We start from the raw sequence: 57671 nt of genomic DNA on the forward strand, positions 1-57671 counted from the left end.
GATCAAACACATGCTAAAAAACAAAAAGGCTGGAAAAGATTTTTTTAAAGGATCTTTAACTTTTAAATGCATAACTATCGAACCTAACAGTAAGGCAGCCAAACCTAAGGCCGCTATTTTTTGTATTTCCGGATACCAAATTGAAGCTAAAAGGCCTATGGCTAGTGCTACCTTTAAGGCACCAACAACATAGCACATCCAAATCGGAAGTCCATAAACTTTGAACTCTTCTATTATAGTTTTGGCGTTTCCTCCACGCCAGGGTGTAGGTTTATTATATTGCAGAAGCCAAACATTAAGAATGCTAAAGGCAACGATGCACTGTAATACTATGGTGATGTACTGCATAATCAGGTATTTTTAGGTTGTTATATGGTATTAGTTTTAACTATATTTTACAAAAAAGCCATTACAAGAAAATTGTAATGGCTTTTTGATTACTTTAAAAAAGTCTATTCTGGCATTACTACAGTATCAATAGCGTGAATTACGCCATTTGAAGCCGCTACGTCAGCCATTATTACTTTAGCCATTCCGCCTTTTGCATCAGTCAACATTACACTACCATCCTTTAAAGATAATGAAATATCATTACCTTGAACAGTAGTCACTGTGAATTTTCCATTGTTACTATTGATAGCCTCAATAACTGCTGAAGCGCTAAAGTTACCTGAAACTACGTGATATGTTAATATCCCTGTTAAAGTAGCTTTATTTTCTGGCTTTAACAAAGTTTCAACCGTACCTGCTGGTAATTTTCCAAAGGCATCGTTGGTTGGAGCAAATACTGTAAAAGGACCTGCACTACTTAATGTTTCTACTAATTCGGCAGCTTTAACTGCAGCAACTAAAGTTGCAAAATTTTCATTTCCTGCAGCTACCCCAACAATATTAGGTGTTTGTTCTTCAACTACAGCCATTTCTACTTCCGCAATTTCTTCAGACACTTCTTCTTTTACTTCTTTTTTTGTTTCTCCACAAGACATGAATAATGTTCCTGCTAAGGCCAAAATACTTAATGTTTTAATTGTTTTCATAATTCGTTTTTAGATTTTAGTTTTTTAATACAGGGCTAAGATACTATTATTATTTTATTGTCTAACCTATTTAACAAAACATTAAACAAATTAAGCTGTTAACGCTAATTCTAACCGCAATAGCGTCAAAAATGATGTCATGATCAGGGGATAAGAGCTAAAATAGTATTGGATTACTTGCTATTTAATAACTTCCAAACTATCGCATTACTATTTATTTAACTCATCAACATGAAGCATATAGGTTGCAATGGCACCTAGTTCTTCATCTGAAATATTTTTTAAAAACCCTTTGATGTTTACCTGCATCATGGCTATTTGCGCAGCCGAGGCTTCGACGATAGGTTCTGCCTCTCCTTTCAAAAAGGCCACAATATTTCCATTTTCCTTTTTATATACTTTCATGATTTCTTTTACAGAAGGCCCGATAGTACTTTTCTGTGCATCATGACATGTAATGCAGGTTTTTTCAGAAAAAAGTCTATTCCCTAAAAAAATTTGAGAATCCATGCTTAACTCACCACGTACAAGCGTCGTTTCTGAGTCTTTAGTTTCAGATTTTTGATTGGTATTACAACTTTGTAACCAAAGGCAGAGCAGAAAAAGAGCTAAGATGCGCATACGACTATCATTTTAAGGGTATATCTCTTAAAGATACTTAAATTTAAGAGGCTAATTAATATGTCTGGATTAATTTTATAAATCCTTTTTTAGCGCTGGACGACACATTTTTTTACTCCAAATAAATCTTTTCTATTTCTAATACAAAATTCTCTTTGGTCTTATTCCCTATTAAAATAGCGATTTCTTCTAGTAGTTTGCCATTAAAATTTGGTCTGTTTAACCTGTTTCCTCTAAAACTGGGATAAAAGTTTTTCAAAGCAATTTTTATAGTTTGCCAATCACCTGAAGTTTCAAAAGTTGTAATGTAAGAGTAGCGATGCGATGTATCATCCTTGATTCTAAACTGATAATTTTTACCATCACCCTTAATTTTTAACACCATAAACCTGTAGGCAGAGGCATCAATGGTATCAAAAGTATAGCGTACGGATGAAAAACCACCATTATTTTCTGTCCGCACGGTTCCGTAATACTCAAGGTGACCAGCATCATTTAATTTTGTGTTACCCCTTGATAATCCTCCCATGACACCATCATCAACTACGAACCAATTGTTATTCTTGTCTTGATGTTTGGCATCATATATGAGGCTTGTGTTGTTTTGGGACATAAATAGGAGTATTAAAATTAATGTTGCGCTTTTCATACCTTAAAATTATAAAAAAGAAGGATACAAGGCCTACTGTTTAACAAAACTTCGGCTTATATAAGACTTAACTTTAGGCTAAATCTTCTGCAATTAACTGTTCCCTTGAAAGCCCTAGCGCATATAAATCAGATTGTAAGGCTTTCATCATTGGAGGTGGTCCGCATAAATACACCTTTTTAGCGGTAGCTAGATGATGCTTTTGAAGAAAATCCTTATCAATTCTTCCGTGCGCATGCTTATCGGTTTTTTCCTCGGATAGTATGTTATGAAAATCACTTCCTAGCCATGCCTCAATATGTTGCTGGTAAATAATATCTTTCTCCGTTTTATTCGCAAAAATTAATTGGTGACCCCTTAATTTATTTTTTCGGTTCAAATCTTTTAGAATTGCGATAAATGGCGTTATTCCAGCGCCTCCAGCAATAAAGGTGCCTTCTCCTTGATACTTAATAGCACCCCAAGCATCACCCATTAAAAAGGTATCTCCCACATTTAAATTAGCTAACTCATCTGTAACTCCCTCATGGGATGGATACATTTTTATGGTAAATTCTAACTCATTATCTTCTGGTAGGCTCGTAAATGTAAATGGCCTCTTTTCATCTCTCAGTCCGTCTTTATCAATGGCCAATTCCGTGGCTTGACCAGGAGTGAAGGTATAGCCTTCGGGCTTATCGGTAATTAGATGCAAAACATCATGAGTTACGTTTTCTATTTTTTTTACTTGTATTTTATAATTCATTTGTTGTTTTCTTAGCGTATTATTTTTTTTTAATGATTTCTTATACTATCCAGTGCTTTTCCGATAAGCATATCGCCGGAGAGGATTTCGAAACTTGTGTTCAATGCTGCATCATCGTGTAACATTCTGGTTAAAACCTGAGCAACGTCATCTCTACTTATAGAACCGCTTTTATTTAAAGAGGTTCCGATTTCAATTTTTTGATTGCCTGGATCGTTTGTTAAGGCCCCTGGTCTTACAATGGCATAAGGCACCTTGCTTTGTTTTAAATATTCATCAGCATGGTGCTTGGCTTTCAAATAGTCTTGAAGATCAGAAGCCTTTTCAGGTTGCTCTGCACCCATAGAACTCAGCATTATAAATTTTTTAACTGTATTTTGTTTTGATGCATCAATCATTTTTTTTGCCCCTTCTTGGTCTATTTCTATCACTTTTTTTCCTCCAGAACCAGCGGCAAAAATCACTTTATCAATATGGTTTGTTGTTAAGGATACATCACCCTCTAGATCGGCAAGTACTGTTTTTACCTGTTGCTCAGAAAAGTCTTTAACCTGACTTTCTTTTCGAACCATGGCTATAGGCTCAAAATAGGTCGAAGATTTTAAAAGTTGTACAATTTTTTTTCCAGTGGTGCCAGTTGCTCCCACAACGAGTATCTTTTCCATAAACTTGTTTTTTTGTAAGGTATGGACAAGCGTGTGGAAATATTAATTCAATATAATTTAAAAATGACTCATACAAAATGAGTCACTTTTAAATTAATCATCCATGGTTTAAATAACACTTTAATTTAAACTCCCAAATTTACCCGTATTATAATCCTCAAAAGCCTCAATTAGCTCTTGTTGTGTATTCATAACGAAAGGGCCGTGTGCGGCGATGGGTTCATTTAGCGGCTCACCGCTTAAAACTAAAATGATACAATCTGTTGTAGCTTCAATTGTAACTGTATCGCCATCAGATTTGAATAAGGCAAAATGGTCTTCAAATACTTCGGCGTTTTCATTGATCATAGAATTACCCTCAATCATTACTAAAGAGGTGGTGTAATGTGACGGAAAACTTAAGCTTGTTTTTGCGCCTTTTTTTAACTTTAAATTGAACATAGAAATCGGAGAGAATGTATGTGCTGGACCCTTTTCTCCTTGAAATTCGCCAGCAATTACTTCTACTATTCCTGCGTTATCTGGCAATAAAACTTTCTTTATGTCAGCATTAGCAATGGCTTGATATTTTGGCATGGACATTTTGTCTTTAGCAGGTAAATTTACCCACAGCTGAACCATTTGAAATTCGCCGCCTTTTTTGCTCCACGCTGTTTCGTGAAATTCTTTATGTAAAACTCCCGAAGCGGCAGTCATCCATTGCACATCACCTTCACCAATAACGCCTCCCCCTCCAGCGCTATCATTATGCTCAATACGACCTTTATAGGCAATCGTCACTGTTTCAAAACCCCTGTGCGGGTGCACACCTACTCCCTTGGGTGTGTTTGTTGGTGGAAAATTATATTTTGAATTGTAATCCATCATAATAAACGGATCCATTCTTTTCATCGTGGAAGAACCTGGAATAAAATTATGCACCCGAAAGCCATCGCCCACAAAATGCGGTGTTCCTGGTTTTATAATTTTTTCAATGCTTTTTAATTTCATATCAATAGTTATTTAAGATTATAAAAATACTTGAAATTTGGTACTCAGTGTCTTATGTATAGTAGTTTTTATTGGTCGAAACCAACGGCAAACAATTACAAATTTCAAGGGGTAATAATATTATTTTTTTGAAAGTAAATAAATTATGGTATATTTGTTAACCATTTGGTTAAACTAAATAGTTAATTTTGAAAAAAGAAAAAAATTTAAATACTGAAAATCAAATTTTAGAAGCAGCAAAAAATGTGTTTCAACAAAAGGGTTTAGATGGTGCTAGAATGCAAGAAATAGCAGATAAGGCTGGGATCAATAAAGCGATGCTTCATTATTATTACAGAAGTAAACAATTACTTTTTGAGGCCGTTTTTGATAATGCCTTTATATTATTAGCACCGCAATTAAATAAAATATTAAACGATGATTCCAGTATAGAAACTAAAATTAAAAACTTTACGGCTAATTATATTTCGTTTGTTAGCCTGCATCCGTACCTACCAAATTTTGTAATTCAAGAATTGCATAAAAATCCAGATTTTGTTGAAAAAATAAAGTCTAAAAGTGATTTTCCAAATCTGGCTAAATTCAAAAAACAAGTGAATGATGAAGTCGAACAAAACATTTTAAAACCTATTGATGCAGAACAACTATTCATTAATATTTTGTCTTTAAGCATTTTCCCTTTTATTGGAACACATTTAATAAAAGCTTTTATTGATATTGATGACAAAGGTTTTCAAAAGATAATCGAAGAACGGAAAACGGCCGTGGCTGCTTTTATCATCGCATCCATAAAAAAATAACAGCTAAAAGAACCTAATTGTCTTTTAATTAAATAATGACAAGTGAACTGATCGTAATATAATATCAGAGGTACAGTCGAATTTTATACCAATGAAAAAATTTATTTTAATACTCCAATTTCTTTTGTCATTTTCTGTCTTATCTCAACAGAAAATTACCTTACAAGAATGCTATGATTTGGTGCAACAGAATTACCCTTTAGCACAGCAAACTAAGCTACTTGAAAAACAAACCAATTTTACACTTGAAGCGATAAAGACCAAGAAACTGCCGCAATTGGATGTAGCGTCACAAGCTACCTATCAATCAGATGTCATTGAAGTTCCTATACCGAATAGCAACATTACGCCGTTAAATAAAGACCAATATAGGGCGACGCTTAATGTAAATCAATTGATTTATGATGGCGGACAAATAAATGCTGCTTTAAAAGAAAAAAAAGCCGATTTATTAACCAAGCAAAAACAGATTGAGGTTAATTTGTACAACTTAAAATCACAAGTAAATCTATTGTATTTTTCTATTTTATTAGTTCAAGAAAAAGAGTTTATCTTGAAGGCAAAAAAAGAACAATTACAAGAAAAATTAAGAGAAATAGAATCTGGAATTAAAAACGGAATTATCATTCCTTCTTCAGATAAGGTTTTACAAGCAGAGTTATTAAAACTCGAGCAAGCATTCACTGCCTTAAAATTTCAAAAAGAAAATTTATACAGTACACTTTCATCAATTATAGGAATAGCAATAAAGCCTACCACAACACTAGAAAAACCAATAATTTCAATAGTTTCGGAAGTTGACATTCAACGTCCTGAAATCGCTTTGTTTGATTTTAAAAAGTCTCAAATTGAAGCGTCGCAAGAATTACTTACTAAGCAAACGGCACCTAAACTTATGGGTTTTGCTACTGGTGGTTATGGAAATCCGGGCTTAAATATGCTTGACAATTCATTCCAGAGCTTCTACATAACAGGCGTAAAACTTAATTGGAAACTTTTTGATTGGAAAGCCACAAAAAAGAAACGTGATGCTTTAGAGGTCTCTAAAGAAATAGTTAGCAATGAGGCCGAAATATTCGATTTACAAACCCATATTGCTTTACAAAATCAGCAAAAGGAAATTGAAAAATTAGAAGCTTTTATTAGTACCGATTCCGCCATTATTGCCTTGAGAAATGAAGTTCTTGAAACTACAGCTTCTCAATTAAAAAATGGTGTTATAACTTCTTCAGTTTACATTACAGAACTTACCAATTTGTATGAAGATGAAAATGCATTAAGCACCCATAAAATTGAATTATTATTGGCAAAAGCAAATTATAATACGATTAAAGGAAATTCAATATTAAAAAAATAAAGATGAAGAATAGTATGAACAATATAGTTTTTAGCATCGCTGCCACTGCCCTACTATCCTGTGGAAACGGTAATGATAAGGCAGATGGATATGGTAATTTTGAAGCCACTGAAATTACAGTATCCGCTGAGAATACTGGAAAACTAATGCAGTTTTCTGTAGAAGAAGGGCAAATACTTGAAAAAAACGCGTTTGTTGGTTTTATTGACACGATTCCACTACACTTAAAACGTGAACAATTAGTTGTTTCGAAAGCGCTTGTTAGTTCAAAATCAAAGGGAGTATTGTCGCAAATTAATGTGTTAAATGCACAATTAAAAACAGCAAATATTACTAAAGAAAGGACAAAAAATTTAATACAGGATCATGCAGGAACACAAAAGCAATTAGATGATATTACAGGTGAAATTGAGATTATCAAACAAAGAATAAATAGTGTAGAAATTCAAAATGGACCTGTAGTGAACGAATTAAAAAATATTGATGTTCAGATGGCTCAAATAAACGATCAGATTAAGAAAAGTATACTAATGAATCCTGTTGCTGGAACGGTACTTGCAAAATATACAGAACCCAATGAAATTACCACTTTTGGAAAACCACTTTATAAAATAGCCGATTTAAGTACGATGCAGTTGAGGGTTTACATCAGTGAAACGCAATTAGCAAATTTAAAAATAGGCCAAGAAGTGAAGGTAAAAATTGATGCTGCTGATAGCATGAAATCATATACAGGAAATGTTAGCTGGATTGCCTCAGAAGCAGAATTTACGCCTAAAATAATACAGACAAAAGAAGAGCGCGTAGCACTCGTTTACGCCGCCAAAATCGATGTTAAAAATGATGGGAGTTTAAAAATAGGCATGCCAGCAGAAATGTGGATCAATGAAAAATTATGAGTATTGTCGTATCAAACATATCAAAATCATATAAAAGCGTAAAAGCCTTAGAAGACATTTCTTTTGAAGTACATGAAGGAGAAATATTTGGACTTATTGGTCCTGATGGTGCTGGAAAAACTACTTTATTTCGAATTTTAACTACGCTTTTAATTGCCGATCAAGGCAATGCAAAAGTGACAGATTTTGATGTCGTTGACGACTATAAAAAAATTCGAAATAGTGTGGGTTATATGCCTGGTAAATTCTCGTTATATCAAGATTTAACGATCACCGAAAACTTGACTTTTTTCGCTACTATTTTCGGTACTACTTTCGAAGAAAACTATGAATTAATTAAAGAAATATACGTTCAAATAGAACCTTTTAAAGATAGAAGAGCAGGAAAACTTTCAGGCGGAATGAAACAGAAACTAGCCTTGTGCTGTGCATTAATCCACAAACCTAAAGTTTTGTTTTTAGATGAACCCACTACTGGTGTTGATCCTGTTTCTAGAAAAGAGTTTTGGGAAATGCTGAAACGCTTACAAAAAAAAGGAATGACTATTTTGGTTTCTACACCTTATATGGATGAAGCCGAACTTTGTGATAGAATTGCTCTAATTCAAAATGGTAAAATTTTAGAAATAGATACCCCACAAGCTATTGTAAAGCATTACCCCATGCCTATTTTTAATGTTAGCGCTAACAATATGTATCATTTAATAAAAGCTTTAAATGATTACGAACATAAGCATAGTGTATATCCTTTTGGTGAATTTGTTCATTATACAGATACTCGTAATACGTTTAATCCGGAGGATTTAAAGGAGTATTTAGTAACTAAAAATTTATCGAACATAACACTGGAAAAAACAGTGGCTACCATAGAAGACACTTTTATGGAACTCGCAAAATAATACCCTACAAGGCATATAATAACCTGTAGATATAAGTTAAAAAAATGAACCAGGTCATACAAGTAGCGGAGTTAACAAAAACATTCGGAGATTTTACTGCGGTGAATGCCATTACTTTTGAAGTAGCGAAAGGGGAGATTTTTGGTTTTTTAGGAGCCAATGGGGCGGGAAAAACTACAGCAATGAAAATGCTAATCGGAATTTCTACACCTAGTGCTGGAAAAGCTATTGTGGCTGGTTTTGATGTTTTTAAGGACGCAGAAAGTATTAAAAAGAATATTGGCTATATGAGTCAAAAGTTTGCCTTGTATGATGATTTAACGGTAAGGGAAAACATTCGTTTTTTTGGTGGAATTTATGGCTTAACTAAAGCTAGAATTAAAGAAAAATCGAACGTACTAATTAATGAATTGGGACTTTCTAAAGTCGCAAATTCGCTTGTGGGTTCTTTGCCTTTAGGATGGAAACAAAAATTAGCGTTTTCGGTATCGCTTTTACACGACCCTAAAATTGTTTTTTTAGATGAACCCACCGGAGGCGTTGACCCTATTACGAGAAGACAGTTTTGGGAAATGATTTATAAAGCTGCTGACACGGGTACTACCGTTTTTGTGACTACGCATTATATGGATGAAGCTGAGTATTGTGATCGCGTGTCTATTATGGTCAATGGAAAAATAGAAGCTTTAGATACCCCCAAAAAACTTAAAGAATTATACAGGGTGACGAATATGAATGATGTTTTCTTAAAGCTAGCAAGAGGATGAAACGATTTATAGGATTTGTAACCAAAGAGTTTTATCATATATTTCGTGATAAGCGATCGCTTTTTATTCTCTTTGGAATGCCCATTGCTCAAATATTACTTTTCGGATTTGCGATAACCAATGAAATTAACAATGTAGATATTGCTATTCTCGACCACTCTAAAGATGCAACAACAAAGGAGATAATTCAAAAAATTAAGGCTTCAAAATATTTTAGCATTGAACAATTTATTGAGAAAGAATCAGATATAGAAGCTGTTTTTAAAAAAGGAAAAGTAAAAGCAGTCTTAAATTTTGAACAAGATTTTGAAGCTAAACTAGGGAGTACACACAAAGCAACAGTTCAAATTTTAACCGATGCGACAGATCCAAATACGGCAAATACGATTGCCAACTATGTGAACGCTATGTTGGCAAAATACCAACAGGAACGCAACGCGGGTATTGCAATTCCTTTTCAGATTGTTGCACAAACTAGAATGGTGTATAATCCTGAGATAAAAAGCGTATTTATGTTCGTTCCAGGTGTTATGACTATTATTTTAATGTTGGTTTCTGCCATGATGACTTCTATTTCTATTACTAGAGAAAAAGAATTAGGGACTATGGAAATACTTTTAGTATCGCCCTTAAAACCTTTTCAGGTAATTGTAGGTAAAGTTGTACCCTATATTTTCTTATCTGTTATTAATGCTATTGTCATTATTGTCTTGAGCATTTTTGTATTTAAAATGCCCGTAGAAGGAAGCTTCTTCTTGCTAGGTTTAGAAAGTGTTTTGTTTATTATTGTGGCTTTAGGCTTAGGTATTTTAATCTCTACCATTTCTGCCACACAACAAACCGCAATGATGATTTCGTTGATGGGTTTAATGTTGCCCGTCATACTTTTGTCCGGTTTTATTTTCCCTATTTCAAGTATGCCTTTACCCTTGCAAGTCATCAGTAATATTATCCCTGCAAAGTGGTTTATTATCATCGTAAAAGCCATTATGCTAAAAGGTGTTGGCCTACAATTTATTTGGAAAGAAACCTTGATTTTAATAGCTATGGCGCTCTTTTTTATCGGATTGAGTGTGAAGAAATATAAAATTAGATTGGAATAGCTCCCTAACCCTCAAAGCGGGAATTTAAAAAAGAATAGATGAAAAGTAGTTGGTTGATTGTAGAATTAAATAGAAAATAGAAAAAGCCTATTACCTATTGCTAATAGCCTAAAGCCTAAAAATTCAATGAAAACAATACGATACATTATTCAAAAAGAGTTTAAGCAAATCTTTAGAAATAAAGGCATGTTGCCTATAATTTTTGTTTTACCCTTACTACAACTCATTATTTTATCCAATGCTGCTACTTTTGAGGTAAAAAATGTAAAATTTGGATACATTGATAACAATCGTTCCTCTACGTCAAGGGCTTTACTAGAAAAATTTAACGCTTCAACATATTTTGATGTTTTGACGGTCTTTGAATCACAAAAGAAAGCTGATGAAGCGATGTTAAGGGGTACTATTGATGTGGTACTAGAAATTCCAAATCACTTTGAAAAAGACTTAGAGACTAGAAAGACAAGTGCAGTGGGGCTTACCATAAACGCCATTGATGGCGCCGCTGCCGGAGTAGAAAGTGTGTATGTTCATCAAATTATTCAAAGTTTTAATAAAAATATTTCTTTGAGTACTTTGCAATCATTGGACGGACAAACTAAGCCTTTGAGCATGACTAGCATTCCATCATTTTGGTACAATCAAACGTTGAATTATAAAACGTTTATGGTTCCTGGTATTTTGGTACTTTTAGTCACCATGATTACTTTATTCTTATCCGGAATGAATATTGTTCGTGAAAAGGAAATGGGTACTTTAGAACAGATTAATGTAACACCCATAAAAAAAAGTCAGTTTATCATCGGAAAATTATTTCCTTTTTGGCTTATTGGTTTGGGTTTGTTAACGGTTGGATTAATCATATCAAAACTTATTTTTGATATCCCCATAGTAGGTAGTTTAGGCCTAATGTACGCCTATACATCAATTTACATTTTAGTCGTTTTAGGCATCGGTTTATTTATCTCTAATTTTACCGATACCCAACAACAAGCTATGTTTATCGCTTGGTTTTTTATGGTTATTTTTATTTTAATGAGTGGTTTATTTACCCCTATTGAAAGTATGCCGGCATGGGCACAAACCCTTACTGAATTTAATCCTATCAAGTATTTTGTACAAGTAATGCGTATGGTCATGCTTAAAGGAGCCAGTTTTACCGATATTCTACCTCAGTTTTTAAAAACCTTACTCTACGCTTTAATTATGAATGGTTTGGCAGTTTGGAGTTATAAAAAAACCAATTAATTAGCAGCAATGAAATACATTAAGCCAAGTGTCATCAAGATTTCAGATGTTAAACCACTTAGCTAAAATAATCGAGAAACAAGACTTTTGAATCATGTCTCTATTCGCTAGTATCTAGTGGGCCTAATAGAAACTATGGTAAAGGAATATCCCCGATGTCTTAAAATTACGTTTACTTGGTACGGATATTTATTACTAATAGTAAAAATTACTTCACTTTAAGGTCTTGATACGCTAATCTATAAGGTACTGTATCGCAATAAGATAGCATTTGGAAACTATTGTTTAACAAGGACAAGCTTAATAATTCGTTAAAACATAAATAAAAAAGAATGAACATTCATTTTTATTTATACCTTTACATCCAGAATTTTTAATATGGCTAAGCTTCAAAAAAGTATCGACAAAAAAAATGCCTTGGTAAAAGCCACGATAGAATTAGTGAACAACAATGGTTTTCATGGAACTCCCATGTCTAAAATTGCTAAAATGGCTAATGTTTCTCCAGCTACAATTTATCTCTATTTTGACAGCAAACAAGATTTGGTAAATAAAACCTATCTAGAGGTTAAAACAGCCTATACCCATTTTGCTTTTGCTACTTATGATGAATCCATGCCCGTAAAAGAAGGATTTGAAATTATTTGGAAACGGATAGCCGATTTTAAATTGAAAGAGCTTGATAAATCCCTTTTTTTATCACAATGTGATAACACACCGATGATTGATGAAACGAGCCGACAAGAGGGCATAAAACACCTACAACCCCTACTCGACCTATGGAAAAGAGGAAAAAAGGAGAAAATTCTTAAACCAATTTCGGACTATCTTCTATACGCCTATACCATAAGTCCTTTATCCTTTCTCATGTTAATGCAACAGCGCGAGGCTTTTAAAATTACCCACGATACTATTGAAGAGGGGTATCAAGTTGCTTGGGATGCCATTAAAATTTAAAACTAAATATAAATTAAAATTGAAACATCATTAAATGGAATTATTAGATAAATTAAATTGGAGGTACGCAGCAAAAGCTATGAATGGCGAGAAAGTTGCTCAAGATAAGGTAGATAACATATTAGAGGCTGCTCGCTTGGCACCGACATCAAGTGGTTTACAACCTTTTGAAATATTTGTGATTACCAATCAAGAAATCAAAGAAAAAATTAAGCCCGTGGCTTGGAACCAATCGGTCATTACAGATTGTTCTCATTTACTAGTTTTCGCCGCTTGGGATACCTACACAGCAGATCGTATCAATAAGATGTTCGATTTAACCAACGAAGTTCGTGGTTTTAAAAACGAAGGTTGGGAAAATTACCGTCAAATGTTATTAGATAATTATCCTCAGAAAGATGCAGAAGAAAACTTTAATCATGCTGCGAAACAAGCCTATATTGCTTTTTCACAAGCCATTGCTGCCGCAGCCTTTGAAGGTGTAGATGCCACACCTATTGAAGGTTTTGACCCTACTAAAGTTGATGAAATTCTAGGTCTTCGTGAAAAAGGCTTACGAAGTGCTGTTTTATTACCATTAGGATATCGAGAAGTAGAAAAGGATTGGTTAGTAAACTTAGTAAAAGTTCGAAAAAGCACTGAAGATTTAGTGACTGTTATCGATTAAAAGGATTGCATAAAAAACAGCCCTATTTTTGAATTTAAACTCACCAATTTTCATTGGTGAGTTTTTTTATGGATCTTAAGGAAAAGTTTTAGCTTTATACTTTTAAAGTCAAATGAAAAAACACCTACATTTTAAACTTCATAAACCTTTTGGTGTTTTGAGTCAGTTTACATCAAATGATGCAAAAGAAGCAAGACAAAAGCAATTTTTAGGTGATTTATATGATTTTCCAGAAGGCATTATGCCTATTGGTCGATTAGATGAAAAATCAGAGGGTTTAATACTATTGACTACCGATGGCAAATTAAGTGATCAGGTGAATCAATCTGGAATAGAAAAAGAATATTACGCCCAGTTAGATGGCGAAATTACATTAGAAGCTATAGAAACCCTTCAAAAAGGCGTTCAAATAGGTTTTGCAGGTAAAAAATATAACACCAAATCTTGTCGAGCTTTCAAACTAGAAAAAACGCCTAACTTTGCCGAAGCTGATAAAAAATTAAGAATTGGCACCCACCGTCCTAATTCATGGATAAGCATCACTATAACGGAAGGTAAGTTTCGACAAATTCGTAAAATGACGGCTGCCGTTGGTTTTCCAACACTTCGTTTGGTACGCGTCAGAATTGGTACTATACTTCTGAAAGATATGACAGCGCGTGAAGTGGTTCCAATTACGATCAAAGAGGTATTAGACGAAGTGAATACTAAGAACAGACCTTAACTTAAGCAACCATCCTCATTATTTTAAGCCTTACTTCTTTTACTTCTCAATTTATCTCTAAAGCGATCATAAATCACGAGCTTCTTTTTCGTATTGATAAAATAAACGCCTGTTAAAAGAATTGCAGCGGCTATGATAGATTGAGTGGTTAATTGTTCGTCTAATATATACCAACCTAAAAATAAGGCAATCACAGGATTCACATAACTTGAAGTGGCTACTTTTTCTGGAGAAACGGTTTTTAATAAATAATTAAAAGCAGAAAAAGCCACGATACTACCAAAAAGAATAAGCATTATCATAGCGAATTGTACTCCACCACTCCAACTTAATGGGGATGTCCAAGTTTCACCTAATAGCAAACTAGCAAGAGCTAGGGTAATCCCAGCCGTAACCATTTGGTATGCTGTATTGACCAAGTAACTTTCTGGTAAATCTACTCTAGAGACAAATAAACTACCTGTAGACCACGCCAAAACACAGAAAAATATAATAGTCATGCCTAGAACAGCATCTTCACTCTGAATTACCTGTTTTTGACTCACTAATAAATAAATACCTAAAATGCCAAAAATTACGCCTACGAACGACATGGCTTGTATTTTCTTACCATCAACAATGCGCATCATGATTAATACAATTAGTGGCATAGCTGCTACCTCTAGGGCAGCAAAACCACTATCCACATATTTAAGTCCCCATACAAAAACACCATTCCCAAAAGTAAGAAATAAGAAACCGGCAATGGCGCTATTGATAAATTGTCGCGCAGTGATTTTTGTAGGGATCTTGGTAATTTTACAAATGCCAAAAATTAATAAACCAGCAGTTGTAAAGCGCAATCCTGCTAACATATACGCTGGTAATTCGGTAACGGCAATCTTATTTAAAAGATACGTCGAACCCCAAATAAAATAAATAGCAAAGAAAGCAAGGACAATTAAAACGGTATTAGTTGGTTTTGCCATGATCTTTAGCTTACTATAAAATCAGTAAAAAAATATTTAATTATGCTTCTTGAAGTGTTTTTTTAGACTTTCTGTATAAATAACTATTAAAAATACTACGCTTTGCGAATCGGTATGCTTTTGGAGAATTAATCAACTTTACATAAATATTTTTAGGAACTCCAAAGTATTCATAGGTGGTACCGTCTAAGAAGGTAACTTCTAATAGTAAACCTTTGTGTTGAAAATCTAATATTCCAGATTCGGTAGTCAGTTTTGTATATTCTTCTAAGTTGGCTGCTTTAGTTTCTGGAGCTATACTCACTAAAAAATGATACCCGTCAATAATTTGTCTGCTTTTAAGTTCAGCAACTTCTTTTTGCTCGTCACCATCTTGAAATTTATCAGGATGCCATTGCTTTACCAACCCACGGTAGGTATTTTTTAATTCTTTTAAGTCGATTTCTTTTTCAACAGAAAAAAGTTTTTTGTATTCAGCTACTCGTTTCATTTTGCTTTTTTTTATTCTGGCCGCGAAATTACATCTTAAATTTCATTTAAACAGCATTTTAGCGAAAATCATATCAGAAATGTAAAGCTGAAATACTTTAGGATATAACTTTTAGACAGCTTAGTCACTAGACTAATTTTTCTTTGAAAAAATCCATGGTTCTTTGCCAAGCTAAATCCGCAGCAGGCTTATCAAATCTGGGGGTACTGGTATTATGAAAACCGTGATTTACATCAGGATAAAAATAGGCCTTATACTCCACATTATTTTCTTTCAATATTTTTTCATACGCTGGCCAACCCTCATTAACCCTAGTATCTAAACCTGCATATTGCAGCATCAAAGGAGTTTTTATAAGCGCTGCCTCTTCGGCCGTTGGTTGCCCTCCATAAAATGGAACAGCAGCTTTTAAATTTTGAACTTTTACAGCCATCATATTAGAAATCCAACCTCCAAAACAAAATCCTACGACGCCAATGGATCCATTACAATTTTCATGATTGCTTAAATAATCGAATGCCGCGATAAAATCTTCTAACATTTCATCTCTATTGCGTTGTCTTTGCAATGCTCGACCATCATCATCATTTCCAGGATAACCTCCCAACGGAGATAATGCATCTGGGGCTATGGTGATAAAACCATCCAGAGCTGCAATACGACCAACATCTTCAATATATGGATTTAATCCTCGGTTTTCATGAACAACAATGATACCAGGCAACTTGCCTGTTGTATTTTCAGGTTTCGATAATAAGGCTTTTATAGGACCGCCACCTTTTGGTGAATCATAGGTAACGTAGTCAGAATTTAACCTCGTATCGTCCGGTTGTACTTGAAGGCTTTCCAAATATTTGGGACTCATAAAACTCAATAATGAAGCTACGGTTATGCCGCCAACAGCATAAAGTGATAACTTTTCTATAAATTGACGTCGTTCTAATTTATTATGCGCATAATCATCATAAAGGTCATACACTTCTTGTTGTATATCTTCTTTCTTTAAATTTTTCATAAGATTTTTTTAAATAAATTTCAAGGTTAATCCTTGCCTTTTGTTTTGTAATAGCCTAAAGTTATTCATTTAAATCAAAATATAATGTTTTATTTACGTTTATCTAGCTTCTAAACCTTTCAAAATGACGGTTTAATTTTAGATAGATACTTCAAAATGATTAAAGCAATCTGTATTTTAAAGGGATTATTAAGCGTTCTACCTAATAAAGTTTTATAAGGGATAGCAAATTAGGAACTTAGAAGAAGTTAAACTGAAGCCATTATGAAAAAATCTTTACTTTTATTTATTGTTCTAATTATCACGATTACGCTAGTTTCCTCATCTGGTATTTTATAATATTATTTTAAAAAATCAAATCATAAGTGTTTTGTTAAAGCCAATTGAACAAGTACTACTTTTTATCTTTTTTATTGTACTAGCCAGTTGCGCCGGAGAAGATAGCTTTTTGTCTGAAATTGAAGATAAATCAGATCTACCCTCCGAGGTGTGGGAAATAATTCCACTACCCAAGAGTAGCCAGCGATCTGGAGATGCCCAAAAAGGAAAAGAATATTTATTTTCTGGTGATTACATGAGTTCTGGAATACCCTTAGAAGCTTTTTTAACAGTTTATGGGGCAAATAACGAAAATATACTAAATAGATCTGGTGATAACGCCACCATACCTCATGACTATACGGCACTTTTAGCAGAAAACAATGTAAAAGTAGTAGCGCCAAATTGCCTTAGTTGTCATAGTGCCAAAATCAATAATGAATATATCGTTGGTTTAGGAAACCATAGTATGGATTTAACGTTTAATAGAGCAGCACTGGAACCTATTTTAACAAGAGGAATAATACAAATTTACGGGGAAAAAAGCCCTGAATTCGAAGCGTATCAACAGTTTAGAAAAAGTATTATTGCCATTGGACCAAAAACAATAACGGAAACATTAGGCGCCAATTCTGCTAATAAAATTGCAGAAGTTTTAGTGGCTCACCGAGATAAAAACACCTTAGTTTGGGAAGATACCCCTTTTATTGAAATTGAAGAGGATGTGATCCCGTCAGATGTTCCCGCTTGGTGGTTATTAAAAAAGAAAAATGCTATATTTTATACAGCACTCTCTAGAGGAGATTTTGCTAAGTCTTTTATTGAAGCAGGTATGCTTGCCTTGAAAGATGTTGAAAAAGCCAAAGAAATTGATCAAAACATGCCTGATGTTTTGGCTTATTTTGAAAGTTTAGAGGCACCAAAATATCCTTTTACAGTAGATAACACCTTGGTAAATAAAGGTAAAGCAATTTTTACGAATAGCTGCTCAAGTTGTCACGGAAATTATGGTGATCAGCCAAGTTATCCAAATTCTCTAGTAGGTTTAAAGACCATAAAAACTGATCCAGAATTATCGAATCGGAATACTAAAGTTTCTTCATACAACCGCTATTTTTATGACTGGTTTAATACTGGATATTTTGGAACGGAACCTTATAATTTGGTTTTAAAAGCTGACGGTGGCTATATAGCTCCACCCTTAGACGGAATTTGGGCAACAGCTCCTTACTTACATAACGGCTCGGTGCCAACTCTTTTAGATCTTTTACATAGTGCAAATAGACCTGAATTATGGAGTAGAACTTTTGATAATGCCGATTATGATACTCAAAAGGTAGGTTGGAACTATACCTTAGAAACTAGTAAAGATAATAACAAAACATATAATACGAATCTGAAAGGATATGGAAATGATGGTCATACCTTTGGAGACAATTTATCGGATGAAGAGCGATTAGCCGTTCTAGAGTATCTTAAAACACTGTAATAGAAATAATTATTCGTTTAAACTATTAGAAAATAAAACCACCAATTTCAGATTATTGAACTTTGCAGGGTGCCCTGCACTTACTACAAACCACATTTCACTTTTTATTTTATTGAGAAGCTAACTAGTACTTTTTTAAAACTACACCAATCTAAACCAAAAAAAGCCGACACGAATGCCGGCTTTTTTTTATGATCTATATTTTTTCCGCAAGAACTTCATAACTTAAATATATACGATTTAAAGTGAAATATAGATGAGGAAAAAATAATAATTTTTAACAAAATACTATTCAATTCCTACCACCTCTAATTCAAAAGTCAATTCTTGTCCTGCAAGTGGATGATTGGCGTCGATAATAATTGCATCTTCTCGTACATCCGCAATCCTAAGTTGACGTTCCGTTCCATCAGGATTTTTAGCCATAAGCCCCATACCTACTTCTGGTTTTATTTCTTCAGGTAGTTCGCTTAAAGGTACTTTTTGAAATAATTCTTTTTGAATTTCGCCGTAAGCTTCTTCCACAGGAATTACCACAGTTTTCTTTTCATTTAACGCCATGTTTATTAATCCGTTTTCAAAACCTGGAATTAAACTTTGCTGACCTAAAGTAACTTGTAGCGGTTCTCTTTCCAAAGAACTGTCAAATACTTGTCCGTTCGTTAATTTTCCTGTGTAATGTACTTTAACTGTGTCGTTTTCTTTTACTTTACTCATAATTTTGCTATTTGTAATATTCTACATCTAAACTTTTGCAAACTTATGGCTTGTAAAATGGTTCAAAGAAAAATTAGCTATATTTTGGATAATCTTAACGTTTTAATTCCCTAATAACGTAAAAGAGCATAAAAATTAGATTTTTATGCTCTTTTTTAATTTTAGGTATCTAATTATTTTTAATGTGGAACCTAAGTCATTAACTATCATATAGGCTATACCCTATAAAAAATACATCAAATAAAACAAGATGTACGGGCAGCATAGCACAACAACTTTTGGTACAGGTTTACTTATTCCTGTAGTAGTTCTAAGCCTTGGTTTATTCCTTTTTCGGCGGCTGGAACCCCTCTATCCATCCAAACAGGCATTGCTGTACCTTTTAAATAATAATCAAAAAACTGCGCCATTCGGATATTAAAATCTTTTCTATTTTGCAATTTTAAGGGCCAATGTGGCTCTCCGTTGTAGTTTAAAAACCAAGATGGTTTTCCTAATCGACGTAAATTCACAAAAAATTCAATACCCTGATACCAAGGTACATGACCGTCTGCATCATTATGCATGATTAACAATGGCGTATTTATTTTATCCATAGTAAAAATAGGAGAATTCTCTACATATCGTTGTGGATATTCCCATGGGGTACCTCCTATTCTACTTTGGGTATGTTCGTATTGAAACTGCCTACTTAAACCTGTCCACCATCGAATTCCGCCATAAGCACTAATCATATTAGGTACGGGAGCACCTGCTTCAGCTGCTTTAAAAATATCGGTCTTAGTGACTAAGTATGCAATTTGGTAACCACCCCAACTATGACCTTGAACACCAATATTGTCTTTATCGATAAAGCCTTTTTCTATTAAAGAAGTTACTCCCGGAATAACACAATTAAACGCACTTTCTCCTGGATAACCTTCTCTATATTGAATGTCGGGTACAAAAATAACATAGCCTCTACTCGTGTAAAAACTATAATTAATTGATGATCTTCCCGCTATAGGTGTTCTGTGGGAGTTTAAGCCATCTGAACTACGCTCATAAAAATTAACAAGCATTGGATATTTTTTATTTGGATCAAAATTTTCTGGTTTTACCAGTAAACCCGTAAGTTCAATGCCATCTAAGGAAGTCCAATGTACCAACTCGATCGTTCCCCAATTGTACTCAGATTGTTGCGGATTGGCAGTACTAATTAGGCTGGTATTTTTAAAATTAGTATTGGTTACCCGTAAATCTGGAAATTCTTTAAAGGATTCTTGTGTATACAATAATTCACTAGATAAATGTGCTTTCGTTGGATTGGAGTACCGAAAAGCGCCTGAAATTAATGGCGTTATTTTTTTAGATTTAGGATTGAAAGACACAAAACCTGCATCTTTGCTTATCTCGTCAAAAGTGCTGAACAGCCAGTCTACACTTTCATCTAAAAAACGTTCTTCTCGGTCTGTTTTCACATAGCGATATCTTGTTTTAGTAGCTCTTCCGTTGGTTAATTTAATACTTTCTGCTGTTTCTGGATTAAATTTAAAAATATCATAGCGATCATAAAGGATCAACCATTGATCATCTTTGGTAAATCCTGCGCTACCGTAAGAAGAAGGATAATCAGGTGAATCATTTAGTTCGTCAGAAAACGGTAATCCTTTCGTTAACTCCTTATACTTTTGGTTGCTCACCGAATAGCTAAACCAAAGCGTATCCATTGGATTGTAACCATATATATATTTGGCATTGGGGCTCATTGCCGCTGCCGTAAATTTGTTTAGTATTTGAGTTGTTGCACCTGTTTTGGTATCTACAATAGCAAAATCTTTAGCGCTGTTACCTGTCCATTGGCTTTCTAAATCATAGGGCTCCGAAGAAGACACCAAAGCGAATGCTGCATTGCCCTCATTTCCTAATTCGGTATTTGGAAATTTTGTTGTTCCTAACTGAACAAGCTTATTTTTATTTTTTAAATCTATTAGCGCCTTATATGACTTTATGGTGTCATTTTTGACCTCTAGCTCTTGAACGGTATAAAGTCTGGGCTCGTCATAGGTCCAAACTTCTACATTAACGATTTGATCATCGGTTAAAAGTGTGTCCTTTATAATAGGTGGTTGTGCTAAACCAAAAAATAATTTGGACTCATCTTTAGAAAATTCAATAGCACCATAGGAAGAAACAAGATAGTTTTTTGGAGCATTAGTTGCATTGATGATTTTTTCGGCCTTTGTATTCCCTTCTTTATAATAGAATAATTCATTAGGTCTAAGCTGTACTTTAGTGGTATCGGTATCTACAATAAAACCTAAATTTTCACCAGACTCACTTAAAGAAAGTTGGTGATATTTTGCTTTTTTTGCTTCATAAACTGTTTTGGTCTGGTTTTTATCAAGGTTCATAACGACAACCCGCGAAGGATCATCTGTATCTTCTCCTGTCGTTGTATACGCGAAATACTTTCCTTTTTTAGCAAAACTATGGCTCGTTACAAATTTAAGCGTATCCTCAACTTGAGTCATTACATTAAGTAATATGAGATGATATCCATTTTCTTTGTTTACTTTTTTCACTTTCTTAGGATCTATAGTTTTTGCAACTTTAATCGTATCTGTTGCATTTTTGTCCTTATCTGTTTTTATATCTTCTAAATAATAGGCTAAATACCCTGACCATTTTTCGGGCATGGTATACGATTTTACGTTTGCTATTTTTGTTAGACGTTTTGAATTTAAATCGTAAATACCTAAAGTATCTTTAGGCATTTTATCTTTTTTAGTTTTGCGCTGCTTTAAGGCTGTTATACTATCAGTCCAAGCTTTTATGGTAAAGGCTACAAATTTAGAATCGTAGCTAAAGTTTCCTTTTTCTCCCCTGGCATATTCAAAGACTGAATTTCCTTTAGAGGTTTTTAATTGTAAGGTTTGGTCCTTTTCTCCTTTTTGTAAGCCATAAACAACATATGATCCATCCGGTGAAATAGCTTCGTTTTCAATGGTATTCCAAATTTCAAGGTCAGCATGATCCAGTACTTTCTTTTGGGAATACAGACATAAACTACTCAACAGTAAGGTACTTATTAAAAGTGTTTTCATAATATTATTGGTTTAATTTTCTAAAGATACTACCTAAAGTCCACTTTTCAAATTGCTTTTTAAAATAAAAACCAGATGAGATTATTTTACTTAAAAATCTCATAATCAATTAATTAAAACTTAAAGAGTCCAATAATTTATTTTAATAACTATAAAATAGTACCTTTTATTACATAGTACTGTAACAAAATACAAACTACGTCGTCTTATATATGTAAATCAATCTAAAACAAACATCATGAAATCATTAAACAAACATCAAGTACAACAAACATTAGAAACATCAACAAGCAGAATCTGGAACCTGAAAAGAAGGTATCGATAAAACTAAGAATCTATTAAGAGTTACATCAATCTAAAACAAACATCATGAAATTAGGAAACAAACATCAAGTACATCAAACATTAGAAACATCAACAAGTAGAATCTGGAATGCCAAAAGAAGGTATAGATAAACTATAAAAAATGAAGACTTACATCAATCTAAAACAAACATCATGAAATTAGTAAACAAACATCAAATACAACAGACTTTAGAAACATCATCAAGCAGAATCTGGAACCTGAAAAGAAGGTATCGTTAAACAAAAAATCAAAAAACAACAATCATGAAAATTTTAATCCATCCACAAAAAATAATATCCAAGCGAAACCGCAGATGCATAGAAATCATTAACTCCAGAAGAATTCACTTTTTAAAGTTTACATATGACCATCAGTATCCAATCTATTAAGTACATCAAAAAAGCAGTAGCTTTATCAACTACTGCTTTTTTTTTCTTAAATTCTAAAACTTATTCCTCTGGTGGGTATCCATGAATTTCTTCAAAAACTTCGTCAAAATTTTGACGCAGATATGCGTTTAGTTTTAACTTATAATCATCCTTTAACCATTTTAAAAAATTAAAGGTACTTCTGCTGATACACTTTGCGTAGCTTGCGATACGGTTATCGATATCAACATCTAAAATTTTAGCTAAAGCTAGTGCGTCATAGACATCTTCACTATTTTCAATACAGATTTTAGCGTGCTGTTCTATAGAACGCTCTAAGACCACCTTGGAAGATTCTCCTTTAAACGTTGCCTCAGTATATACTTCTTTAATATCAAAATAAACCTCTTCTGATTTTGCAAATTGAACTCGTATTTCTTCTGGCATTTCATGCCTAAATTCACTTTCTATATCTTCATCATTTTGAAGTCTGTCGATATAAAAGTTAGGTGATTTAAAAATCATCTGCCAATCTAAATCTGCACCCCAAGGCCCAAATCGATGGTAGTTGTTTCCTAAATCAATCACTTGAAAGCTAGATTTATTATTGAGAATACGCGAGCCCCTACCGATCATTTGATAATATAAGGTCAATGATTTTGTTGCTCTGTTTAATATGATGGTATCTATGGTTGGTTCATCAAAACCTGTCGTTAAAATACTCACCGAAGTTAAAATAGCGTCCGGTGTTTCTTTAAACCACTTTAAAATTTGTTTTCGTTGTTTTTTAGTGGCTGTATTGTCTAAATGCATTACAGGAAGGCCTGCTGCTTTAAACGTATAAAATATTTGGATTGAGGTGTTGATCCCGTTATTAAAAATCAATGCTTTTTTACCCTTAGAATGTTTTAAATACGCTTGCAGCGTTTTATCTAACATTGCTGGGCTTGTATATAAATCTTCGGATGATTTTACCGTATAATCTCCGTTAGAACCTACCTCTAAAGAGGTTAAACCCATATCATACTGAAAAACTTCAGCACGGGCTAAAAATTCATTTTCAATTAATGCGCCGATCGACTCCCCAGAAATTAATTCATCATAATTATCTTTCATAGGGAGTTCCTTACTAGAACTCAAAGGCGTAGCGGTTACACCAAGAATAAAAGAATTTTCAAAAAATTTGAACAATTTTGTAAAGGAATTATAATGCGCTTCATCAATAATCACTAAACCGATATCTGAGATATCTAATTTATCATCATTTAAACGATTATTAAGCGTTTCGACCATGGCTACAAAGCAAATATACTGGTCTTGATCGTCTAAATTTGCTTTACTATTCACTACTTTATTGGGCACACCAAAACTAGTTAACATACCAGAAGTCTGATTACACAGCTCCACACGGTGTGTCATCACCAATACCTTTTTATTATGATTTTTAAGGTATTGACGAACCATCTCAGAGAAAATTACGGTTTTTCCTCCTCCTGTGGGTAATTGGTATAGTAAATGGTAATTATCCGCTTCAGTATCGAACTTCTCAAAAATCTTTTGAATAGCTCCTTGCTGGTAACTATAAAGTTCTTTATCTGTTTTTCTGTCTTGCAATCCTATTGCTGTCTCCGTCATACTGTCTTTTTCAAGGGGTACGCAAAATTAAGGCGTTTAAAAGGGGAATGCAAAAAAAGTTTATAAGTATATTTCGAAACTCAAAAACTCTAAATTTTGCACAAAATGTAATGGCTTTACTCCTTTCTTATTTTAACTACACATCTAACGAAAGATTGCGAACTAGAACAAATAACGAAACCTAGTTTTTAGCTAATTTTCTCAAGGCCACCCATTGTTTTAACATATCTCTAGAATCACAGGCAGGGTATCCTAATACTGTTTTGCCAGCAGCAACGTCGCTAACAACTCCAGAACCAGCGCCCACGGTAACTCCAGAATGCAGTGTGGTATGATCATTTATAGATGCACTACCGCCTATAATAACTCCATCGCCTAACGTAACAGACCCTGCCAACCCACTATGACCTGCCATAATACAAGAGCGTCCCATAACAGAATTATGGCCAATCTGTACTAAGTTATCTATTTTGCAGCCGTCACCGATAATGGTTGAACTGAACTTTCCGCGATCCACGCAAGAGTTCGATCCAATTTCAACTCCATTGCCAATGACGACATTGCCAATCTGTGGAATCTTAATTAAACCCTGGCCATCTGGACTAGGACGAAAACCAAAACCGTCTGCACCGATACTTACATTCGTGTGAAAAATACATTGATGACCAATCACTGTTCGCTCTCTAATCACAGTCCCTGACCAAATAATACAAGAATTGCCAATGGTCGTGTCATCCATAATAGTAACATTGGGGTATACCACCGTGCCATCCCCTAAACTTACGTTTTTCCCCACATAACAATTTGCGCCTATTTTAACGCCTTTACCTATCTTAGCTGTTTCATGAACAACAGCAGTTCTGTGCATTTCTTGTTCAAAAGTTGGGAGTCCTGGGTCAAACAACTCTAAGATTTGAGCCATAGCCAAATCGGCATTTTTAACTTTTATCAAAACTCTACCATCACCTGGTTCTAATTCTATTTTTTCATCAATGACAGCCGCAGTAGCCTTCGATGTTTCCCAAAGTTTTGCATATTTTCGATTGCCAATAAAAGTAATATTATGAACACCTGCTTTTTCTAATTGCTCGGGAGCACTTATCTTATGACTTGTGTTCCCTAAAATTTCGCCATTTAAAACAGAATTAATTTCTAATATGGTATACGATTTCATGCGTGGATTGAATTTTATTAAATAAATATGGTTAAAGATACACTTTAGAAATTATTCTGTTAGTGCCTTTTCGATCAATTTATATTCATTTTTAAATATCTTAATTTCGCTGCAAAAAGTAAAAAAACAACACAGTAATGTCCCTTTTTAGTTATTTCTGCGCCTTGCTTTTATCACTTCTTATTGCGTTTATTATAATTTTTATCCCCTCTGGTTTTGGGCTTTGAATACTTTTTAGCTATGATTCTTTGGTAAGAACCTCCCTGATTGGTTTTTTTATTTTTTTCAGATTTTTCGTGAAAACTTCCTTGTGATTCTAAGGTTGTTTGATCAGGATTATCAGCTTCAAGAACTCTTGGGCGTTCTTCTGGTCTCAATTCTTCTGAAATTTCTACATTCGCTGGTATCTTCAGTATAGGAATTTCATAATCCATCAATGCTTCTATAGCCTCTTTATCAGAGGTTTCTTTTTCCGTAAACATTAAAATTGAATTTCCTTCATGGGCCGCACGACCCGTTCTACCGATTCGGTGCATGTAATTTTCAGGATAATTAGGCGTATCAAAATTGATAACATGGGTTATTTTATCTAAATCTAATCCACGCGCCATGACATCTGTCGTTACTAAAATTCTATTTTTACCCTCATCGAATTGGCGAATAGAGCGCATTCTATAGTTTTGGGTTTTATTAGAATGAATAACACAAACTTCGTTGGAGAACATGGTTTCGATGGACTCAAAAACGACATCTGCACTTTTTTTGTTCGAAACAAATACGAGTACTTTCTGAAATGTATCTTTATCTTTTAGTAAACGAATCAACAGATTTACTTTCGTATAAAAATTAGGCACGGCATAAGCCGATTGTGCTATATTTTCTAAGGGAGTACCACTAACCGCAATAGATACTTTTTCAGGCACTGTAAAAAAATCATCAATCAAGGCATCCACATCCGTTGTCATCGTTGCTGAAAACATGATGTTTTGTCGCTTTACCGGTAAAAGTTCAAAGATATTGGTGAGCTGAAATCGAAATCCTAAATCTAGCATTACATCGACTTCATCAATCACCAATTTTTTAATTTCTTTTAGCTTAACCGCCTTACACAGCGCTAAATCGTACAAACGACCGGGCGTAGCGACCAATATATCTGTGCCTTGAGCGCAAAATTGTTTTTGGGTATTCATGTTAGTACCACCATAAACACCCAAAACTCTAACATTTATATATTTGGCATAACTTTTAATATTTTCCACTACTTGAATGACCAGTTCTCTCGTAGGTACTAAAACTAAGACCCTAGGATGTATTTGCTTAGAAAAAGCCAATTCATGCAACAATGGCAACATATACGCCATAGTTTTACCAGTTCCTGTTTGTGCGATACCCACGATATCTTTTCCAGATAAAACCACAGGAAAAGCTGCCTTTTGAATAGGGGTAGGTTCCTTAAAACCTAAATCTTCAATGGCGTAATTTAATTGCTTTTTTAAATTAAAATCTTCGAAAGAATTCATGAATAATCTCATTATTTTGTCGCAAAGGTAGCGTATTCTAACATTTCAAATAGAAAACAGTGCTTTGAGTGTTTGTAAATTGTTTAGGAAAGCACTATTCTCATAGTTTCTAGAGGTTTATTTTCTTGTAACTTTGCATTTTAAGTTCTATTCTACATGCCCAAAACAAGCTATCATACACAGTTGCTACCTACCTTAAAAAAATATTTTGGTTACGATACGTTCCGACCACAGCAGGAAGAGATCATAAGCGCTGTTTTAGAGAAAAAAGACGGATTAGTAATTATGCCCACTGGTGGTGGAAAGTCTGTTTGTTTTCAAGTGCCTTCGCTTATTTTTCCGAAAACAACCTTAGTTGTTTCTCCATTAATTGCTTTAATGAAAGATCAGGTTGATGGCTGCAATGCGAATGGAATTGCTGCCGCATACTTTAATAGCAGTCAATCTTCTGAGGAGCAACAAGAGATTATTTCTCGCGTGGTACAACAGGACTTAAAACTACTCTATGTAGCTCCAGAAAGTATGGCATCACTCTCCAACATTATTAATGAAACGTATATTAGTTGTATTGCTATTGATGAAGCGCACTGCATTTCGTCATGGGGTCATGATTTTAGACCATCCTATCAACAACTTGGTTTTTTAAAACAACAATTACCTGATACGCCTATCATTGCTTTGACCGCAACAGCTGATAAGGCTACCCGTTCAGATATTGTAGCACAATTAGGAATTCCGAATGCAAAACAATTCATTACCTCTTTTGACCGAAAAAATATAAGCTTAAGTGTTCGCCCGGCGGATGGCCGGGTAGAACAAATTTTAAATTTTATAGCAAAAAGGCCCAATAGCTCGGGGATTATTTATTGTTTAAGTAGAAAAACTACGGAACAATTAGTCGCTAAATTAAAAACTAAAAAAATTAATGCAGAGGCCTATCATGCCGGCCTAACTTTTAACGAACGCACTAAAGTTCAGGAAGATTTTATTTTTGATAAGACTAAAATTGTGTGCGCAACGATTGCTTTTGGTATGGGAATCGACAAGTCAAATGTACGTTGGGTTATTCATTACAACATGCCTAAAAATATTGAAGGCTATTACCAAGAAATAGGACGAGCTGGTCGAGACGGAGTCGCCTCTAACGCCCTACTCTTTCATAGTTATGCTGATGTTATTCAACTGCGCAGATTTGCCGAAGGAGCTTCAAACGAAGAAGTTCAAATAGCCAAATTAGAACGTATGAAACAGTTTTCGGAAGCAACTACGTGCCGACGAAAAATTTTATTAAGTTATTTTGGCGAGCTTTTAGCAGAAAACTGCGGTAATTGTGATGTCTGTAAAAGTCCACCTCAAGTTTTTGACGGTACCATTATCGCCCAAAAAATACTATCCACAGTAGCCCGTGTAAAAGAGAATGAAGCTATTGGTGTTCTTATTGATGTGCTGCGAGGGGCTAAAAACGCAAGCGTATTAGATAAAGGGTTAGACCAAATAAAAACCTACGGCATTGGACAGGATATTTCATGGAAAGATTGGCAACATTATATTATTCAATTGATAAATCTGGGCTATGCAGAAATTGCTTTTCAGCATCATAATGCCATCCATTTAACTGAATTTTCTAAAAATGTGTTATTTCATAAGGCAAAAGTGTCGCTTACAAAACCAATTGAACTCGTCGAACAAATAGGCAATCCAAAAGAAAAGACGAAAAAAGTTAAGAAAGAGAAAAGAAGTAGTGAATTATTTGAACGCTTACGACTATTAAGACATAAACTTGCCTTAGAAGAAAACATCCCTGCGTATTTGATTTTTAGTGACGCCACACTTCAAGAAATTGTTGATGAAAGACCTATTACTGATCATGACTTTATTCACATAAGTGGTGTAGGAAATAGAAAGTTAGAAGTTTACGGTGCTGATTTTATGAATGAAATTAAAGATTTTAATCAGGAAAAAAATTCTAAAAAAGCCAATACACACAAAGTAACCTACGAACTATACCAGCAAGGATTAAGCATTGATGAAATTTCGGAAAAGCGAAACTTAAAGTCTACTACAATTTTTTCACATATTGCTAAATTATATTCAGAGGGTAAGCCCATCAATATTTACGACTTTGTAAGTCCCTCTGAAGTTGAGGAGATAAAAAAAGCAAAAGTACAACTGGATAGTCCACCGGCTTTAAAACCCTATTTTGATCACTTTGAAGCGCAAATTGATTATTTTAAAATTCGCTTGGCATTGGCTGTTGTTGAAAAAGAAGAACAGACCTAGTTTATACTTCGAAACTTTAAAGATAAAAGCAGCAATTTATGCAGCTATATTGGCGTGTCTTATTTTTTAATTGTACCGAACAGAAATAGTCATGATTCATTTCTAGACGTGCAGGAAGCGCATAAAAAAACCGCACAGAAGTGCGGTTTTAAAAATTATTAGTGCGAAGAAGTTTAAATCTTTTTAACGCGAACAGCATTCATCCCTTTCTGTCCTCGTTCTAGTTCAAACTGTACCATATTATTTTCTTTAATTTCTTCTAAGCATCCATTGATATGTACGAAAAACTTTTCTTGTGTTTCGGTATCCTTAATAAATCCATACCCTTTTGAATCGTTAAAAAACTCAACTCTTCCTTTTCGTGTAGGATCTATTTCCTCATCACTTTCTTCCTTTTTCGGTATACCAAGAACGATGCTTTCCGCATCTACTTTTACTTTTTTAGTTGGATCCGGAGGCGTATCTACTAAATGTCCGTTTTCATCTACGTAGACAAACATACTATCTTGTTCACCGCTTGCTTTACGCTGCTCTTTCTTTTTTGCCTTTTCTTCACGTTTTTTTAAACGCTTTTTTTCTCGTTCTTTTTTACCAAAGGTTTCTTGTGCTCTCGCCATTCAAAATTTAAGTTATAATTAATATAAGACCGCTTGTGAAAAGCTGTCGTGAGGTTATTGAAATTCCGAATGAACACTTGGTACACTAAAGTTGCCGAATATTTTTATAAAGAAGTTGCAATAACGCGCATTGTCGCTCGCTTTTAGAGCTTTACAATACTTATGCAAATATAGGAAGCTTTTTTTGATTTAAAAAATAGAAAATAACAGGTAATAAATTAAAAATCAAGAAGTTTTAAATTTGTATTCAAAAATAATCCCATAATCGAATCCTTAACGCCTTACGCAAACATTGTCGCTGATGATAACAAAGCAATTATAAACGAAAAACAGGGTTTTTCTTCGTGTTTTCCTAAAGAATAGTGTTCGTCACAATTTTAAAATTTATGGCGTATACCATTGTAAGAAAAATTATTTAATCTTTTCCTTAAAACCACTTTTAGAGACTCCGTAAAATTTCATCAAATTATTGTAATTTAGTTAAAACTAAGACCCTTTAAAATAATAGCACTTAAACTCTAGCATAATGGGGAAAAAAAATGCGGTTATACCGCTGATGTACCAAAAGTTACTTTCCGAACCCACCCGAGAGAAAATTGAAAAAATTATTCTTAATATCGCTATTATTAGTTTTTTTATTCACTTGACCATTATTTATTTTTTAAAATTTGGCTTCATAGACTTTCCTGCGGATCATGAATTATTAAAAAGTCCTATTTCCGCCGCTTATACGCCGTTTTCTTTTATCCTAGTCTATGAGGTTTATTTGTTAATTTACTATTTGCCAAAATCATTTACCACCTATATTACCAAGCAGTATGAAATTATTACTTTAATCATCATCCGTAAGTTATTTAAAGACTTGTCAGCTTTAGAACTTTCTTCTAATTGGTTTGAAATAAAAGGAGATCTTCAATTTACGTATGACCTAATAGGCTCTCTTCTGCTATTTTATTTAATTTACCAGTTTCAAAAGCAAGGAAGGCGAAGATTTGCTCCCAAGGAAAATATGAGATCTACCATTGAAAAATTCGTGGATAAAAAGAAAATAATAGCGCTAGTATTAATGCCCTTATTTTTTATCATGGCACTTTACACGCTTATAAATTGGAGTTTGGAAGTCTACCAGGCTACTTCTCTAGTACCCTCTTTTGAAAGCATTAATGATCTTTTCTTCGACCAATTTTTTACTGTGCTAATTTTAGTAGATGTGGTTTTATTATTGGTCTCTTTTTTCTATACGAATCAATTTCATAAAATTATCAGAAACTCGGGATTTGTCATTTCAACAATACTAATTAGAATGTCATTCGGTGTCAGTGGATTAACTAGCACAGTTTTGATCGTGGTAGCCGTACTTTTTGGATTAGCTATAATTTCAATTCACAATAAATTTGAAAACAATGATTTGCTTGATGATGAACCTATATAAATCTCTGATTTTATATAGGTACAAAAACATAGGGTGCTCATTGTTTAGCAACTCTTTATTATGGAATACCTTTAGAAACGAGTGTTCATCAATTTCAAAGGACTAAAATTTTGATGGTATAAATTAGCGGTATATTCTGGAGAGTTTATGTTATCCACTCCTGAAAATTGTCCTAGGTCAGTCACTAGGCATCACTACAACCTAAACTCCTAATTCTTATTACGATCTATTTTATTAAATTCGTTGATCATAAAAAAAGCCCATAGCACAACACAAATAGTTATAAATATAGAAAACCAAAATACGATGTCGTTACCTTCCATTTGTGACTAGTTTTATGAAGATGGCAACACCTAAAAGTGTTGGGGCCCAAAGCCCTATAAAAATTGCATGTTGCTCACGCCCACTTAAGAATAAATATTCAGACACTATAATGATAAGTGCGCAAATAGCAAGAAGCAATATATTAGGAACTCCTATTTTTTTAAAAAAAGCCATTGATTTGTAAGTTATTAAGGCTTCTAAAATAAGGAATTTTTTCTTTTCATTTAGATTTATTTCAAAAAAGTAACTAGAAGCTCACTACTACAGATATGGCCACAGAGCCGCTTCACAAAATCTCTCGACTTTGATGCTCTAACGTTTAATGGTTTAGCTAATTCCTCTAGGCTTTCTGACCTTGAGCAACAAAAAAAACAACTTATCAAAGTTCAGCTTAAACAATTGATTTTATTTTATTTTAGTTTTATTTGGTAAATTTGAATTAGTACCCAATGAAAATCATTTCCAAAAATACTGTATTAAATAAAATGACATATGATTACATTATTGTAGGAAGTGGCTTTGGCGGATCCGTTAGTGCTTTACGCCTAGCTAAAAAAGGATACAAAGTTTTAGTCATTGAAAAAGGAAAATGGTTTGGAGTTAATGATTTTCCGAAAACCAACTGGAATTTTAGAAAATGGCTTTGGATTCCAAATTTGCGCTTCTTTGGTATCATGAAACTTTCTGTTTTTAAGCATATTGCCGTACTATCCGGTACAGGAGTTGGTGGTGGCTCTTTGGTTTATGCCAATACCTTACCTACACCCAAAACTGCATTTTTCAAAACTGGTAGTTGGTCCGGGTTAAACGATTGGGAAAACGAATTAAAGCCCTATTATGAAAAGGCTTTACACATGCTTGGTGCGGCAATAAACCCAGAACTATTTGATGGTGATTTAGGTTTAAAAAAAGTGGCAGAAGATTTACATATCACTAAAAAATTTGCGCCAACTCGGGTTGCTGTTTTTTTTGGAAAACCAAATCAAACACAAAAAGATCCCTATTTTGATGGCGAAGGACCAGAACGCGCTGGTTGCAATTTCTGCGGGGCATGTATGACTGGTTGTAGGCATAATGCAAAAAATACACTCGATAAAAATTACCTCTTCCTCGCTCAAAAATATGGCGCAGAAATACGTTCCGAAAATGAAGTAATTGATGTACAGCCGATCGATAATGCGGACAGCTCTAAAGGCTATAAGGTTTCATTGAAAAGCAGTACAAAATTTTTTAGAAAGCAAGAAAAAATTGAAACCAAGGGAGTCATTTTTTCTGGTGGAGTTTTGGGTACGGTAAAATTACTCTTGAAACTCAAAGAGAAATCACTTCCTAATTTATCCGATAAGCTAGGTGAATATATTCGCAGTAATAATGAAACTTTGGTTAGTGTCACAGGGCTAGATAAAAACAAAAACTATTCGAAAGGCGTTGCTATAGGAAGCATCTTAGACACAGATGAAAATAGTCATCTCGAAATTTGTAGGTATGGTCAAGGTTCGGATGCATGGAAGCTGGTACACCTACCCTATGTAACTGGAGCTACAATAGTTTCGCGCGCTTTTAAAATACTGCTAAAATTTCTTAAACATCCCGTTGCTTATTTTAAAGTTTATTTTGTTAACGGGTGGGCAAAAAATACGGTAGTATTACTTTTTATGCAAACCCTTGACAGTACCTTAAAATTTAGACGAAACGCTTTCGGACTTATGACATCAACCGTAAGCACGGGTAAAGCCCCCACGCCCTTTATCCCTGAATCTATACAACTGGTAAAGGCCTACCGTAAAGCCATAAACGGGGTAAGTACCTCTTTCGCTGTAGAAACCTTGGCAGGCATACCTTCCACGGCACATATTTTAGGAGGTGCTGTGATGGGCAAGGATAAAACCTCAGGTGTGATTGATAAGGATAATAAAGTTTTTGGCTACAAAAATGTTTATGTGATTGATGGTGCAATGATCTCAGCAAATCCAGGGGTGAATCCATCTTTGACAATAACGGCTATTGCTGAACGAGCCATGGATCAAATACCCGATAAAAAGGATTTGCCGAAACTTGATCATGTATGTCGTTGAGCTACTTAAAAAAATGAACTAAATGAAGTATGTCATTAAAACTGTAAAGGTCCTTTTACTATGTATCCTAATCAGCAGCACAGCCATTATTCTATTGTTCGGTCATCGTGATATTCCACTAAATGATTTAAAACCAAAGTATGCCAATAAGGCTTCTTCATTCATAGCTGTACATGGTATGGATGTTCATTTTCGCGATGAAGGTGATCCGTCGGACCCTATTCCATTAGTGCTAATACATGGAACAGGCTCTAGTTTACATACATTTGATGTTTGGGCAGAACGCTTAAAGAAGACCAATAGAGTGATCCGGATGGACCTTCCTGCTTACGGATTAACAGGTTCTTTTCCTGATCACAACTATTCCATGACAAATTATACTGTTTTTCTAAAAGATTTTTTGATCGCTTTAGGTATTAAAAAATGTATCCTGATAGGAAATTCTCTAGGAGGTCAGATAGCCTGGAATTTTACCCTTGAGCAACCCAATACCGTGGCTAAATTAATTTTAATTGATGCGGCAGGCTACCCTAAAAAATCAAAGAGCGAGCCAGTCGCCTTCAAGGTGGCAAAAACTCCAGTACTAAATAAATTACTTACCTATGTTACACCACGTTTTTTAGTTAGAGCTAGTGTTGAAAACGTATATTTTAACACCTTAAAAGTTACTGATTCACTGGTTGATAGGTACTTTGAACTCACGCTTAGAGCGGGTAACCGACAAGCTTTCGTCGATAGGTTTAAAATGTCGGTAGATGGCAGTTCCCTTACCAAAATCAAAGACATACAACAACCAACACTTATCCTATGGGGTGAAAAAGATTTATTAATACCTGTAGAGTACGCCTATAAATTTCAGGAAGATTTACCAAATGATACACTGGTGATATTGAACAATACAGGCCATACGCCAATGGAGGAGAGTCCGTTTGAGAGTTTAATTCCAGTAATTAATTTTATAAATAAACAGCATAGCGAGAATCACAAAGACTAGCACAAGCTAAACTACCCTCTAACCATGACGAGAATTTGTGGCAAGAAATATAAAGCTTATAAAGCTCTTTTAAAAAAAATTACATTACCTTTTACAAGGCAAAATCTAGCATGGGGTGCATCCAAAAATTAAATGCAAAATAATCTTCACCAAATTTTATGAAAACTGAAAGTAAAGATCAAGAAAAACATCAAAAAGATTTAGAGAAAACATCTAACGAAGTTGATAGTGGTACCAAGTACCGTGATATTTTGAGTCGTGTGATTCATGAGGGTGAAGAAATTTTTAAAATTAAAAATAAAGCAATTAGCTTAAGTGCTCTTATTGCAGGTCTTGAAATAGGGATCAGCTATCTCTTGATTAGTACGCTCTACTACTTGTTATCTGGAAAAATCCAAGAGGATAGTATTTTCAAATTGTTCAGTGTTGTATATCCCGTTGGTTTTATTTTAGTGGTTTTGGGGAAATCAGCACTTTTTACCGAACAAACTTCTGTATTAGCTTTACCAGTACTCAATGGTCAACGAACTATTTGGGAGTTATTACGTATCTGGGGTCTAGTGATCCTTGGAAATGTTATTGGTGGTATTGTCTTTACACTGTTTATTGGGGTTCTTGGGCCGCATTTAGGTTTATTTACACATGACACCATGGTCACTATAGGTGAGCACGTACTAAAACCAGATTCATGGGTTCTTTTTTTAAGTGCTATTGTTGCCGGCTGGTTAATGGGCTTATTGAATTGGTTATTGAACAGTACCAAAAATTCACTTACCCGTATTGTTTTAATTTTGATGATCACAGGCGTTATCGGCTTTGGAGGTTTTCATCATAGCATTGTAGGTAATATCGAGGTATTTGGAGCCTTTTTATATTCAGATGCCATCACCATTTTAGATTATCTGTTGTTTCTATTGTTAGCCTTACTGGGCAATGGCATTGGCGGTGCCATAGTAGTAGGACTTTTCAAGTATCGGGTTTTTGAATCTAATTATGCTAAATAAATTGATACCTATAGGTATTCGCTCTCAGTGTGAGCAAAAATTGAGTTTAGGCGAGCTACCGGGTTAAATCGCCTTAAAAAAAGTAGAGGACTACAATTATAATCAAGAAAAAAAGTACATCATGAAATTAACCAATGCTATACTCCTTCTTTTAGTTGTGATGATGATGAGTTGTCAAACCAAAATGGAAGAAAAAAATAAAGAAAACCAATCCAATACAGAAAAATTTACAACGAAAGATTATGCAGATTTAGTAGCCTTATTTAAGGATTGGAGAACCTTTGAAAAACCACCATTACGGGATACGGCTCCGGACTATACTGTCGAAACCTTTGACAAACGATGGCCAGGGTTTAAAGAATTACAATCGCGATTGCAAGGCATTGATACAACGAAGTGGTCTGTAGAAAATAAAGTAGATTGGATGCTCGTCTGGGCCGAAATGAATGGCTATGATTTTAATCATCGTATTTTAAAACCTTGGACTCGTGATCCTGCTTTTTATAAATCGGTATGGTCTGAAAGAAGTGATGTACCAGCTCACGAGGGTCCCACACATCATGGTACTACAGAACTATGGACATATACTTTTCCCTTGTCCGCCCAAGAAAGACAAAGATTCTTAACAGATCTAAAAACCATTGCACCCTTAAATACTCAAGCCAAAATTAACCTAACAGGCAACGCTAGAGATTTATGGATTACTGGAATAAGGGATATTCAATCGCAGCGTGATGTACTCAACGCCTTAAAAAAACAAGCTGATATAAAAGATGATGCCGAAATAATGGCAAGTATCGATGAAGCCATAAGGTCTACAAATGATTTTGTTTCTTGGCTCAAGGATGAGTCTCATTCTAAAGATGGTCCTTCAGGGATAGGGAAAGACAATTATACCTGGTATTTGCAAAATGTACACTTAGTTCCTTTAACTTGGAATGATGAGGTGATGCTTCTAAAACGTGAGCTTGCGCGCGCATGGTCTTCGTTGAAATTAGAGGAGCACAGAAATAGAAACCTACCCGAATTGGTCGATGCAGGCTCCCCGGAAGCTTATGATACAATGGCAGATGCCGCTGCCAAAAGTTTAATTAATTTTTTAGAGCAACAAGATATCATTACAGTAAAACCCTATTTTGATCCTGCCTTACGGGAGCATTTGGGTGCTTATGTGCCGAGTGAAAATCGAAACTTCTTTTTGATCGGCGAACACTTCGATCCTAGACCTTTATATTCTCATTTTTACCATTGGTTTGAATTAGCCCGTATGGACCTTGAGCCACACAAAAGTGAAATAAGAAAAGGTCCCTTACTTTATAATATTTTCGATTCTAGAAATGAAGGGACGGCCACTGCGGTGGAAGAAATGTTTATGCAAGCTGGCCTTTACGATGATAGCCCAAGAACCAAAGAGATTGTATACATCATGATAGCCCAACGGGCAGCCCGAGGTTTAGGTTCCTTATATGCCCATGCCAATGAAATGACCATGGAGCAAGCTGGGGGCATTCACAGCGAATATACCCCTCGCGGCTGGATGAAAACTGAAAAAGAATTACTCATTTTTGAGCAACATTTATATTTACGACAACCTGGGTATGGAACTAGCTACATAACAGGTAAATATTTATTAGAAAATACATTGGCTGATTATGCTAGGCTTCAAGAAGTAAAGGCTCAACCCTTTCATTTGAAAGATTTTTTTGATACACTAAATAGTATTGGGAACATTCCTATTTCCTTAGTAAATTGGGAAATGACGGGCTCAAATGAGCCATTGAAGAGGATTACAAATTGAAAAAACATATCCGATTTTAATCCAGGCTTAAAAAAGTAAAAGAGCTGTACGCTTTAGAAGTTATAGAAATAAAAGCCTAAAGTATGTTTTGATATCTGAACAGCAATAAGCCATTTTTATTTTTCCTATCTAGGTACTTCAAAAACACAGCTAGTGTAAAAAATCATACATAAATTTTACCTTAAACTTAAAAATTAAAATATGAGCATAAAAAATGCCACTATTAGCAAAGGGTTTATTATTGCCGGATGCATGAATGCCTCAGTTTTAATCTTTTCCAGATTCTTTACGAATTCAACAATTCATGAATTTGACCCTGAGGTAATGTCTAATTTTGGCTTAGTCATGATTCTGATTTGGGGATTAGCCTATATGGCTGTTGCAAAAAATTATCATCACGTAAAATGGCTTGTTGGCGTTTTTGCTTTGGAAAAATTAATTTATGGCTGCGTTTGGAGTTTTTGGCTTTATAATCATCGCATTTCAGACGTATTTGAACAAGATACCATGGCAGGATTGTTTTATGCTATGTATGGCCTCAACGATTGGCTGTTTTTTATTTTTTTTCTACTAGTTTTCGTATGGCTATTCAAATCAAAAGATGAGGGCTAAAGTCCATTTTTCTTTAAATAGGGTATTTGATGAGTGCTATGTTGTTTATAACACCTAGACCTTAAAGTTGTTTCTTAGCCTTTCATACTCCTCCCAAGTATCAATATCTACCGATTTTTCTTTGGGATCGAAACAGACTACATTTTTGGTGTTTATGAGATATTTGGCCCCTGTATCTCCAGTTAAGTTTACTAAGTCATCAAAATATTCCTTAGCAAAAATTGCAGGCACACCATTGTTATTTGGGTATTTCGTAGCGACTATTTTTGTGGTATCGGCTTCATACTCCCTTAGCATTCCCTTTAGATATTGGGCGTCTATTAAAGGCTGATCTGCTAAAATTAGAAGAACCGCGTCGTAAAAATTTAGACTACTTAAATGAGTAACTCCAAAAGCAATGGAGGAGCCTAAACCATTTTTCCAATGTTCATGTTCAAAAATTGTGATTTCCTCTCCCTTGATATGCGGTTTAATAAGGGCTGCGTTAGCGCCTAAAACGACAAAGACATGGTGTTTAGTTACTTTTTTAGCTTGGGCTATTGCCTGACCAAACAAGGTGGTGTTCTGCCAGGGTAGTAATTGCTTCACCCTATCCTTCATTCTAGAAGAAGTACCTGCTGCTAAAATTAAAATAGCCACTTTTTGCATTAGTCCAAAATTCCTTTATTCTTATCTTTTAAAGATTTTGGCACTTGATCTCTCGTGACTGCTAATATTTCTGACAAAATAGAAACTGCTATTTCCTGAGCGCTAATGGCACCTAAATTAAGCCCTGCTGGGCCATGTAGTACATCAAAAAAACTGGGGTTAACCTCCATGGCTTGCTCTAAAAGATCTGCTAGAAGCTTCTCGCGTCGCTTTGAAGAACCCAACAAACCAATATAAGCGGGTGTGGTATCTTTTAATGCCATTAAAAACAATAGATCTTTGGCGTAGCTGTGATTCATCAACACAATGGCTGTCTGATTGTCTATGTCTGTACCTTGGTACTGGTCTGGGGGTAGCACTACTAATTTCGAAATACCTGGAAAATTTTCTATTGTTTTTTCTTCCAAAGGATGCGCAATGACATGTACGTCCCAACCTAAATGGCTTGCAAAACTGCATAATTGTACCGCATCATGTTCAGTACCAAAAATTAGCAGTCTAAAACACGGTAACATGCGTTGTTCAAAAACTTTTAGCTCTGTATTTACGGCATGTTTTATACTTACAGGAAGTGTTGTTGTCTGAAACTGTACTCTAGTTCCAAAACCAATTTCACTGAGGTCTTCCTTTTTATAAAAGGAGGAAATTTTAAAATGTATTCTATCCTTAATAGTAGTGTTGAAAGTACTTATAAACAATTCACTTGGGGCAAAAGGTTCTATCAAAATGTACAGAATTCCTTCACAACCCAAACGAAAGCGACCGTCATAAGTCATAATTTTAGGAATATCAAGTTCGAAAACGCTGGCTGCCTGTCGTATGATTTCCTTTTCTACACAACCCCCGCTAACGGCACCTACCATGTTTCCATTCTCTAATAACAACATGCGAACGCCTGGTTTCCGATAGGATGAACCATCAAGGGCGACAACAGTTACTAAAAGCGATTTTAGGCCATTTTTTTTAGCTAGTTGGTGTTGTTCTACCAACTGTATAAACTCATGCGTCATGTAAAAATTCTTTCGAAATGTTCAAAATTACCCAATAATTTCCTGTGGCATTGCTTTGAGTAATTCTGGATATTTTGAAAAAGGCTGATTCAATAATCGTTTCCCTGTAGCCGCTTTAAAAGCATTAGCCACAGCCGCTCCTGCCGGCGGTAACGTTGGTTCACCTAGTCCTGTTGGTTCAAAACTATTCTCCATTAAATGAACATCAATTTCAGGAATTTCATTCATTCTAATCAAGCGATACCTATCAAAATTTTGAGCATTGGGTTTACCTTCTGTAAACGAAAAATCGCCATACATCGCATGACCAATGCCATCAATAATACCCCCTTGTATTTGGTTTTTTGCCCCTAGGGGATTTACCACAATACCACAATCAACAACACAAGTCACTTTTTTAACAACAGGCATTCCATTTTCAATTTGAACATCTGCCACTTCTGCCACGTGTGTATTATGACAATAATAGGCCGCAAAACCTTGGTAGGTATTTGCCTTATTTTTACCCCAATCTGACTCTTTTACTGCTTTTTTTATGACCGCTTGCATCCGTTCTGGAGAATACTGAATGCGCTCGTCTGTAGTGCCTTTAACTTTTTCGAGTAAATCTAAACGCAACTGAATTTTATCTACTTGCATAGATTCTGCTAATTCATCAAAAAAACTTTGCTCTGCAAAGGCCAAAAAGTTAGTGTAAGGTGCGCGCCATGCGCCCGTAGTTATATTACTTTGATAATTAGCCACATCGACCTGATAATTTTCTATGGATCCAGCCGGAAAAAAATTAGGGATTAAGCCGTACATGTTGCTGTTGATAGCCGCCTCTTTAAGCTGATAACCTGTTATTACGCCATCTTTAACAGAGGCTTTAATTCTGTATTTGATGGCAGGACGATAAATTCCATCGGTCATGTCATCTTCTCTGGAGAAAACCACTTTTACAGGTAATTTTGAAAGATTTGCAATTTGTGCTGCTTCTACCGCAAAATCGCCATACAAACGTCTTCCAAAGCCACCACCCATCCTTGTCATTTCTAAATGAACGTCTTCAAAAGGACGTTCTAACTTTGCTGCAATTCCTTTGGCTGTGCCTTCTGGAGTTTGAATGGGCCCTACTAAATGAATTTTTTCAGCAGTGACATAGGCAAAAAAGTTCATCGGTTCCATGCAATTGTGTGGTAAAAAAGGCGACTCGTAAGTGCGCTCTAAAACCATATCTGCTCCTGCAAAAGCCTTAGTGATATCACCGTCTTTCCGAAGGGTTTTAAAGGAATTTCCATCCAGTAAATTCATTAATAAGCTGTCGTGATCTTCGGTACTTTCTAAGTTTGTATCAGTTAACCATTCTGCTTTAAGTGCTTTTTTCGCCTTCATTGCGGTCCAAGTATCTTTAGCTAAAACCGCTATTTTATCTTCAAAAGAAATCACATCTAAAACTCCTGCAACTGCTTTGGCCTCTTCGGCATCGAAAGACGCTAATTTTTGACCAAAAGCGGGAGGTCTCAACACAGAAGCATAAACCATTCCCTCGGTCTTATAATCTAGACCAAAAAGAGGTTTGCCCGTAATAATTTTATCAATATCAACGTTTCTTGCATCCGTGCCAATTATTTTAAAATCGGCAACATCTTTTAAAGCCACATTATCGGGAACTTCTAATTGTGCCGCTTCTTTGACGACATCACCATAACCTAATGTTTCTCCTTTTGCATTCGTAATAACACCTTCGCTGGTAGTACATTCACTGGCATCAACACCCCATTTTGCGGCGGCGGCATTGATTAACATTTGGCGAGCGGTAGCTCCTGTTTGCCTAAAAGGCTCCCAAGCTAGGCGAATAGAATTACTCCCCCCCGCAAATTGATTTTTGTAATTATCAGTATCTAAAAGTCCTTGTTGTACAAACACGTTATCCCAAGCAACATCTAACTCTTCTGCGATAAGCATAGGCATAGAAGTTTTTACTCCTTGCCCAATTTCTGGATTGGGAGAGAATAAAGTGACCATGCCGTTGTCCGCGATTTTTATAAAGGCATTAAAATCATTGAAATTTAATTTTGAAATATCAATAGGTGGGGTAACATTATCTTTACAAGCTGTAAAAAAATTAAAACCGATTAACAATCCACCACTGGCTAAACTTGATGTTCTTATAAAAGCTCTTCTATTAAAACGTATTGAGGATGACATAGTACTTTTTTTTAAGTTGAAATATTAAACCATTTTCTTAGCAGCTACTGCTACCGCTTGATGTATTCTGGTATAAGCTGCACAACGGCAAATGTTGCCATGCATGGCATTTTTAATTTCTTGTTCTGATGGAGACGTATTGGTTTTTAAAAATGCCGCTGCTGTCATCATTTGTCCTGATTGACAATAGCCACATTGTGGAACGTCAACTTCTTTCCATGCTTCTTGAACAGGATGCGAACCATCTTCAGATAAACCTTCGATGGTAGTGACTTCTTTACCCTCTACTTGTGCCATAGTGATACTACAACTTCGAACAGCACTTCCATCTAAATGTACGGTACAAGAACCACATTGCGCAATTCCACAACCATATTTAGTGCCTACAAGATCTAAATGATCGCGTAAAACCCATAATAATGGAGCATCTTCGCTAGCTTCAACGCTGGTAGTTTTACCGTTTAAACTCAATGTGTATGTTGGCATGATTTCATTTTTTTTAGTGAGAATATATTAATTTAGCCTTAGCAAGATATTGAAAATATTTAGGAAATTATGACTTATTTCATAGAAATCGCTATGCTTTAACATTAAACGATAATTTAGAAAGATGAAAATAGCATTAGTATTAACATTGTTTAACATTTTTTATTCAAAACAATTATAATTTTGTTTTAAAATAAGCGTTAAACTCTTGAACTATTAAATAGATGAAAATGAAATTAAATATGAAATCGCTCTTATATGCTTTAAGCCTTATTTTTCTTATTTCCTGCGGAAACGCCGAGGATGATGTTTTTTTTAACGGAGGAGGAAATACAACTGGCACTGACTTAGGGCAAGGAAAACCTGTAGATAAATGTCTAGATTTAGGCACAAACCAACTTACACTATCGATACAAGATCAATTTACGACCTTACCTGGCAAGGTATCGGTGTTTTTTAGGGTATCAGACACCGATGGAAATCCTATATCTGGATTAACGGCAAGCCAATTTACGATCTATGAGCAAGGAAGAAACGATGCTTGTTTCAATAGAATTTCTACTTCTGAGTCAAAAGAAAGAATTTCACCAAATGCACAGATTTTTAATAATAATACTTTATTAGTTTTAGATTTAAGTAATAGTGTACTAAGTAGTAGTTTACAGGAATTAAAAACAGCCTCCGTAAGTTTTATCAATAACGTGATGCCAAGCACCGAAAGCCCTGCTGTTAAAATGGCTATTTATTGGTTTGATGGAGAAAATAAATTACACTTATTAAATGCACTTACCTCTTCTAAAGATCAGTTAGTCTCTGCTATTAATGGCATTACAGATACTATAAGTAAAGATCCTTCCACTGATTTATACGGGGCAGTGATTAAAGCCACGGATATTGCTGAAAAATTAATTAACGAAACCAAAAATAGAGATGTGATTGGCGCAGCATCCGTTGTTATTTTTACGGATGGTACGGATCAGGCTTCACGTTTTACCGAAAAGGCAGCCTTAGATAAAGTGAAGAACGCGAACTTAAATATATCGTTCTTTAGCATTGGTTTAGGTGGCGAAATTAATACGGATGTTTTAAAGAGTATTGGAAAAACAGCAAGTGTTTTTGCGGGGAACAAGGCCGAATTAGAAACTACCTTTAATAATATCTCTCAATTAGTGTCTCAACGTGCTAACAGTTTTTATCTTTTTGAATATTGCAGTCCAAAGCGCGATGGTAGTGGAGATAATAATCTAGTCATCGAGGTGAACGCCAATGGAAAGAAGGGTGCGGTCCAAACTAAGTTTAGTGCCAATGGCTTTACAGGTGGTTGTGAGTAAATCACTTTTTAAGACAAAATAAAAAAGGCTATTCGTGAGAATAGCCTTTTTTTTGTAGTTGAACGTCTTTTTTTATCATTTCATCGTAAATAGTTCTAGAGAATACCTAAAATTTGAATTTATTTAAAATTAAAAAAATGAAAAGATTATCAATTATTGCCGTAGTAAGCCTAGTCGTATTTAGTTCTTGTGTCTCCAAGAAAAAATACGTGGCATTAGAGTCTGACTTAAATGACACTAAAAGTAGATTAACGAAAACTCAAGTTGAAAAAGAAGACTTAGAGTCAAAAATGGCTAAAATTGAGGCACGAGTAGCGGACTACAATGAAAAAATCAACTCTTTAAAAGAAATTAATGACAATCAACTAACTTCTGTTAATGATGTTGCTGTTATGAGTAATAACACGAAAGGAAAGATGAGAAAAACATTAAGTAAGGTAGATCCGGCTCTTTTAGCCAATGCGACTACTTTAGAAGATTCTATTAATGTTGCTATATCTTACAATCTTAAAAAATCTATTGCTGATGACGAAGATGATGTCAATATCAATATTGACAAAACAGTCGTGATGATTAATATTTCGGATAAATTACTTTTCAATAGCGGAAGTTATCAGTTGAGTTCAAAGGCAAACACCATTCTTCAGAAAATTGCAGAAGTTATTAACTCTGAGCCTAGTATGGAAGTAATGGTAGAAGGTCACACAGATGCCAAAACTATTAACACACCAATGTTTCAAGATAATTGGGATTTAAGTGTCAAAAGAGCTACCTCTGTAGTGCGTTTGCTTCAAAATAAATACAATGTTGCGCCAGAAAAAATGATTGCCGCAGGGCGTAGTAGTTTTATGCCCTTAGTTGAAAACGATTCTAAAGAAAATAGGTCTAAGAATAGAAGAACTAAAATTGTTATTATTCCTAATTTAGATAAGTTTTTTGCCTTATTAGATTCTGATACCTTGTAAAAAACAACTATAAAACTATGCTAAAACAGGGCTGCAATTTTGCAGTCCTGTTTTTTTTATACCAACACGGCATTAAAAATAAATTGATCTAAGTAGGGTTTTTAGCCTTTAAATTGTTATATTACAAAGGAACCCTAAGTCTTTTTTAGGAACATAACCATCCAAAACCGCTATAGAAGAACATTTAAAATTATGAGTTATGTATGTCATGAATCAATTAATAGAACAAAGTGTGTTACAAGGAATGCCTTCCTGGTTAAAAGCCCTTGCTATCGCTATTTTGCTAAGCGTCATTAGTTTAATACTAATTACGCTAATCATGCTTTTAAAGGATGGCGCAACGACGGTAGTCAATTATGGTTACCTTTACAATAATTAATTTTTATTTTATAATTAATGCATTTTTAAAAAAGCCTTCTTTCTCCAATAAATGGATAAGAAATCCATTGACCACAGCATATTCTAATACGCCATTTTTTTCTAAGAAAAATGTTGGGTTTATACCAACATTTAATCGCAAATTTTCAGCTGCTTTAAACTTTGTTGTTACCATATGTACTGGTAATGGAGAAGCTACTAAATCTTTCGGTATTGTTTCAACGGGTACATACACAAAGCCTTTCTTTAAAAGTTGCATAGCATCAAGTTGCAAGAACTCTGAACTTGTTTTTAAAATTTTTGGATAAACTTTCCCTGCTTTTACGGTATATCCCTTTGCATTGAAAGTATCGTACCCGTAAAATGTAGATAAATCGCCTTGATCAGAAATTGTGCTTCGATACCAAAAATCAGCATTTCCTTTTTTATCTATTTCATTTCTATGAATTCCCAAATCTAGCGTATAGATTTCTCCTAATAAGGAATAACTAAGATTTTCAATTTTTAAATCGAATAATTTCCTGTCGTTCTCAGGAATTTTTTCGTAATCAACAATGTCAATATTTTTATAACTACCGTTTGAAATTGTATAAATAGCAGATAAAATAGATACATAATTTAATTTTCTGATTTCTTGCTTTTCAGCATCTCTATAATACCCTCCAGATTCAATTAATATGGCACTTGTCCCCCATTTTTGAATATTATCTCCAAAAGCTCTAGGCTCAAAATCATCATTATACCTGCCCACTTGCCCTGGAGCATATTTTTGAATAATACTATTCATAAAAACAATAATTTTCATCGCATTGCCACGCACCTCATTGATATCTTTTTCGTAATTAAAAGCGGGCGCTAAATAGGAAACCGTTGCTGGTTTATTTGTATTTTCCGCGTTGTAGTAGGTACTTTGATCGTGTAAATTAAATCCAAAATCAGCATCTAAACTATCACGAACCTTCTTTAAGGTTCTTCCTTCTGGAGATTGCAAATCAAGAGCATCACGATTAATATCAATGCCTAAGGTATTTCTTCTTGTAAATATTTCTGCTCCATCGGGGTTTAGCATGGGCAAAAAATGAAGTGTCACGTTGCTTAATATGTCTTCTTTTTCAGTCTTAAAATCATCACTTTCTAGAAAATTTAAAATATCGAAAATAGCCTGCGTAGCCGTTGGTTCATCACCATGCATTTGAGACCATAGAAAAACACTAGTAGCTCCAGACCCTACGCTGATTAGAGATAATGAACGCCCTTCTATGGAGGTACCTACGTTTTTCACTGTATATCCTTCCTTAGTTTTAAATTGTTGTATTAAGGCTTGAATATCGTCATGTTTTATTCTTCTTTTATTTAAAGATGGTTCTTTAAATTTATCGTAAGTATCATATAATGCTGAAGTGATATCACTTTTTGGATCAGAAGAAATTACTTTTTCCTGACATGATAGGCTTGTTATGATGGTCAAGCTTAAGATGAAAACTATTTTTTTCATGGTTTTTTAAGTTTTGTTTTGTTGGACTATAGTAGAACTATTGTTTTTTTATTTCTTGCAATTTTTAAAGAGACGCTGAGTTGTTTGAGCTAAGATTTGTCATCGCGTTTTGAATTTTTTGATGTAAAAATAATAAAGTACCAACCTATCCATTAAAATCTGGATTTATGGATCTGCCTAAGCGACTTTTGAATGCACTTCATAAAGGCGCCCTAAAGTTTTAATTTGTCGGCACTTGTCTAAACTCTAATTTTTTAGTGGCTTTGCGAACTTTTTTCATAAACCATTCTCCTGGATCTGTTTTGGTGGTTCTATAGTTCTCATTTTTTTCTAACCAAAGCTCGTGTCCCACAAAATTAGTGTATTCATAATGACCTATCACATACTCAATATCGTATTTCGAATTTAAATATTTTACAAGTTTAATATTCGCTTTTAATTGGGCTCTAGTTAGAGGGGTATCTTCAGTGCCTCCAACATTTTCTATGCCTATTGCCGCATGGTTTAAGCCAATTACGTGACGTGCCATAAGAGTTTCTGGCATCAATCTATAAATAGTACCATTTTGACCAATTAAAAAATGGGAAGACACGTTAAGCCCACTAACATTTTCTAAGTCAGGCCGCCAATTTGGTAGTTTTGTTTCATAAAAAGCCTCATATGATTTTTCAAGGCTAGCAATTGCTGTCCAATGTAATACAATTATTTTAGGAACAATTTCTATATGATCTTGAGTTATATCATACCTATTTAATAAATATTCTTTGGTTAATTGTTCTCTTTCTTCATTGAAAATAATGGGTTTATCCACAATTTTTTTTTCTATCCCACAGGAGGCTATTAAAAAAAATAGTACTAAAAAAACGGCTGGTTTATCCATATATCAATCTTGTCATATCGGTTCCTATGGCTAAAAAGGAATAGCTAATTTAAACAATTTTAGTTCCTAAAAAATAGCGAAGTACCTTCATAATTAAGGATTTTATTATGGAGCAAAGTGGTACCCAAATAAAACGACTATAGGCCATACCAAGAGATTATATTTGTGGCGCTAATTTTAAAATTCTATTCTATTTTTTAGGATCCTGTACACTACTAGAATCTTTTTCTGTTAAATAAAAAATAGTTAGTTTTTTTCTTCCCCATTCTCTGGCCATTTTTTTATCTTTTCCCATGTATACATCAATTTTATTTCGATGTCTATAGTGCATTTTATCTTTCACCAGAAAAGTATCGGGAAAGGTATCAATCCTAACCATGGTATTGTACGCCAAACCATTTCTCATTAAATCACGAGAAACAGCTATAACTTTCATGCCAGGTCTAAGGGTATCGCCCCAAGCGGCAATTGAAGGGTTAATGGCTGTGGTTTGTGAAGGCAATGAATTATACGCCGTCACTGTAACCTGTAAGGATTGCCAATCGTGAAGGTCTAATTTTTGTTTTTCTTGCTCCGCACAACTGATACCAAAAACAAGCCAGAGAAAAAGGCCTAAAAATTTAATGAATCCTGTAGAAAGCTTACGTATCATATCATCTAAAGTACGTTATTTTAATGTCTTATAAAAAAAGCTTTTGTAGATTTCATTTTAGCTAATTGAGTATATTTATCAAAATTAAAAATACAGATTGATGAAAATTATCAAAAGAATACTATTTATATTGGTTGTTGCAGTTGCGATTATCGCTTATTTCAATTATCCAAAGCTAAATTTAATCTCAGGCTTTGCCTCTAAAAATATGGCCTCAAGCGTATTTATTGCCGATAGGAGCCCCGAGGCTGTTCGCGATACGGATAATGATATCCCATTGGTGAAATTAGCTGAAGTAAGTGTTTCTGAAAATAGTGCTACAGGCAGTGTTTACGGACTTATGAAACGCACAAGTGTGTATCGAGAAGGCTTAGGTTGTGTGCTTGTTAACGAAGATTTTGATAGCACAAAGCCCTATTTAAAACCTAATAGAAATATTTTTAAGAACAACTTAGCTTTTCCCTACGGGGATACCATGCCTAAAGATACTGTCTACGAAAATGTAAACTATCCTAAACTAAATGCAGCTATTGCCAATAGTTTTTCGGATCCAGAAATTAAAAAAACGAGGACGGTTCTGGTGTATCATAAAAACCGAATTATAGCTGAAAAATATTTAAATGGATTTGATAAAAATACACCTATTTTAGGTTGGTCCACTACCAAAAGTATTATGGCTACACTTTATGGCATTTTAGAGTACCAAGGCCGTATAGATTTAAATAGTCCGGCGCCAGTTGTAGCATGGCAAAATGATGAACGTAAAAACATCACTTTAAATCATTTACTGCGGATGCAAAGCGGATTAGCTTGGGAGGAAGACTACACCAAAATTTCAGACGTTACGAAAATGCTTTTTTTAGCAACAGATATGACTACGGCACAAGCCGAGAAAGAGGCTATAGCAAAACCAACCGAGGTTTGGAATTATTCTTCAGGCACCTCGAACTTACTGACTGGAATTTTAAGAAAACAGTTTAAAACAACTCAGGAATATTTAGATTTTCCTTATGCCCAATTAATTGATAAAATTGGAATGCATTCTATGTTGCTTGAAGCCGATATGGCTGGTAATTATGTAGGCTCGTCTTATGCCTGGGCAAATACTCGTGATTGGGCTAAATTTGGTATCCTTTACTTAAATAAAGGTCTTTGGAATGGCGAACAGTTGTTTGATGAAAAATGGGTGAAGTACATCACCAAACCTACTGCACATTCTAAGGGTACCTATGGAGGTCATTTTTGGTTAAATGCTGAAGGCAAATATCCAGATGTACCTAGAGACATGTTTTCTGCAAATGGTTTTCAAGGTCAGCGTATTTTTATTATTCCCTCTAAAGATTTAGTCATCGTTAGAACCGGACTCTCTGAAGAACCCGAGTTCGATATGAATACTTTTTTAAGTGAAATTATCAGCGCTATTCATTAACATACGCCGAATACCTGTTCAGATCATGTTATGTAAAAACTAGCTTCACGAAATTATAAGTTTTTTGAAAAACAATGGCCAACTATTTGTAGGTATCAATTTTTTGTATCAGTAATTGTTGAATAGGATAATAACCCACCCTAGTAAATATCAGAATTCAAGGAATAAACCACATATATGAGCTACTACACAACAATAGTTTCGTAAACACGACTGACCTGTTTAAATTTACTTTGTATAAAAAAAGAAGTTAGTTTTTCATTTTCATATAGTGTTCTCGTAAAAAGAGCTTTGTCTACTTAGATAAAGCTCTTTTTTTATTTACCAACTAAAATTAGTAGTCTTTGCCTCCGAGAGGCCATCTGAAAAAAATTAAGCTAAAGTAAAAATTTCTGCATTGGCCATGAATGAATCTTGCATACGTTCCATGCGATTATCAAATTGCGTAGAAAAAACCACATACTGACATTTTTCTAAGCTCTCTGGCGTCCTCAAAAGATCAGAGAACGTACTTGCTTTTGATAAAAACTCAGCATCTTCAACCATAAAAAGCTTCAGCTTGCCTAAATTAATACTATTTAAGTAAAAAATCTTATTTAACCTTTTAGGGGTAGCGATGACCACATCTACTCCGTCATAAATATCGGCACGTTGATCTTCTATATTTTGCTCATCATAGGCACAATACACCCGAATAGACATTCTTTTAGTATATTTTTCAAATTCCGCTGCCATTGCTAAGGCCGATTTTTTGTCTTTTACAAAAATTAATGCCCTCGGTGCATCTTCAAATTCTTTGCACTCTAATTTTTGAAGTGTAGCAATTATAATGGCCGTTGTTTTTCCAGAATTTTCTGGTGCAATACCAAAAATACTTGCACCGCCTTTAATTTTTGACAATACACCTTTTTGAAAAGCCGTATAGCCTGTAATTTGATGCTCTGATAAAGCCTCTTTTAGTTCTGGTTGTAATTTTTTATAAGACATAAATAATTTAATTCAGTATGTTAAGTCATGGTCTTTACCAATAAATGGACTTTTACCACAACTTTTAGGATGTTGACAACAATTGTTATGGACTATTGTATTCCTTGAGTACCTTTACTATGTATTAAAAAAGAATAATAGTTTTTCATTTTCATATAGTGTTCTCGTAAAAGGCCTAATCTTCATTGATTAGGTCTTTTTTAATAAAGAGCCATCTGCAACATAATGGGTATTATTCTACACAAAACGGGATCCTAGCCTCGTTGAGCTTAAGGAATCCATTTGTTTTTACCAAAATCTGGTTTGCGTTTTTCTAAAAATGCATTTCTACCTTCTTTTGCTTCATCGGTCATATAGGCTAATCGTGTGGCTTCACCTGCGAAAACTTGCTGCCCTACCATACCATCATCCGTTAAATTCATAGCAAACTTTAACATTTTTATAGAGGTAGGCGATTTTTCCAAAATTTCTTGAGCCCATTCGTACGCCGTATCCTCTAATTTGTCATGTGGAATTACTGCATTTACCATGCCCATTTCAAAGGCTTCTTGTGCCGAATAATTTCGACCTAAAAAGAAAATTTCCCTTGCTTTTTTCTGCCCAACCATTTTTGCTAAATAAGCAGAACCATAACCGCCATCAAAACTCGTAACATCAGCGTCGGTTTGCTTAAAAATAGCATGTTCTTTACTAGCGAGAGTTAAATCGCATACCACATGTAAGCTATGCCCACCACCTACGGCCCAGCCTGGTACCACCGCAATTACGGCTTTAGGCATAAACCTAATTAAGCGCTGTACTTCTAATATATTTAAACGATGCATACCGTCTTCCCCAACATAACCTTGGTGTCCCCTAGCCTTTTGGTCGCCACCACTACAAAAAGAATAAATACCATCTTTTGTAGATGGCCCTTCTGCAGAAAGTAAAACAACACCAATGGAAGTATCTTCCTGTGCATCGTAAAAGGCTTGGTATAATTCGCTCGTTGTTTTAGGCCTAAAAGCGTTCCGTATATTTGGTCTATTAAAAGCGATCCGGGCTACACCATCACACTTTTTATAAGTAATATCTTCGAACTCCTTTACCGTTTGCCAGGCTATTTTTTTCATTTACGTATGTGTTTATTTCGATATTTAAAGCTGTTAACAACTTACTTATGTAAAGGTAAGCAAGTGCCAGAGCAAGAGCAAATGCCAAATTCACTTTAAAGTAAAAGAGTTTATGAATAGACAGGTTAAAATACTTTTAAATCTTTTGTAGCGATGGGTACCACAAAAAAAAATATGTATATACAAAGACTTAAATTTGGCTTAGGGTGCCAATCGGTCTATTTTCCAATCCAACTCTTCTAAGCTATACCTAATACGATCATGCAAACGATTAGGTCTTCCCTGCCAAAATTCTATAGAAACAGGCTTCACTATAAATCCGCCCCAAAAATCAGGTCGTAGTATTTCTTTAGATGCATAGGCAGCTTCTAATGCTTTTAGTTTGGATTCTAATACTTCTCTAGAGGCGATAACGCTACTTTGGTTAGATACGATAGCACCTAATTTACTGCCGTCTGGCCTCGATTCGAAATATCCGTCAGATAAGTTTTTAGAAATTTTTTCTGCTTTTCCTTTAATGATTACCTGACGCTCCATATTGGGCCAAAAAAAAGAAAGACAAACATTAGGGTTATGTGCAATGGCTTTTCCTTTTTCACTTTCGTAATTGGTATAAAAAATAAAACCTTCGTAGGTATATTTTTTGAGCAAAACCACTCTACTCTTTGGAAAACCATCAAGTCCAATCGTCGAAATGGTCATGGCATTGGGTTCATCAATCCCTTCTGACGCTTCAGTTTCATAAAACCATTTTTGAAAAAGCTCCATAGGGTTATCCCCTATGTTTGATTCTATAAGTTCGCTTTTATCATAGGTTTTTCTATAATTACCTAAATCTTTTTGCATAATTCATCCTATAAAGAACAGCTAACAAAGTTCAACAAAAGATAGCTAAACAAGAAGTATTTCATACAAATTCTCTTATTAATAATAAATTTTTAAGAAAAATCGAAAAGCTTACCGTCATCTGCTAAAAGCACCCTATCAAATATTTCCACGGCCTCTTCTTTGAAAAGCGCTATAGATGCATATCGTGTAGAATAATGTCCTAATATTAATTGACCAACATTCGCTTGTTTCGCAATTAATGCCGCCTCTTTTGCCGTAGAGTGTTTTGTTTTTGGCGCCAACTCTTTTTGAGATTCTAAAAAAGTAGCCTCATGATATAGTACATCTACCTCGGCTATTAAAGGAACTATATCTGGTTTATACGCTGTATCACTGCAAAAGGCATAACTTTTAGGTTTAGGAGGATCAAAGGTTAACGCTTCGTTTTTTATCGTTCGGCCATCTTCCAAAACAATGTCCTTTCCATTTTTTATGTTTTGAAAATAACATTTTTCAATGCCGTAAGCGTTCACGGTTTCAATATCCAAAGTTCTTGGAGCTAATTTTTCCCTAAATAGAAAACCGTTGGTATACACTCTATGGGCCAATGGAATAGTGACAACAGTCACCTTATCATCTTCATAAATTAAGGCTGATTTTTTACTGGTTAATTCGTGGAAAACAAGCTTATAATTAGTGTACGAGTTTCCTAATTTTAATAATAAAAGAATGGCTTCCTCAATACCTTTTGGACCATAAATATGCATTTCCGCCTCTCTACCTAGTAGCCGGAACGTAGAAATTAGCCCAGGTAATCCAAAAAAATGATCCCCATGTAAGTGTGAAATAAAAATATGATTGATTCTCGAAAAACGTATTTTATGCTTTCGTAATTGTACCTGAGTGCCTTCACCACAATCAATTAAAAACATATGGTTTTTAATTTCAAGTACCTGAGAAGTAGGGTTTGTTAGGGTTCGCGGTGTTGCCGCATAACAACCAAGTATGGTTAATTTCATTTTATTTGTTTCAGGTTTAGCGTTTAATGTTTCAGGTTTATCTGCCTTTTAGTCAAAATATAATAAGGTATAAAAGTGTAATAAATAAGAATATAAACAACCTTAAACTTGAAACAATATAAACTTGAAACCCTTTTTATAAACCAAGGTCTCGTTCTATTTCTTCCATTTCAATAATGTCCTTGGCTTCTTGAATGCTTGGTGCCAAACTAATTTCATCAGGCACATCATCATAAGAGACAATTTCCGTTACTAAAACCAAAGATTTATTGGCTTTTTTATGCGTATTTGAAAGTTCTAAAAATTCTAAAATATCATTCTTAGATAGTTTTGAGAAGGAGAAAAGATTAATAATCAAATGATCATGTTTAATCTTATGATAAGCATCATTCAAATTTTCTAAAAAAATTTTTAGCGTTGCTTTTTCTTGGTGAACAATCGTCGTTGTTCCATCTGAGTCAAAAATCATACGTTTCTATTTTATTTTTGAAGCTAATAAATAAATAACTGCCATACGAATTGCAACGCCGTTTTCTACTTGATTTAAGATGATAGATTGTTTGGAATCTGCAACATCACTCGTAATTTCTACACCTCTATTAATGGGTCCAGGATGCATGATAACAATTTCTTTATCAAGACTATCTAGTATTTTTTTTGTGACCCCATATTGTTGTGTATATTCTCTGGTCGTTGGAAAATAGCTAATATCTAAGCGTTCATTCTGAATGCGAAGCATATTGGCGACATCGCACCAGAGTAATGCTTTTTTAAGATTCGGTTCTACCGTGACACCTAACGATTCTATATGCTTTGGTATCAGTGTTTTGGGCCCACAAACTTTTACATTAGCCCCTTGTAATTTTAAAGCAAAAATATTAGATAAAGCCACTCTTGAATGAAGAATATCGCCTACTATGACGACATTTTTACCTGCAACATCTCCCAATTTTTCGCGAATAGAATAGGAGTCTAATAAGGCTTGTGTTGGATGTTCGTGTGCACCATCACCGGCATTCACAATAGATGCTTTTACATGCTTAGACAAGAAGATTCCTGCACCCGGGTTCGGATGCCGCATCACCACCATATCTACTTTCATAGACAGGATATTATTTACGGTATCTATTAAGGTTTCTCCTTTTTTTACAGACGATTGTGAGGCCGAAAAGTTAATAACATCTGCAGATAATCGTTTTTCTGCTAATTCAAAAGATAATTTGGTCCGGGTACTATTTTCGAAAAATATATTAGCGATGGTAATGTCACGTAGCGATGGTACTTTTTTAATAGAACGGTTGATCACCTCTTTAAAGTGATCTGCGGTTTCAAAAATGAGCTGAATATCTTGCTCTTTTAGATATTTTATGCCTAACAAGTGTTGCACACTTAACTCGCTCATAATTGAATTTTCTAGGTATTAGGTACTTCCGTTTTTGTATTCACTAAATATATGGCATCTTCCCCATCATTCTCTTTCCACATCACTTTTACTTTTTCATTATTTATAGCGTCTACTTGCCGGCCCCTATAATTGGGTTGAATCGGCAAATGCCTGCTAAATCTTCTGTCTATTAAGGTGAGAAGTTCTATTTCTAAAGGTCGCCCAAAAGATTGTATGGCCGTAAGGGCGGCTCGAATACTACGTCCGGTATACAAAACGTCGTCAATAAAGACTACGTTTTTATCCTCTATTAAAAAATTGATATTGGTTTTATTCGCCTCCAATGTTTTATCTCCCCTTCGAAAATCATCGCGATAAAAAGTAATGTCTAAAAACCCTAAGTCGATATGCTTTACGCCATAGTCTTTTTTCAATATATCGTTTAGGCGTTGCGCCAAAAAAATACCACGGGGTTGAATACCGATGAGTACTGTATTCTTAAAATCTAAATGATTCTCTAAAAGCTGACAAGCCAAGCGATGTAGGATGATATGTATCTCTTTCGAAGAAAGCAATAGTTTTTGACTCATACTTAATTTGTGTAATTACAAAAGTATCAAATTATATGTTAAAAATTGTCACTAAATTAATTTTCATTTGAAGTGTTTAGAAAACTACTTTTTAAACTTTTTTAATGTGTATTACTAAATCAATTTAAAATAGCATATCACATAATACACCTAATAATAAGATTAAAACCAAAAATATAGGTTTATAAGACCATGTATTCTAATGTGCACCTTATGCTATTCAGAAAAAATATCACAAAAAAAACCCGAACAGATGAATGTTCGGGTTTTTAAAATATGATGAAATAAAGGATTATTTCTTTCCTTCCATTTTATCTTTTAAGGCTTGTAAAGCTTCGTTAGCGTCACCTAAAGTTGGTTTTGCTTCATCAGCTTGTGCGGCCGCTTTCTTAACAGCAGCTTTTACATTACGTTGCTCTTCTTCTTTAAATAAAGCAGTATGACTTGCTACAACTCTCTTGAATTCTTTATTGAATTCAATAATTTTAAATTCAGCTGAATCACCTTTACCTAATTTAGAACCATCTTCTTTTTCTAGATGACGGGTAGGTACAAATGCTTGTATATCTTCATTAAAATCGATCGTTGCTCCTTTATCCACTACTTCTGCAATCGTTGCCGTATGCGTCGTGTCTAAAGCAAATTCTTTTTCGTACTTGTCCCAAGGATTATCAGTAGTTTGCTTGTGACCTAAAGATAATTTACGTCCTTCAACATCTAATTCTAATACTTCAACTTCTAATTTATCACCTACAGTTACAAATTCTGATGGGTGCTTAATTTTCTTAGTCCAAGATAAGTCAGAAATATAGATTAAACCGTCAATACCTTCTTCTAATTCTACGAAAACACCAAAGTTAGTAAAGTTACGTACAATACCTTCATGCTTAGAACCTAAAGGATATTTAGTAGTAATATCAGTCCAAGGATCTGGAGTCATTTGCTTAATACCTAATGACATTTTACGATCTTCACGATCCATTGTCAATACTACAGCTTCAACTTGATCACCAACTTTTACGAAATCTTGAGCAGAACGTAAATGCGTTGACCAAGACATTTCAGAAACGTGGATTAATCCTTCTACACCTTCTGCAACTTCAATAAATGCACCGTAGTCAGCAATAACCACTACTTTACCTTTTACTTTGTCACCAATCTTAATTTCATCAGATAAAGCTTCCCATGGGTGCTTTTCTAACTGCTTAAGACCTAATTGAATTCTTGATTTGTTATCATCAAAGTCAAGGATTACAACATTTAATTTTTGATCTAATTCAACAACCTCATTCGGGTGGTTAATTCTAGACCAAGAAAGATCTGTAATATGAACTAAACCATCAACACCACCTAAATCAATAAACACACCGTAAGAAGTAATGTTTTTAACAACACCTTCTAACACTTGTCCTTTTTCTAGTTGACCAATGATTTCTTTTTTCTGTTCTTCAATATCAGCCTCAATAAGAGCTTTGTGAGATACCACTACGTTTTTAAATTCATGGTTGATTTTCACTACCTTGAATTCCATAGTTTTACCTACGTACTGATCGTAATCTCTAATTGGCTTCACATCAATCTGAGAACCTGGTAAGAACGCCTCGATTCCGAAAACATCGACAATCATACCTCCTTTAGTTCTACACTTCACAAAACCATTAACGATTTCTTCCTTATCATGAGCAGCATTTACTCTATCCCAAGCCATAATAGTTCTGGCCTTTCTGTGCGATAGTACTAATTGTCCACTTTTATCCTCACGGATATCGATAAGCACCTCAACTTTATCACCAACTTTTAAATCTGGATTGTAACGAAATTCATTCAGTGAAATAACACCTTCTGATTTTGCATTAATGTCGATAATAGCTTCACGGTCTGTAATATAAACTACAGT

General features: G+C 34.6%; 53 protein-coding genes (2 of these 53 only partly in view). 22 read left to right on the forward strand and 31 right to left on the reverse strand.

The window, feature by feature from the left end; genetic code table 11:
• The 7 genes from GQ45_RS02975 to GQ45_RS03005 form a co-directional block, all read right to left on the reverse strand.
• On the reverse strand, positions 1 to 348 hold the 5' portion of the coding sequence (locus tag GQ45_RS02975) for a DoxX family protein (RefSeq protein WP_047414967.1). The gene continues 15 nt to the left of window position 1, outside the view; the window shows 348 of its 363 coding nt (coding positions 1-348); it begins with the start codon at positions 346 to 348; its stop codon lies off the left edge, out of view.
• Between the two features lie 104 nt (positions 349 to 452).
• Entirely contained in the window at positions 453 to 1037 is a 585-nt protein-coding gene (locus tag GQ45_RS02980; RefSeq protein ID WP_047414969.1) for a fasciclin domain-containing protein, read from the reverse strand.
• A gap of 210 nt (positions 1038 to 1247) precedes the next feature.
• Positions 1248 to 1658, reverse strand: coding sequence for a c-type cytochrome (locus GQ45_RS02985; RefSeq protein ID WP_047414970.1), 411 nt, complete (start codon positions 1656 to 1658; stop codon positions 1248 to 1250).
• Between the two features lie 112 nt (positions 1659 to 1770).
• Positions 1771 to 2307 carry a CIA30 family protein gene (locus GQ45_RS02990; RefSeq protein ID WP_231555147.1) on the reverse strand — a complete coding sequence of 179 codons (537 nt, stop codon included), beginning with the start codon at positions 2305 to 2307 and terminating at the stop codon, positions 1771 to 1773.
• 73 nt (positions 2308 to 2380) lie between these two features.
• Positions 2381 to 3052 carry a flavodoxin reductase gene (locus GQ45_RS02995; protein ID WP_047414972.1) on the reverse strand — a complete coding sequence of 224 codons (672 nt, stop codon included), beginning with the start codon at positions 3050 to 3052 and terminating at the stop codon, positions 2381 to 2383.
• A 29-nt stretch (positions 3053 to 3081) separates the two neighbouring features.
• Positions 3082 to 3717 carry an SDR family oxidoreductase gene (locus GQ45_RS03000; RefSeq protein ID WP_047414974.1) on the reverse strand — a complete coding sequence of 212 codons (636 nt, stop codon included), beginning with the start codon at positions 3715 to 3717 and terminating at the stop codon, positions 3082 to 3084.
• 120 nt (positions 3718 to 3837) lie between these two features.
• Positions 3838 to 4707: a pirin family protein gene (locus GQ45_RS03005; RefSeq protein ID WP_047414976.1), complete on the reverse strand. Its 870-nt coding sequence runs from the start codon at positions 4705 to 4707 to the stop codon at positions 3838 to 3840.
• A gap of 188 nt (positions 4708 to 4895) precedes the next feature.
• On the opposite strand from GQ45_RS03005, the gene GQ45_RS03010 reads away from it, so the two are divergent.
• The 10 genes from GQ45_RS03010 (at position 4896) to GQ45_RS03055 (ending at position 14128) form a co-directional block, all read left to right on the forward strand.
• The gene (locus GQ45_RS03010) at positions 4896 to 5507 is read left to right on the forward strand and encodes a TetR/AcrR family transcriptional regulator (protein ID WP_047414978.1); all 612 of its coding nucleotides are present in this window, start codon (positions 4896 to 4898) and stop codon (positions 5505 to 5507) included.
• A gap of 91 nt (positions 5508 to 5598) precedes the next feature.
• Positions 5599 to 6864 carry a TolC family protein gene (locus tag GQ45_RS03015; protein WP_047414980.1) on the forward strand — a complete coding sequence of 422 codons (1266 nt, stop codon included), beginning with the start codon at positions 5599 to 5601 and terminating at the stop codon, positions 6862 to 6864.
• 14 nt (positions 6865 to 6878) lie between these two features.
• Entirely contained in the window at positions 6879 to 7763 is an 885-nt protein-coding gene (locus GQ45_RS03020) for an HlyD family secretion protein (protein ID WP_231555148.1), read from the forward strand.
• On the forward strand, positions 7760 to 8662 hold the full coding sequence (locus tag GQ45_RS03025) for an ABC transporter ATP-binding protein (protein ID WP_052188104.1): 903 nt from the start codon (positions 7760 to 7762) through the stop codon (positions 8660 to 8662). The genes GQ45_RS03020 and GQ45_RS03025 overlap by 4 nt, the downstream gene beginning before the upstream one ends.
• 44 nt (positions 8663 to 8706) lie before the next feature.
• Positions 8707 to 9429: an ABC transporter ATP-binding protein gene (locus tag GQ45_RS03030; RefSeq protein ID WP_052188105.1), complete on the forward strand. Its 723-nt coding sequence runs from the start codon at positions 8707 to 8709 to the stop codon at positions 9427 to 9429.
• Positions 9426 to 10532: an ABC transporter permease gene (locus GQ45_RS03035; protein ID WP_047414984.1), complete on the forward strand. Its 1107-nt coding sequence runs from the start codon at positions 9426 to 9428 to the stop codon at positions 10530 to 10532. The genes GQ45_RS03030 and GQ45_RS03035 overlap by 4 nt, the downstream gene beginning before the upstream one ends.
• A 126-nt stretch (positions 10533 to 10658) precedes the next feature.
• Complete coding sequence (locus GQ45_RS03040; RefSeq protein ID WP_047414986.1) at positions 10659 to 11780, forward strand: ABC transporter permease; 1122 nt, start codon at positions 10659 to 10661, stop codon at positions 11778 to 11780.
• 378 nt (positions 11781 to 12158) lie between these two features.
• Positions 12159 to 12737 (forward strand): TetR/AcrR family transcriptional regulator, encoded by a 579-nt coding sequence (locus GQ45_RS03045; protein ID WP_047414988.1) that lies wholly within the window; start codon positions 12159 to 12161, stop codon positions 12735 to 12737.
• 34 nt (positions 12738 to 12771) lie between these two features.
• A complete protein-coding gene (locus tag GQ45_RS03050; RefSeq protein ID WP_047414990.1) occupies positions 12772 to 13404 on the forward strand; it encodes a nitroreductase family protein in 633 nt (210 codons plus the stop codon).
• A 112-nt stretch (positions 13405 to 13516) separates the two neighbouring features.
• The gene (locus GQ45_RS03055; RefSeq protein WP_047414992.1) at positions 13517 to 14128 is read left to right on the forward strand and encodes a pseudouridine synthase; all 612 of its coding nucleotides are present in this window, start codon (positions 13517 to 13519) and stop codon (positions 14126 to 14128) included.
• 23 nt (positions 14129 to 14151) lie between these two features.
• On the opposite strand, the gene GQ45_RS03060 is transcribed toward GQ45_RS03055, so the two are convergent.
• From GQ45_RS03060 to GQ45_RS03070, 3 genes are all read right to left on the reverse strand, one after another.
• Positions 14152 to 15096, reverse strand: a complete 945-nt coding sequence (locus GQ45_RS03060; RefSeq protein WP_047414994.1) for an EamA family transporter — start codon at positions 15094 to 15096, stop codon at positions 14152 to 14154.
• 40 nt (positions 15097 to 15136) lie between these two features.
• The gene (locus GQ45_RS03065) at positions 15137 to 15586 is read right to left on the reverse strand and encodes a KTSC domain-containing protein (RefSeq protein ID WP_047414996.1); all 450 of its coding nucleotides are present in this window, start codon (positions 15584 to 15586) and stop codon (positions 15137 to 15139) included.
• Positions 15587 to 15713: 127 nt separating this feature from the next.
• The gene (locus tag GQ45_RS03070) at positions 15714 to 16601 is read right to left on the reverse strand and encodes a dienelactone hydrolase family protein (RefSeq protein WP_047414998.1); all 888 of its coding nucleotides are present in this window, start codon (positions 16599 to 16601) and stop codon (positions 15714 to 15716) included.
• A 370-nt stretch (positions 16602 to 16971) separates the two neighbouring features.
• Here GQ45_RS03070 and GQ45_RS03075 point away from each other — a divergent pair, with 370 nt between their 5' ends.
• Positions 16972 to 18408 carry a c-type cytochrome gene (locus GQ45_RS03075; RefSeq protein WP_052188106.1) on the forward strand — a complete coding sequence of 479 codons (1437 nt, stop codon included), beginning with the start codon at positions 16972 to 16974 and terminating at the stop codon, positions 18406 to 18408.
• A 288-nt stretch (positions 18409 to 18696) separates the two neighbouring features.
• On the opposite strand, the gene GQ45_RS03080 is transcribed toward GQ45_RS03075, so the two are convergent.
• The 5 genes from GQ45_RS03080 to GQ45_RS03100 all read right to left on the reverse strand — a co-directional run bounded on the left by GQ45_RS03080 (position 18697) and on the right by GQ45_RS03100 (position 27254).
• Positions 18697 to 19125: a peptidylprolyl isomerase gene (locus GQ45_RS03080; RefSeq protein ID WP_047415001.1), complete on the reverse strand. Its 429-nt coding sequence runs from the start codon at positions 19123 to 19125 to the stop codon at positions 18697 to 18699.
• A 293-nt stretch (positions 19126 to 19418) separates the two neighbouring features.
• Positions 19419 to 22211 carry a S9 family peptidase gene (locus GQ45_RS03085; protein ID WP_047415003.1) on the reverse strand — a complete coding sequence of 931 codons (2793 nt, stop codon included), beginning with the start codon at positions 22209 to 22211 and terminating at the stop codon, positions 19419 to 19421.
• 795 nt (positions 22212 to 23006) lie between these two features.
• Positions 23007 to 24560 carry a DEAD/DEAH box helicase gene (locus GQ45_RS03090; RefSeq protein WP_047415005.1) on the reverse strand — a complete coding sequence of 518 codons (1554 nt, stop codon included), beginning with the start codon at positions 24558 to 24560 and terminating at the stop codon, positions 23007 to 23009.
• Positions 24561 to 24741: 181 nt separating this feature from the next.
• Positions 24742 to 25734, reverse strand: a complete 993-nt coding sequence (gene lpxD, locus GQ45_RS03095; RefSeq protein WP_047415007.1) for a UDP-3-O-(3-hydroxymyristoyl)glucosamine N-acyltransferase — start codon at positions 25732 to 25734, stop codon at positions 24742 to 24744.
• Between the two features lie 173 nt (positions 25735 to 25907).
• A complete protein-coding gene (locus GQ45_RS03100) occupies positions 25908 to 27254 on the reverse strand; it encodes a DEAD/DEAH box helicase (RefSeq protein WP_047415009.1) in 1347 nt (448 codons plus the stop codon).
• 156 nt (positions 27255 to 27410) lie between these two features.
• Here GQ45_RS03100 and recQ point away from each other — a divergent pair, with 156 nt between their 5' ends.
• The gene (recQ, locus tag GQ45_RS03105) at positions 27411 to 29534 is read left to right on the forward strand and encodes a DNA helicase RecQ (RefSeq protein ID WP_047415011.1); all 2124 of its coding nucleotides are present in this window, start codon (positions 27411 to 27413) and stop codon (positions 29532 to 29534) included.
• 173 nt (positions 29535 to 29707) lie between these two features.
• Here recQ and GQ45_RS03110 read toward each other — a convergent pair whose 3' ends face one another.
• Positions 29708 to 30151, reverse strand: a complete 444-nt coding sequence (locus tag GQ45_RS03110; RefSeq protein WP_047415013.1) for a cold-shock protein — start codon at positions 30149 to 30151, stop codon at positions 29708 to 29710.
• Positions 30152 to 30677: 526 nt separating this feature from the next.
• Between GQ45_RS03110 and GQ45_RS03115 the strand changes: the two genes are divergently transcribed.
• From GQ45_RS03115 to GQ45_RS03145, 6 genes are all read left to right on the forward strand, one after another.
• Positions 30678 to 31583, forward strand: a complete 906-nt coding sequence (locus tag GQ45_RS03115; protein ID WP_047415015.1) for a hypothetical protein — start codon at positions 30678 to 30680, stop codon at positions 31581 to 31583.
• An 809-nt stretch (positions 31584 to 32392) separates the two neighbouring features.
• Positions 32393 to 33982: a GMC oxidoreductase gene (locus GQ45_RS03125; RefSeq protein WP_047419971.1), complete on the forward strand. Its 1590-nt coding sequence runs from the start codon at positions 32393 to 32395 to the stop codon at positions 33980 to 33982.
• 22 nt (positions 33983 to 34004) lie between these two features.
• Positions 34005 to 34976, forward strand: coding sequence for an alpha/beta fold hydrolase (locus GQ45_RS03130; RefSeq protein WP_047415019.1), 972 nt, complete (start codon positions 34005 to 34007; stop codon positions 34974 to 34976).
• 158 nt (positions 34977 to 35134) lie between these two features.
• Positions 35135 to 35980, forward strand: a complete 846-nt coding sequence (locus GQ45_RS03135) for a formate/nitrite transporter family protein (RefSeq protein ID WP_047415021.1) — start codon at positions 35135 to 35137, stop codon at positions 35978 to 35980.
• A gap of 121 nt (positions 35981 to 36101) precedes the next feature.
• The gene (locus tag GQ45_RS03140; protein WP_047415023.1) at positions 36102 to 37778 is read left to right on the forward strand and encodes a hypothetical protein; all 1677 of its coding nucleotides are present in this window, start codon (positions 36102 to 36104) and stop codon (positions 37776 to 37778) included.
• A 201-nt stretch (positions 37779 to 37979) separates the two neighbouring features.
• Positions 37980 to 38390: a hypothetical protein gene (locus GQ45_RS03145; RefSeq protein WP_047415025.1), complete on the forward strand. Its 411-nt coding sequence runs from the start codon at positions 37980 to 37982 to the stop codon at positions 38388 to 38390.
• 54 nt (positions 38391 to 38444) lie between these two features.
• On the opposite strand, the gene GQ45_RS03150 is transcribed toward GQ45_RS03145, so the two are convergent.
• The 4 genes from GQ45_RS03150 to GQ45_RS03165 are packed head-to-tail and all read right to left on the reverse strand — an operon-like array spanning position 38445 to position 42724.
• On the reverse strand, positions 38445 to 39029 hold the full coding sequence (locus GQ45_RS03150; RefSeq protein WP_197056903.1) for an NTP transferase domain-containing protein: 585 nt from the start codon (positions 39027 to 39029) through the stop codon (positions 38445 to 38447).
• 8 nt (positions 39030 to 39037) lie between these two features.
• Positions 39038 to 40048 (reverse strand): XdhC family protein, encoded by a 1011-nt coding sequence (locus GQ45_RS03155; RefSeq protein ID WP_047415029.1) that lies wholly within the window; start codon positions 40046 to 40048, stop codon positions 39038 to 39040.
• Between the two features lie 27 nt (positions 40049 to 40075).
• Positions 40076 to 42238, reverse strand: a complete 2163-nt coding sequence (locus tag GQ45_RS03160; protein WP_047415031.1) for a xanthine dehydrogenase family protein molybdopterin-binding subunit — start codon at positions 42236 to 42238, stop codon at positions 40076 to 40078.
• Positions 42239 to 42262: 24 nt separating this feature from the next.
• Positions 42263 to 42724 carry a (2Fe-2S)-binding protein gene (locus tag GQ45_RS03165; protein ID WP_047415033.1) on the reverse strand — a complete coding sequence of 154 codons (462 nt, stop codon included), beginning with the start codon at positions 42722 to 42724 and terminating at the stop codon, positions 42263 to 42265.
• A gap of 230 nt (positions 42725 to 42954) precedes the next feature.
• On the opposite strand from GQ45_RS03165, the gene GQ45_RS03170 reads away from it, so the two are divergent.
• From GQ45_RS03170 to GQ45_RS17960, 3 genes are all read left to right on the forward strand, one after another.
• Positions 42955 to 44055 (forward strand): VWA domain-containing protein, encoded by a 1101-nt coding sequence (locus tag GQ45_RS03170; RefSeq protein ID WP_081980958.1) that lies wholly within the window; start codon positions 42955 to 42957, stop codon positions 44053 to 44055.
• A 137-nt stretch (positions 44056 to 44192) separates the two neighbouring features.
• Positions 44193 to 45020, forward strand: coding sequence for an OmpA family protein (locus GQ45_RS03175; RefSeq protein ID WP_047415037.1), 828 nt, complete (start codon positions 44193 to 44195; stop codon positions 45018 to 45020).
• 208 nt (positions 45021 to 45228) lie between these two features.
• Positions 45229 to 45399 (forward strand): hypothetical protein, encoded by a 171-nt coding sequence (locus tag GQ45_RS17960; protein WP_156125339.1) that lies wholly within the window; start codon positions 45229 to 45231, stop codon positions 45397 to 45399.
• A 3-nt stretch (positions 45400 to 45402) separates the two neighbouring features.
• Here GQ45_RS17960 and GQ45_RS03180 read toward each other — a convergent pair whose 3' ends face one another.
• The 3 genes from GQ45_RS03180 to GQ45_RS03190 all read right to left on the reverse strand — a co-directional run bounded on the left by GQ45_RS03180 (position 45403) and on the right by GQ45_RS03190 (position 48425).
• The gene (locus GQ45_RS03180; protein WP_047415039.1) at positions 45403 to 46893 is read right to left on the reverse strand and encodes a M14 metallopeptidase family protein; all 1491 of its coding nucleotides are present in this window, start codon (positions 46891 to 46893) and stop codon (positions 45403 to 45405) included.
• A gap of 220 nt (positions 46894 to 47113) precedes the next feature.
• Positions 47114 to 47773 carry a peptidoglycan recognition family protein gene (locus GQ45_RS03185; RefSeq protein ID WP_047415041.1) on the reverse strand — a complete coding sequence of 220 codons (660 nt, stop codon included), beginning with the start codon at positions 47771 to 47773 and terminating at the stop codon, positions 47114 to 47116.
• Positions 47774 to 47963: 190 nt separating this feature from the next.
• Positions 47964 to 48425: a 3D domain-containing protein gene (locus GQ45_RS03190; protein ID WP_047415043.1), complete on the reverse strand. Its 462-nt coding sequence runs from the start codon at positions 48423 to 48425 to the stop codon at positions 47964 to 47966.
• A 100-nt stretch (positions 48426 to 48525) separates the two neighbouring features.
• Here GQ45_RS03190 and GQ45_RS03195 point away from each other — a divergent pair, with 100 nt between their 5' ends.
• Positions 48526 to 49854 (forward strand): serine hydrolase, encoded by a 1329-nt coding sequence (locus GQ45_RS03195; protein WP_047415045.1) that lies wholly within the window; start codon positions 48526 to 48528, stop codon positions 49852 to 49854.
• A gap of 372 nt (positions 49855 to 50226) precedes the next feature.
• On the opposite strand, the gene GQ45_RS03200 is transcribed toward GQ45_RS03195, so the two are convergent.
• The 8 genes from GQ45_RS03200 to rpsA all read right to left on the reverse strand — a co-directional run.
• On the reverse strand, positions 50227 to 50841 hold the full coding sequence (locus tag GQ45_RS03200) for a DEAD/DEAH box helicase (RefSeq protein ID WP_047415047.1): 615 nt from the start codon (positions 50839 to 50841) through the stop codon (positions 50227 to 50229).
• A 269-nt stretch (positions 50842 to 51110) separates the two neighbouring features.
• Entirely contained in the window at positions 51111 to 51953 is an 843-nt protein-coding gene (locus tag GQ45_RS03205; protein ID WP_197056906.1) for a 1,4-dihydroxy-2-naphthoyl-CoA synthase, read from the reverse strand.
• 201 nt (positions 51954 to 52154) lie between these two features.
• Positions 52155 to 52799 carry a pyridoxamine 5'-phosphate oxidase gene (gene pdxH / locus GQ45_RS03210; RefSeq protein WP_047415049.1) on the reverse strand — a complete coding sequence of 215 codons (645 nt, stop codon included), beginning with the start codon at positions 52797 to 52799 and terminating at the stop codon, positions 52155 to 52157.
• Positions 52800 to 52891: 92 nt separating this feature from the next.
• On the reverse strand, positions 52892 to 53800 hold the full coding sequence (locus GQ45_RS03215; protein WP_047415051.1) for a ribonuclease Z: 909 nt from the start codon (positions 53798 to 53800) through the stop codon (positions 52892 to 52894).
• 136 nt (positions 53801 to 53936) lie between these two features.
• A complete protein-coding gene (locus GQ45_RS03220) occupies positions 53937 to 54269 on the reverse strand; it encodes a hypothetical protein (protein WP_047415053.1) in 333 nt (110 codons plus the stop codon).
• A 6-nt stretch (positions 54270 to 54275) separates the two neighbouring features.
• On the reverse strand, positions 54276 to 55202 hold the full coding sequence (locus GQ45_RS03225; RefSeq protein ID WP_047415055.1) for an aspartate carbamoyltransferase catalytic subunit: 927 nt from the start codon (positions 55200 to 55202) through the stop codon (positions 54276 to 54278).
• 11 nt (positions 55203 to 55213) lie between these two features.
• On the reverse strand, positions 55214 to 55774 hold the full coding sequence (gene pyrR / locus GQ45_RS03230; protein WP_047415057.1) for a bifunctional pyr operon transcriptional regulator/uracil phosphoribosyltransferase PyrR: 561 nt from the start codon (positions 55772 to 55774) through the stop codon (positions 55214 to 55216).
• A gap of 292 nt (positions 55775 to 56066) precedes the next feature.
• Positions 56067 to 57671, reverse strand: the 3' portion of a protein-coding gene (rpsA, locus tag GQ45_RS03235) for a 30S ribosomal protein S1 (RefSeq protein WP_047415059.1). The gene runs 216 nt beyond the window's last position; 1605 of the gene's 1821 nt are visible here — the last part of the coding sequence; its start codon lies beyond the right edge, outside the window; the stop codon is at positions 56067 to 56069.

Origin of the sequence: Cellulophaga sp. Hel_I_12, from assembly GCF_000799565.1 — a bacterium.
Taxonomy (GTDB): domain Bacteria; phylum Bacteroidota; class Bacteroidia; order Flavobacteriales; family Flavobacteriaceae; genus Cellulophaga.

What these genes read in the sequence shown, in the direction of transcription:
- GQ45_RS02980 (WP_047414969.1), bottom strand. Translation starts at nt 1,037, where the DNA reads ATGAAAACAATTAAAACATTAAGTATTTTGGCCTTAGCAGGAACATTA.
- GQ45_RS02985 (WP_047414970.1), bottom strand. Translation starts at nt 1,658, where the DNA reads ATGCGCATCTTAGCTCTTTTTCTGCTCTGCCTTTGGTTACAAAGTTGT.
- GQ45_RS02990 (WP_231555147.1), bottom strand. Translation starts at nt 2,307, where the DNA reads ATGAAAAGCGCAACATTAATTTTAATACTCCTATTTATGTCCCAAAAC.
- GQ45_RS02995 (WP_047414972.1), bottom strand. Translation starts at nt 3,052, where the DNA reads ATGAATTATAAAATACAAGTAAAAAAAATAGAAAACGTAACTCATGAT.
- GQ45_RS03000 (WP_047414974.1), bottom strand. Translation starts at nt 3,717, where the DNA reads ATGGAAAAGATACTCGTTGTGGGAGCAACTGGCACCACTGGAAAAAAA.
- GQ45_RS03005 (WP_047414976.1), bottom strand. Translation starts at nt 4,707, where the DNA reads ATGAAATTAAAAAGCATTGAAAAAATTATAAAACCAGGAACACCGCAT.
- GQ45_RS03015 (WP_047414980.1), top strand. Translation starts at nt 5,599, where the DNA reads ATGAAAAAATTTATTTTAATACTCCAATTTCTTTTGTCATTTTCTGTC.
- GQ45_RS03020 (WP_231555148.1), top strand. Translation starts at nt 6,879, where the DNA reads ATGAACAATATAGTTTTTAGCATCGCTGCCACTGCCCTACTATCCTGT.
- GQ45_RS03025 (WP_052188104.1), top strand. Translation starts at nt 7,760, where the DNA reads ATGAGTATTGTCGTATCAAACATATCAAAATCATATAAAAGCGTAAAA.
- GQ45_RS03030 (WP_052188105.1), top strand. Translation starts at nt 8,707, where the DNA reads ATGAACCAGGTCATACAAGTAGCGGAGTTAACAAAAACATTCGGAGAT.
- GQ45_RS03035 (WP_047414984.1), top strand. Translation starts at nt 9,426, where the DNA reads ATGAAACGATTTATAGGATTTGTAACCAAAGAGTTTTATCATATATTT.
- GQ45_RS03040 (WP_047414986.1), top strand. Translation starts at nt 10,659, where the DNA reads ATGAAAACAATACGATACATTATTCAAAAAGAGTTTAAGCAAATCTTT.
- GQ45_RS03045 (WP_047414988.1), top strand. Translation starts at nt 12,159, where the DNA reads ATGGCTAAGCTTCAAAAAAGTATCGACAAAAAAAATGCCTTGGTAAAA.
- GQ45_RS03050 (WP_047414990.1), top strand. Translation starts at nt 12,772, where the DNA reads ATGGAATTATTAGATAAATTAAATTGGAGGTACGCAGCAAAAGCTATG.
- GQ45_RS03055 (WP_047414992.1), top strand. Translation starts at nt 13,517, where the DNA reads ATGAAAAAACACCTACATTTTAAACTTCATAAACCTTTTGGTGTTTTG.
- GQ45_RS03060 (WP_047414994.1), bottom strand. Translation starts at nt 15,096, where the DNA reads ATGGCAAAACCAACTAATACCGTTTTAATTGTCCTTGCTTTCTTTGCT.
- GQ45_RS03065 (WP_047414996.1), bottom strand. Translation starts at nt 15,586, where the DNA reads ATGAAACGAGTAGCTGAATACAAAAAACTTTTTTCTGTTGAAAAAGAA.
- GQ45_RS03070 (WP_047414998.1), bottom strand. Translation starts at nt 16,601, where the DNA reads ATGAAAAATTTAAAGAAAGAAGATATACAACAAGAAGTGTATGACCTT.
- GQ45_RS03080 (WP_047415001.1), bottom strand. Translation starts at nt 19,125, where the DNA reads ATGAGTAAAGTAAAAGAAAACGACACAGTTAAAGTACATTACACAGGA.
- GQ45_RS03085 (WP_047415003.1), bottom strand. Translation starts at nt 22,211, where the DNA reads ATGAAAACACTTTTAATAAGTACCTTACTGTTGAGTAGTTTATGTCTG.
- GQ45_RS03090 (WP_047415005.1), bottom strand. Translation starts at nt 24,560, where the DNA reads ATGACGGAGACAGCAATAGGATTGCAAGACAGAAAAACAGATAAAGAA.
- lpxD (WP_047415007.1), bottom strand. Translation starts at nt 25,734, where the DNA reads ATGAAATCGTATACCATATTAGAAATTAATTCTGTTTTAAATGGCGAA.
- GQ45_RS03100 (WP_047415009.1), bottom strand. Translation starts at nt 27,254, where the DNA reads ATGAATTCTTTCGAAGATTTTAATTTAAAAAAGCAATTAAATTACGCC.
- recQ (WP_047415011.1), top strand. Translation starts at nt 27,411, where the DNA reads ATGCCCAAAACAAGCTATCATACACAGTTGCTACCTACCTTAAAAAAA.
- GQ45_RS03110 (WP_047415013.1), bottom strand. Translation starts at nt 30,151, where the DNA reads ATGGCGAGAGCACAAGAAACCTTTGGTAAAAAAGAACGAGAAAAAAAG.
- GQ45_RS03115 (WP_047415015.1), top strand. Translation starts at nt 30,678, where the DNA reads ATGGGGAAAAAAAATGCGGTTATACCGCTGATGTACCAAAAGTTACTT.
- GQ45_RS03125 (WP_047419971.1), top strand. Translation starts at nt 32,393, where the DNA reads ATGACATATGATTACATTATTGTAGGAAGTGGCTTTGGCGGATCCGTT.
- GQ45_RS03130 (WP_047415019.1), top strand. Translation starts at nt 34,005, where the DNA reads ATGAAGTATGTCATTAAAACTGTAAAGGTCCTTTTACTATGTATCCTA.
- GQ45_RS03135 (WP_047415021.1), top strand. Translation starts at nt 35,135, where the DNA reads ATGAAAACTGAAAGTAAAGATCAAGAAAAACATCAAAAAGATTTAGAG.
- GQ45_RS03140 (WP_047415023.1), top strand. Translation starts at nt 36,102, where the DNA reads ATGAAATTAACCAATGCTATACTCCTTCTTTTAGTTGTGATGATGATG.
- GQ45_RS03145 (WP_047415025.1), top strand. Translation starts at nt 37,980, where the DNA reads ATGAGCATAAAAAATGCCACTATTAGCAAAGGGTTTATTATTGCCGGA.
- GQ45_RS03155 (WP_047415029.1), bottom strand. Translation starts at nt 40,048, where the DNA reads ATGACGCATGAGTTTATACAGTTGGTAGAACAACACCAACTAGCTAAA.
- GQ45_RS03160 (WP_047415031.1), bottom strand. Translation starts at nt 42,238, where the DNA reads ATGTCATCCTCAATACGTTTTAATAGAAGAGCTTTTATAAGAACATCA.
- GQ45_RS03165 (WP_047415033.1), bottom strand. Translation starts at nt 42,724, where the DNA reads ATGCCAACATACACATTGAGTTTAAACGGTAAAACTACCAGCGTTGAA.
- GQ45_RS03170 (WP_081980958.1), top strand. Translation starts at nt 42,955, where the DNA reads ATGAAATTAAATATGAAATCGCTCTTATATGCTTTAAGCCTTATTTTT.
- GQ45_RS03175 (WP_047415037.1), top strand. Translation starts at nt 44,193, where the DNA reads ATGAAAAGATTATCAATTATTGCCGTAGTAAGCCTAGTCGTATTTAGT.
- GQ45_RS17960 (WP_156125339.1), top strand. Translation starts at nt 45,229, where the DNA reads ATGAATCAATTAATAGAACAAAGTGTGTTACAAGGAATGCCTTCCTGG.
- GQ45_RS03180 (WP_047415039.1), bottom strand. Translation starts at nt 46,893, where the DNA reads ATGAAAAAAATAGTTTTCATCTTAAGCTTGACCATCATAACAAGCCTA.
- GQ45_RS03185 (WP_047415041.1), bottom strand. Translation starts at nt 47,773, where the DNA reads ATGGATAAACCAGCCGTTTTTTTAGTACTATTTTTTTTAATAGCCTCC.
- GQ45_RS03190 (WP_047415043.1), bottom strand. Translation starts at nt 48,425, where the DNA reads ATGATACGTAAGCTTTCTACAGGATTCATTAAATTTTTAGGCCTTTTT.
- GQ45_RS03195 (WP_047415045.1), top strand. Translation starts at nt 48,526, where the DNA reads ATGAAAATTATCAAAAGAATACTATTTATATTGGTTGTTGCAGTTGCG.
- GQ45_RS03200 (WP_047415047.1), bottom strand. Translation starts at nt 50,841, where the DNA reads ATGTCTTATAAAAAATTACAACCAGAACTAAAAGAGGCTTTATCAGAG.
- GQ45_RS03205 (WP_197056906.1), bottom strand. Translation starts at nt 51,953, where the DNA reads ATGAAAAAAATAGCCTGGCAAACGGTAAAGGAGTTCGAAGATATTACT.
- pdxH (WP_047415049.1), bottom strand. Translation starts at nt 52,799, where the DNA reads ATGCAAAAAGATTTAGGTAATTATAGAAAAACCTATGATAAAAGCGAA.
- GQ45_RS03215 (WP_047415051.1), bottom strand. Translation starts at nt 53,800, where the DNA reads ATGAAATTAACCATACTTGGTTGTTATGCGGCAACACCGCGAACCCTA.
- GQ45_RS03220 (WP_047415053.1), bottom strand. Translation starts at nt 54,269, where the DNA reads ATGATTTTTGACTCAGATGGAACAACGACGATTGTTCACCAAGAAAAA.
- GQ45_RS03225 (WP_047415055.1), bottom strand. Translation starts at nt 55,202, where the DNA reads ATGAGCGAGTTAAGTGTGCAACACTTGTTAGGCATAAAATATCTAAAA.
- pyrR (WP_047415057.1), bottom strand. Translation starts at nt 55,774, where the DNA reads ATGAGTCAAAAACTATTGCTTTCTTCGAAAGAGATACATATCATCCTA.